Annotated in this window: 56 protein-coding genes (1 of these 56 cut by a window edge); 29 read left to right on the forward strand and 27 right to left on the reverse strand. The window is 72.7% G+C overall.

Going from position 1 to position 56,191, the window contains the following annotated elements; translation table 11 throughout:
• The first annotated feature begins 231 nt into the window (after positions 1-231).
• The gene (locus Q8R60_13195; GenBank protein MDP3713424.1) at positions 232-414 is read left to right on the forward strand and encodes a hypothetical protein; all 183 of its coding nucleotides are present in this window, start codon (positions 232-234) and stop codon (positions 412-414) included.
• A gap of 78 nt (positions 415-492) precedes the next feature.
• On the opposite strand, the gene sucD is transcribed toward Q8R60_13195, so the two are convergent.
• Together sucD and sucC are read right to left on the reverse strand one after the other, a co-directional pair.
• Positions 493-1,371, reverse strand: a complete 879-nt coding sequence (gene sucD, locus Q8R60_13200; protein MDP3713425.1) for a succinate--CoA ligase subunit alpha — start codon at positions 1,369-1,371, stop codon at positions 493-495.
• The gene (sucC, locus tag Q8R60_13205; GenBank protein MDP3713426.1) at positions 1,371-2,546 is read right to left on the reverse strand and encodes an ADP-forming succinate--CoA ligase subunit beta; all 1,176 of its coding nucleotides are present in this window, start codon (positions 2,544-2,546) and stop codon (positions 1,371-1,373) included. The genes sucD and sucC overlap by 1 nt, the downstream gene beginning before the upstream one ends.
• A 152-nt stretch (positions 2,547-2,698) precedes the next feature.
• Between sucC and Q8R60_13210 the strand changes: the two genes are divergently transcribed.
• A complete protein-coding gene (locus tag Q8R60_13210) occupies positions 2,699-4,678 on the forward strand; it encodes a CocE/NonD family hydrolase (protein MDP3713427.1) in 1,980 nt (659 codons plus the stop codon).
• 104 nt (positions 4,679-4,782) lie between these two features.
• On the opposite strand, the gene Q8R60_13215 is transcribed toward Q8R60_13210, so the two are convergent.
• Positions 4,783-5,196 carry a cobalamin B12-binding domain-containing protein gene (locus Q8R60_13215; GenBank protein MDP3713428.1) on the reverse strand — a complete coding sequence of 138 codons (414 nt, stop codon included), beginning with the start codon at positions 5,194-5,196 and terminating at the stop codon, positions 4,783-4,785.
• Positions 5,197-5,246: 50 nt separating this feature from the next.
• Here Q8R60_13215 and Q8R60_13220 point away from each other — a divergent pair, with 50 nt between their 5' ends.
• The 3 genes from Q8R60_13220 (at position 5,247) to Q8R60_13230 (ending at position 8,834) form a co-directional block, all read left to right on the forward strand.
• Positions 5,247-6,620 (forward strand): carboxyl transferase domain-containing protein, encoded by a 1,374-nt coding sequence (locus Q8R60_13220; protein MDP3713429.1) that lies wholly within the window; start codon positions 5,247-5,249, stop codon positions 6,618-6,620.
• Between the two features lie 95 nt (positions 6,621-6,715).
• Positions 6,716-7,693: an alpha/beta fold hydrolase gene (locus tag Q8R60_13225; GenBank protein MDP3713430.1), complete on the forward strand. Its 978-nt coding sequence runs from the start codon at positions 6,716-6,718 to the stop codon at positions 7,691-7,693.
• 382 nt (positions 7,694-8,075) lie between these two features.
• The gene (locus tag Q8R60_13230; GenBank protein ID MDP3713431.1) at positions 8,076-8,834 is read left to right on the forward strand and encodes a M23 family metallopeptidase; all 759 of its coding nucleotides are present in this window, start codon (positions 8,076-8,078) and stop codon (positions 8,832-8,834) included.
• A 3-nt stretch (positions 8,835-8,837) separates the two neighbouring features.
• Here Q8R60_13230 and pcrA read toward each other — a convergent pair whose 3' ends face one another.
• On the reverse strand, positions 8,838-11,102 hold the full coding sequence (gene pcrA / locus Q8R60_13235) for a DNA helicase PcrA (GenBank protein MDP3713432.1): 2,265 nt from the start codon (positions 11,100-11,102) through the stop codon (positions 8,838-8,840).
• 92 nt (positions 11,103-11,194) lie between these two features.
• On the opposite strand from pcrA, the gene Q8R60_13240 reads away from it, so the two are divergent.
• Genes Q8R60_13240 through Q8R60_13260 form a run of 5 tightly spaced genes read left to right on the forward strand, consistent with a single transcriptional unit; the run spans position 11,195 to position 13,733 of the window.
• The gene (locus tag Q8R60_13240; GenBank protein ID MDP3713433.1) at positions 11,195-11,449 is read left to right on the forward strand and encodes a ribbon-helix-helix protein, CopG family; all 255 of its coding nucleotides are present in this window, start codon (positions 11,195-11,197) and stop codon (positions 11,447-11,449) included.
• Complete coding sequence (locus Q8R60_13245) at positions 11,449-11,877, forward strand: type II toxin-antitoxin system VapC family toxin (protein ID MDP3713434.1); 429 nt, start codon at positions 11,449-11,451, stop codon at positions 11,875-11,877. The genes Q8R60_13240 and Q8R60_13245 overlap by 1 nt, the downstream gene beginning before the upstream one ends.
• 13 nt (positions 11,878-11,890) lie before the next feature.
• Positions 11,891-12,607, forward strand: coding sequence for a PIG-L deacetylase family protein (locus Q8R60_13250; GenBank protein ID MDP3713435.1), 717 nt, complete (start codon positions 11,891-11,893; stop codon positions 12,605-12,607).
• Positions 12,604-13,023 (forward strand): nuclear transport factor 2 family protein, encoded by a 420-nt coding sequence (locus Q8R60_13255; protein ID MDP3713436.1) that lies wholly within the window; start codon positions 12,604-12,606, stop codon positions 13,021-13,023. Before Q8R60_13250 ends, Q8R60_13255 begins: the two co-directional genes overlap by 4 nt.
• Positions 13,020-13,733 carry an SDR family oxidoreductase gene (locus Q8R60_13260; GenBank protein ID MDP3713437.1) on the forward strand — a complete coding sequence of 238 codons (714 nt, stop codon included), beginning with the start codon at positions 13,020-13,022 and terminating at the stop codon, positions 13,731-13,733. Before Q8R60_13255 ends, Q8R60_13260 begins: the two co-directional genes overlap by 4 nt.
• Here the strand turns inward: Q8R60_13260 and Q8R60_13265 are convergent.
• Together Q8R60_13265 and Q8R60_13270 are read right to left on the reverse strand one after the other, a co-directional pair.
• A complete protein-coding gene (locus Q8R60_13265; GenBank protein ID MDP3713438.1) occupies positions 13,730-14,170 on the reverse strand; it encodes a hypothetical protein in 441 nt (146 codons plus the stop codon). The genes Q8R60_13260 and Q8R60_13265 overlap by 4 nt on opposite strands.
• A gap of 34 nt (positions 14,171-14,204) precedes the next feature.
• The gene (locus tag Q8R60_13270) at positions 14,205-14,531 is read right to left on the reverse strand and encodes a hypothetical protein (protein MDP3713439.1); all 327 of its coding nucleotides are present in this window, start codon (positions 14,529-14,531) and stop codon (positions 14,205-14,207) included.
• 102 nt (positions 14,532-14,633) lie between these two features.
• Here Q8R60_13270 and Q8R60_13275 point away from each other — a divergent pair, with 102 nt between their 5' ends.
• The 5 genes from Q8R60_13275 to Q8R60_13295 all read left to right on the forward strand — a co-directional run bounded on the left by Q8R60_13275 (position 14,634) and on the right by Q8R60_13295 (position 19,507).
• A complete protein-coding gene (locus tag Q8R60_13275; GenBank protein ID MDP3713440.1) occupies positions 14,634-15,587 on the forward strand; it encodes a M28 family peptidase in 954 nt (317 codons plus the stop codon).
• On the forward strand, positions 15,584-16,234 hold the full coding sequence (locus Q8R60_13280) for an acVLRF1 family peptidyl-tRNA hydrolase (GenBank protein ID MDP3713441.1): 651 nt from the start codon (positions 15,584-15,586) through the stop codon (positions 16,232-16,234). Before Q8R60_13275 ends, Q8R60_13280 begins: the two co-directional genes overlap by 4 nt.
• Before the next feature lie 9 nt (positions 16,235-16,243).
• A complete protein-coding gene (locus Q8R60_13285; GenBank protein MDP3713442.1) occupies positions 16,244-16,549 on the forward strand; it encodes a hypothetical protein in 306 nt (101 codons plus the stop codon).
• A 37-nt stretch (positions 16,550-16,586) separates the two neighbouring features.
• Positions 16,587-18,281 carry a CocE/NonD family hydrolase gene (locus Q8R60_13290; protein MDP3713443.1) on the forward strand — a complete coding sequence of 565 codons (1,695 nt, stop codon included), beginning with the start codon at positions 16,587-16,589 and terminating at the stop codon, positions 18,279-18,281.
• A 440-nt stretch (positions 18,282-18,721) separates the two neighbouring features.
• On the forward strand, positions 18,722-19,507 hold the full coding sequence (locus Q8R60_13295) for a hypothetical protein (protein ID MDP3713444.1): 786 nt from the start codon (positions 18,722-18,724) through the stop codon (positions 19,505-19,507).
• Here the strand turns inward: Q8R60_13295 and Q8R60_13300 are convergent.
• The 4 genes from Q8R60_13300 to Q8R60_13315 form a co-directional block, all read right to left on the reverse strand.
• Positions 19,504-20,313: a hypothetical protein gene (locus tag Q8R60_13300; GenBank protein ID MDP3713445.1), complete on the reverse strand. Its 810-nt coding sequence runs from the start codon at positions 20,311-20,313 to the stop codon at positions 19,504-19,506. The genes Q8R60_13295 and Q8R60_13300 overlap by 4 nt on opposite strands.
• A 636-nt stretch (positions 20,314-20,949) precedes the next feature.
• Positions 20,950-21,288 (reverse strand): DUF86 domain-containing protein, encoded by a 339-nt coding sequence (locus tag Q8R60_13305; GenBank protein MDP3713446.1) that lies wholly within the window; start codon positions 21,286-21,288, stop codon positions 20,950-20,952.
• Positions 21,285-21,800, reverse strand: a complete 516-nt coding sequence (locus Q8R60_13310; protein ID MDP3713447.1) for a helix-turn-helix domain-containing protein — start codon at positions 21,798-21,800, stop codon at positions 21,285-21,287. The genes Q8R60_13305 and Q8R60_13310 overlap by 4 nt, the downstream gene beginning before the upstream one ends.
• Before the next feature lie 90 nt (positions 21,801-21,890).
• Positions 21,891-22,700 carry an SDR family oxidoreductase gene (locus tag Q8R60_13315; GenBank protein ID MDP3713448.1) on the reverse strand — a complete coding sequence of 270 codons (810 nt, stop codon included), beginning with the start codon at positions 22,698-22,700 and terminating at the stop codon, positions 21,891-21,893.
• Positions 22,701-22,738: 38 nt separating this feature from the next.
• Between Q8R60_13315 and Q8R60_13320 the strand changes: the two genes are divergently transcribed.
• A complete protein-coding gene (locus tag Q8R60_13320) occupies positions 22,739-23,230 on the forward strand; it encodes a GNAT family N-acetyltransferase (GenBank protein ID MDP3713449.1) in 492 nt (163 codons plus the stop codon).
• Position 23,231: 1 nt separating this feature from the next.
• Here Q8R60_13320 and Q8R60_13325 read toward each other — a convergent pair whose 3' ends face one another.
• The 3 genes from Q8R60_13325 to Q8R60_13335 form a co-directional block, all read right to left on the reverse strand.
• Complete coding sequence (locus Q8R60_13325) at positions 23,232-23,504, reverse strand: hypothetical protein (protein MDP3713450.1); 273 nt, start codon at positions 23,502-23,504, stop codon at positions 23,232-23,234.
• An 86-nt stretch (positions 23,505-23,590) separates the two neighbouring features.
• Positions 23,591-25,456 carry a M14 family zinc carboxypeptidase gene (locus Q8R60_13330; GenBank protein ID MDP3713451.1) on the reverse strand — a complete coding sequence of 622 codons (1,866 nt, stop codon included), beginning with the start codon at positions 25,454-25,456 and terminating at the stop codon, positions 23,591-23,593.
• A gap of 39 nt (positions 25,457-25,495) precedes the next feature.
• Positions 25,496-27,784 carry a DUF6351 family protein gene (locus Q8R60_13335; protein ID MDP3713452.1) on the reverse strand — a complete coding sequence of 763 codons (2,289 nt, stop codon included), beginning with the start codon at positions 27,782-27,784 and terminating at the stop codon, positions 25,496-25,498.
• Between the two features lie 122 nt (positions 27,785-27,906).
• Between Q8R60_13335 and Q8R60_13340 the strand changes: the two genes are divergently transcribed.
• The 6 genes from Q8R60_13340 (at position 27,907) to Q8R60_13365 (ending at position 31,479) form a co-directional block, all read left to right on the forward strand.
• Positions 27,907-28,215, forward strand: a complete 309-nt coding sequence (locus Q8R60_13340) for a helix-turn-helix transcriptional regulator (protein MDP3713453.1) — start codon at positions 27,907-27,909, stop codon at positions 28,213-28,215.
• Complete coding sequence (locus Q8R60_13345; GenBank protein ID MDP3713454.1) at positions 28,212-28,793, forward strand: hypothetical protein; 582 nt, start codon at positions 28,212-28,214, stop codon at positions 28,791-28,793. Before Q8R60_13340 ends, Q8R60_13345 begins: the two co-directional genes overlap by 4 nt.
• A 234-nt stretch (positions 28,794-29,027) precedes the next feature.
• Entirely contained in the window at positions 29,028-29,459 is a 432-nt protein-coding gene (locus Q8R60_13350; protein MDP3713455.1) for a hypothetical protein, read from the forward strand.
• Positions 29,460-29,619: 160 nt separating this feature from the next.
• Positions 29,620-30,558: a hypothetical protein gene (locus Q8R60_13355; GenBank protein ID MDP3713456.1), complete on the forward strand. Its 939-nt coding sequence runs from the start codon at positions 29,620-29,622 to the stop codon at positions 30,556-30,558.
• 67 nt (positions 30,559-30,625) lie between these two features.
• Positions 30,626-30,949: a helix-turn-helix transcriptional regulator gene (locus Q8R60_13360; protein MDP3713457.1), complete on the forward strand. Its 324-nt coding sequence runs from the start codon at positions 30,626-30,628 to the stop codon at positions 30,947-30,949.
• Positions 30,946-31,479, forward strand: a complete 534-nt coding sequence (locus tag Q8R60_13365) for a hypothetical protein (GenBank protein MDP3713458.1) — start codon at positions 30,946-30,948, stop codon at positions 31,477-31,479. The genes Q8R60_13360 and Q8R60_13365 overlap by 4 nt, the downstream gene beginning before the upstream one ends.
• A 55-nt stretch (positions 31,480-31,534) precedes the next feature.
• On the opposite strand, the gene guaA is transcribed toward Q8R60_13365, so the two are convergent.
• Positions 31,535-33,097, reverse strand: coding sequence for a glutamine-hydrolyzing GMP synthase (gene guaA / locus Q8R60_13370; protein ID MDP3713459.1), 1,563 nt, complete (start codon positions 33,095-33,097; stop codon positions 31,535-31,537).
• 197 nt (positions 33,098-33,294) lie between these two features.
• Between guaA and Q8R60_13375 the strand changes: the two genes are divergently transcribed.
• Both Q8R60_13375 and Q8R60_13380 read left to right on the forward strand, forming a co-directional pair.
• The gene (locus Q8R60_13375) at positions 33,295-35,646 is read left to right on the forward strand and encodes a hypothetical protein (GenBank protein MDP3713460.1); all 2,352 of its coding nucleotides are present in this window, start codon (positions 33,295-33,297) and stop codon (positions 35,644-35,646) included.
• Between the two features lie 122 nt (positions 35,647-35,768).
• Positions 35,769-35,981 (forward strand): hypothetical protein, encoded by a 213-nt coding sequence (locus tag Q8R60_13380; GenBank protein ID MDP3713461.1) that lies wholly within the window; start codon positions 35,769-35,771, stop codon positions 35,979-35,981.
• Positions 35,982-36,316: 335 nt separating this feature from the next.
• Here the strand turns inward: Q8R60_13380 and Q8R60_13385 are convergent, their stop codons facing one another.
• Positions 36,317-38,251 (reverse strand): hypothetical protein, encoded by a 1,935-nt coding sequence (locus tag Q8R60_13385; protein ID MDP3713462.1) that lies wholly within the window; start codon positions 38,249-38,251, stop codon positions 36,317-36,319.
• 296 nt (positions 38,252-38,547) lie between these two features.
• Between Q8R60_13385 and Q8R60_13390 the strand changes: the two genes are divergently transcribed.
• Together Q8R60_13390 and Q8R60_13395 are read left to right on the forward strand one after the other, a co-directional pair.
• Complete coding sequence (locus tag Q8R60_13390) at positions 38,548-40,158, forward strand: S8/S53 family peptidase (GenBank protein ID MDP3713463.1); 1,611 nt, start codon at positions 38,548-38,550, stop codon at positions 40,156-40,158.
• Between the two features lie 42 nt (positions 40,159-40,200).
• Positions 40,201-41,751: a S8/S53 family peptidase gene (locus Q8R60_13395; GenBank protein MDP3713464.1), complete on the forward strand. Its 1,551-nt coding sequence runs from the start codon at positions 40,201-40,203 to the stop codon at positions 41,749-41,751.
• 3 nt (positions 41,752-41,754) lie between these two features.
• Here Q8R60_13395 and Q8R60_13400 read toward each other — a convergent pair whose 3' ends face one another.
• Both Q8R60_13400 and guaB read right to left on the reverse strand, forming a co-directional pair.
• Entirely contained in the window at positions 41,755-42,903 is a 1,149-nt protein-coding gene (locus tag Q8R60_13400; protein MDP3713465.1) for a GuaB3 family IMP dehydrogenase-related protein, read from the reverse strand.
• On the reverse strand, positions 42,903-44,429 hold the full coding sequence (gene guaB / locus Q8R60_13405) for an IMP dehydrogenase (protein ID MDP3713466.1): 1,527 nt from the start codon (positions 44,427-44,429) through the stop codon (positions 42,903-42,905). The genes Q8R60_13400 and guaB overlap by 1 nt, the downstream gene beginning before the upstream one ends.
• A gap of 74 nt (positions 44,430-44,503) precedes the next feature.
• On the opposite strand from guaB, the gene Q8R60_13410 reads away from it, so the two are divergent.
• Positions 44,504-44,887 carry a DUF5319 family protein gene (locus tag Q8R60_13410; GenBank protein ID MDP3713467.1) on the forward strand — a complete coding sequence of 128 codons (384 nt, stop codon included), beginning with the start codon at positions 44,504-44,506 and terminating at the stop codon, positions 44,885-44,887.
• A 37-nt stretch (positions 44,888-44,924) separates the two neighbouring features.
• Here Q8R60_13410 and Q8R60_13415 read toward each other — a convergent pair whose 3' ends face one another.
• The 4 genes from Q8R60_13415 to Q8R60_13430 form a co-directional block, all read right to left on the reverse strand.
• Entirely contained in the window at positions 44,925-45,554 is a 630-nt protein-coding gene (locus Q8R60_13415) for a response regulator transcription factor (protein ID MDP3713468.1), read from the reverse strand.
• The gene (locus Q8R60_13420; protein ID MDP3713469.1) at positions 45,551-46,594 is read right to left on the reverse strand and encodes a histidine kinase; all 1,044 of its coding nucleotides are present in this window, start codon (positions 46,592-46,594) and stop codon (positions 45,551-45,553) included. Before Q8R60_13420 ends, Q8R60_13415 begins: the two co-directional genes overlap by 4 nt.
• 207 nt (positions 46,595-46,801) lie before the next feature.
• Positions 46,802-47,725: a hypothetical protein gene (locus Q8R60_13425; protein MDP3713470.1), complete on the reverse strand. Its 924-nt coding sequence runs from the start codon at positions 47,723-47,725 to the stop codon at positions 46,802-46,804.
• 58 nt (positions 47,726-47,783) lie between these two features.
• Positions 47,784-48,758, reverse strand: coding sequence for a MerR family transcriptional regulator (locus Q8R60_13430; GenBank protein MDP3713471.1), 975 nt, complete (start codon positions 48,756-48,758; stop codon positions 47,784-47,786).
• 158 nt (positions 48,759-48,916) lie between these two features.
• On the opposite strand from Q8R60_13430, the gene Q8R60_13435 reads away from it, so the two are divergent.
• On the forward strand, positions 48,917-49,213 hold the full coding sequence (locus tag Q8R60_13435; protein ID MDP3713472.1) for a WhiB family transcriptional regulator: 297 nt from the start codon (positions 48,917-48,919) through the stop codon (positions 49,211-49,213).
• Between the two features lie 250 nt (positions 49,214-49,463).
• Positions 49,464-50,693, forward strand: coding sequence for a M15 family metallopeptidase (locus Q8R60_13440; protein MDP3713473.1), 1,230 nt, complete (start codon positions 49,464-49,466; stop codon positions 50,691-50,693).
• Here Q8R60_13440 and Q8R60_13445 read toward each other — a convergent pair.
• From Q8R60_13445 to tsaD, 6 genes are all read right to left on the reverse strand, one after another.
• Positions 50,690-51,898: a S8 family serine peptidase gene (locus Q8R60_13445; protein MDP3713474.1), complete on the reverse strand. Its 1,209-nt coding sequence runs from the start codon at positions 51,896-51,898 to the stop codon at positions 50,690-50,692. The genes Q8R60_13440 and Q8R60_13445 overlap by 4 nt on opposite strands.
• Before the next feature lie 236 nt (positions 51,899-52,134).
• Positions 52,135-53,754, reverse strand: coding sequence for a chaperonin GroEL (gene groL, locus Q8R60_13450; GenBank protein ID MDP3713475.1), 1,620 nt, complete (start codon positions 53,752-53,754; stop codon positions 52,135-52,137).
• Positions 53,755-53,857: 103 nt separating this feature from the next.
• A complete protein-coding gene (gene groES / locus Q8R60_13455; GenBank protein MDP3713476.1) occupies positions 53,858-54,166 on the reverse strand; it encodes a co-chaperone GroES in 309 nt (102 codons plus the stop codon).
• A gap of 108 nt (positions 54,167-54,274) precedes the next feature.
• Entirely contained in the window at positions 54,275-55,753 is a 1,479-nt protein-coding gene (locus Q8R60_13460; GenBank protein ID MDP3713477.1) for an EAL domain-containing protein, read from the reverse strand.
• A 112-nt stretch (positions 55,754-55,865) separates the two neighbouring features.
• The gene (locus Q8R60_13465) at positions 55,866-56,111 is read right to left on the reverse strand and encodes a hypothetical protein (GenBank protein MDP3713478.1); all 246 of its coding nucleotides are present in this window, start codon (positions 56,109-56,111) and stop codon (positions 55,866-55,868) included.
• Positions 56,108-56,191 carry the 3' portion of a tRNA (adenosine(37)-N6)-threonylcarbamoyltransferase complex transferase subunit TsaD gene (tsaD, locus tag Q8R60_13470; GenBank protein ID MDP3713479.1) on the reverse strand. It continues 948 nt past the right edge of the window, so the window shows 84 of its 1,032 coding nt (coding positions 949-1,032); its start codon lies beyond the right edge, outside the window; the stop codon is at positions 56,108-56,110. The genes Q8R60_13465 and tsaD overlap by 4 nt, the downstream gene beginning before the upstream one ends.

The following is a 56,191-nucleotide window of genomic DNA, read 5'->3' on the forward strand; positions in this document are numbered from 1 at the left end:
TCATCGGCGACTTCCGCGACGACGGGGACCGCCCCGGGATCGCCCGGTTCGGCTTCACGCCGCTCTACGTCAGCCACACCGACGTGTACGACGCGGTGGAGCACCTGGTCGCCGTACTGGCCGGTGCGGAGCACCTGGCGCCCGGGTACGCCGAGCGCAACGCCGTCACCTGAGTCGTTGCCAACAAGCTCGCCGGGGCGCATGCTGGCACTCCCCTCCGGAGGAGACGCCATGATGTTCTGGATCATCGTGCTGGCCGTGATCGCGCTGGTGCTGCTCTTCGCCTGGCGGCACGACCACAAGCGCCGCGGGAGCCTCCGGGGCGTCTCCGACACCTCCAAGCACGTCACGGAGGGCGAGGTCCAGTCGTACTCGCGTCCGCCGCTACCTCCCTATGCAGGCGGCGGCGGCTGAGAACGACCGGCCGAGGAAGACGAAGGCCCCCGGCGAACCGGGGGCCTTCATCTCGACAAGCTCGATGTCCGAGCAGTGTCAGAGGTTGCGCATGATCTCTCGCATCAGCTCAGCGGTCTCGGACGGCGTCTTGCCGACCTTGACGCCGGCGGCCTCGAGGGCCTCCTTCTTCGCCTGAGCGGTGCCCGAGGAGCCGGAGACGATGGCGCCGGCGTGGCCCATGGTCTTGCCCTCAGGGGCGGTGAAGCCTGCGACGTAGCCGACGACCGGCTTGGTCACGTGGGCCTTGATGTAGTCGGCCGCGCGCTCCTCGGCGTCGCCGCCGATCTCGCCGATCATCACGATCGCGACCGTCTCGGGGTCGTTCTGGAACGCCTCGAGGCAGTCGATGTGGGTGGTGCCGATGACCGGGTCGCCACCGATGCCGACGGCCGTGGTGAAGCCGTACTCCCGCAGCTCGAACATCATCTGGTAGGTCAGCGTCCCAGACTTCGAGACCAGGCCGATCTTGCCCGGGGTGGGCGCGATCGTGGCCGGGATGATGCCCGCGTTGGACGCTCCGGGGCTGATCAGGCCGGGGCAGTTCGGCCCGATGATGCGGGTCGCCTTGCCCTTGTCGACGTTGTACTGCCAGAAGTACGCCGAGTCCTGCACCGGGATGCCCTCGGTGATGACGACGGCCAGGCCGATGCCCGCGTCGATCGCCTCGATGACAGCGGCCTTGGCGAAGGCCGGCGGCACGAAGACGACGGTGACGTCGGCGCCAGTGGCTGCCATCGCCTCGGCGACGGTGGCGAAGACGGGGATGCCGTCGACGTCGCTGCCGGCCTTCTTCGGGTTGACGCCACCGACGACGTTGGTGCCCGAGGCGACCATCCGGCGGGTGTGCTTGGTGCCCTCCGAGCCGGTGATGCCCTGGACGATGACCTTGCTGTCCGCGGTCAAGAAGATGGCCATTACGCAGCGCTCCCGTTGGCGAGCTCGGCGGCCTTGTCGGCCGCCCCGTCCATGGTGTCGACGACCGTCACGAGGGGGTGGGCAGCCTCCGCGAGGATGCGGCGCCCTTCCTCCACGTTGTTGCCGTCCAGGCGTACGACGAGGGGCTTGCTCGCGCCGTCACCGAGCATGGCGAGGGCCTGCACGATGCCGTCGGCGACCGCGTCGCAGGAGGTGATCCCGCCGAAGACGTTGACGAAGACCGACCGGACGTCCTTGTCGGACAGGATGATCTCGAGGCCGTCGGCCATGACCTGCGCCGAGGCGCCGCCGCCGATGTCGAGGAAGTTGGCGGGCTTGACGCCACCGTGCGCCTCACCGGCGTAGGCGACGACGTCGAGGGTGCTCATGACGAGCCCCGCGCCGTTGCCGATGATGCCGACCTGGCCGTCGAGCTTGACGTAGTTGAGGTCCTTGGCCTTGGCCCGGCCCTCGAGGTCGTCGTCGGCGACGACGTCGGCGTAGGTCGTGAAGACGTCGCTGTGGCGGAACTCCGCGTTGCCGTCGAGGGTGACCTTGCCGTCGAGCGCGAGGATCTGACCCTCGGGGGTGCGGACGAGCGGGTTGACCTCGACGAGCGTGGCCTCCTCCTCGACGAAGACGACCCAGAGCTTCTGCAGGACCTCGATGACCTGGTCGCGGACGTCGGCGGGGAAGCCGGCGGCGTCGGCGATCTCGGCTGCCTTCGCCGCGTCGACGCCGACGATCGCGTCGACCGGGACCTTCGCGAGGGCCTCGGGGCGCTCGACCGCGAGCTCCTCGATCTCCATGCCGCCCTCGATCGACGCCATCGCGAGGTAGGTGCGGTTGGCGCGGTCGAGCAGGAAGGAGACGTAGTACTCCTTGTCGATGTCCGACGCCTCGGTCACGAGGACCTTGAGGACGGGCAGGTCCTTGATGACCAGCTTGAGGATGTCGGTGGCGCGCGCCTCCGCCTCGTCGGCCGTGGGGCAGTACTTCACGCCACCGGCCTTCCCGCGGCCGCCGGCCTTCACCTGCGCCTTGACCATGACGGCCTTGCCGATGCGCTCGGCAGCCGCGCGGGCGTCAGCCGGGTTGTCGACGGTCTCGCCGGCGAACACCGGCACACCGTGCTTGGCGAAGAGCTCCTTCGCCTGGTACTCCATGAGGTCCACGAGGGGTCCTGTCCGTCGGGGTGCCCGTTCGGCAGCCGGGAGCGAGGGTAGCGACCCGGCGGGAGGTCCCCGCGCGCGGCCTTCGGAGATCCTGCCCGCAATGGCGCTGCAACAGGCACAGTGGTGACCCACCCCACACCAGGAGCACCCCCGTGCGTCTCGCCCTGCTGCTCTCCGCCGCCGTCCTCACGGCGGGCGTCGCGACGGCCTCCCCCGCCGGCGCGCTCGACGAGTTCACCGTCACCCCCGCGCTCGTGACGGTCACGGACGGCCCCGCTGACGACCACCAGGTCGACATCGACACCGATCTCTACGTCCCGGTCTCCGCGACCGCGGCGACCCCGCAGCCGGCGATGCTCATCACCCACGGCTTCGGGCTGTCGAAGTCCGCGCCCGAGGTCGTGGCGCAGGCCAGCTACTTCGCCCGCCACGGCTACGTCGTGCTGACCTGGACCAGCGCCGGTTTCGGCGGCTCGGGCGGCTGCATCACGCTGCACCAGGCCGACTACGACGGGAAGGCCGCGCGGCAGCTCGTCGACGTCCTCGCCGCCCGCCCTGAGGTACTGAAGGACGCGCGCGGTCCGGTGGTGGGCACGGTCGGCGGCTCCTACGGCGGCGGCGGCCAGCTCGTCCACGCCGGCATCGACGACCGGGTCCGGGCCGCCGCGCCGGGCCGCACCTGGAACCTCCTGCAGTACTCCCTCTACCCCAACAACTGGGTCAAGCCCGGCGACCCGACCGGCTTCTCCCACCAGCTCCACGAGCAGGGCGTTTTCAAGGCGCAGTGGACGACGCTGCTCTTCGCCGCGGGCAACACCCAGCCCGTCGGCGGGATCCCCCCGACGGGAGCGATGAACGGGAACTGCCCCGGCGACAAGCTCTCCTCGGCCGACCCCGTTCTGGTGGCAGGCACCCCCTGCGTCGGCTTCACCGTCGAGGTCTGCGAGGTCTTCGCGCGCATCGTCGCGACCGGCGACGCCTCCGCCGAGGACCGCGCACTGCTCGGCCGGGCGTCTGCCGCCACCTATGTCCCCGAGCTCGACATCCCGGTCCTGTTCGTCCAGGGCCAGCGCGACACGCTGTTCAACGTCAACGACGCGCTCGCGACCTACACCGCCCTGAAGGCCCGCGGCAAGACCGTCAAGATGGTCTGGAACTCCGGCGGGCACGGCGGCTACACCAGCCTGCCCGGCGAGTGCGAGGTCTACGGCGGCGGGACGGGCGGCGAGGGCTTCGCCGGCCTCGAGGGCTGCTACCTCACCAGCCGCACGCTGGCCTTCTTCGACAGCGCGCTGCGCGGCAAGGCCGACCCCTTCCCGAGCTTCAGCTGGCACCGCGACTGGACCCCCGAGGCCACCGGGGCGAGCAACGCCAGCCAGTACGCCGCTGCCGCTGCCTACCCCGCGATGCCCTCGACGACCTTCACGCTCTCGGGGACGGACGCCCTGGTGACCGCCGGCGCGACCACTGGCAGCGCGATGTTCCTCAACCCGCCCGGCGGCCAGCCCGCGGCCTTCACCGAGACGTCGAACTTCACCGGTGACGGCACCGACCCGCGCCAGCCCTCCGAGCAGCCGGGCCAGTCGGTGTCGTTCACGTCCGAGCCCTTCGCCACCGACACCGAGTCGGTCGGCGTCCCGTCGGCCACCCTGCGGCTGTCGCACGTCGCGCCCACCGACCTCGTCATGTTCGGCAAGGTCTACGACGTCGCCCCCGACGGCTCGAGCGAGCTCATCCACCGGCTCATCGCCCCGGCGCGCATCCCCACTGCGGCGCTCGAGTCGCCCGTCACGATCCAGCTGCTCGGCTTCGCGCACCGCTTCGACGCCGGCCACTCGGTGCGGCTCACCCTGGCGGCGACCGACATGACGTCGCGCAACAACCTGGTCGCCGACGCGATCACGGTGACGACCGGTCCGGGCTCGACCTTCTCGCTCCCGATGCGCGCCGCCGCAGCCGCACCCCCGGTCGTGACGCCCCCCGCCGGACCTCCTGCCGTGCCGCCCGCCGCCCCGCCCGCCGCACCGTCTCCGACCCTGCCCAGCACCGGCCTGCCCGCCACCCTGCCCGCAGCCGCAGCCCTGCTCGTGGTGGCAGGGGTCGCGGTCCGCCGCCGGTTAGCCAGCCACTAGCCAGGATCAACAGGGGATCTGCACGCGACCTGTCGGCGAGTCTCGTGCAGAACGCCTGTTGATCTTGGATGCGGACGCAGGAGCGGGGCGCGGGGTCGCGGGGGTCAGCTAGCGGTCGCGCTGCCGACGCTCTCGCGGACCCACTCGACGATGGCCTTCGGCGACGCGCCGGCGGTGAAGATCTTGGTGACGCCGGCGGCCTCGAGGACCGGGATGTCGTCCTCCGGGATGATGCCGCCGCCGAAGACGACCACGTCGTCGGCGCCGCGGGCGCGCAGCAGCTCGACGACGCGGGGCATCAAGGTCAGGTGGGCGCCCGAGAGGATCGACAGGCCGACGCAGTCCGCGTCCTCCTGGATCGTCGTCTCGACGATCTGCTCCGGCGTCTGGTGCAGCCCGGTGTAGATGACCTCCATGCCGGCGTCGCGCAGGGCGCGCGCGACGACCTTGGCACCGCGGTCGTGGCCGTCCAGACCGGGCTTCGCGACGACCACGCGGATGCGGGACGTGGTGGTCATCGGGGCCTCCTCGACAGCGGTGGTGCCAGCGGTGGGAGAGTACGCGCACTGTGACGACCGACTGGCGGGCACCGCTGCTCGAGGGTGCCGCGCGGGTGCCGGTCCCCTTCGTCGGGCGCGACCCGGGCGGGTGGCCCGGCTACTCCCCGCGGCCCGCCGTCACGGTCTGGCGGCTGGTCTCGGGCCCGGTCGCCGCGGCCTGGGACTTCTCGGTCTTCGGCGGCTCCTTCGGCGAGGACGACGCGACCGCGCTGGTCGCCGCCGCCGACCTCGCCCGCACCGAGCGGGTCCCGCTCGTCACCCTCGTCCGCTCCGGGGGTACCCGGCTGCAGGAGGGGATGGCCGCGCTCGTCGGCATCCCGCGGGCGCGGATCGCGCTGCTCGCCCTGGCCGCCGAGGGCCTGCCCCACCTGTCGGTCGCCGACGTCCCGACCACCGGCGGCGTCTGGATCTCGGTGGCCTCCGCAGCCGACCTGCGGGTCGCCGTCGAGGGCGCGACCGTCGGCTTCGCCGGGCCGCGCGTCGTCGAGGCCGTCACCGGCACGCTGCCGCTCGGGGACAGCCACACCGCCGCCTCCGCCCACCGCGCCGGCCTCGTCGACGCCGTCCTGCCCGGCGAGGACGTCCCCGGCTGGCTCGCCCGCGCGCTCGACGCCCTCTCCCCCGGGACACCCACACCCCTGACCGCTGCGGCCGCGCCGCACGAGGTCGAGCAGACCTCGGGGTGGGAGCAGGTACGCCGGGCCCGCGGGCGCTCCGTCGGCGGTCGCGCCCTGCTCGCGGGCCTGCTCACCGGCGCCGTCGACCTCTGCGCACCGCGCGGTGACAGCACCGTCGCTGCCGCCGTCGGGCGGGTCGCGGGCCTCGGTGTCGTCGGCGTCGCCCTGGCGTCGGAGGTCGGGGGCCGGCCGACCCCCGATGGCTACCGGCTGCTCACCCGCGCTGCCCGCTTCGCCGACCGGCTCGGGCTGCCGCTGCTCACCCTCGTCGACACGCCCGGGGCGGAGCCCGGCACCGAGGCCGAGGAGGGCGGGGTCGCGCCCGCCATGGGCGAGGCGCTCGACGCGGTCCTCACCTGCCGGTCCCCCACGCTGTCGGTGGTGCACGGCGAGGGCGGCTCGGGCGGTGCGCTCGCCGCCGCCGCCACCGACGTCGTGCTGCTCACCGACGAGGCCTACTTCGCCGCGATCGGGCCGGAAGGCGCGTCCGCCGCGCTCCGCCGGCCGCCCGAGGAGTGCGCCGACCTCATGGGCATCACCCCCGCCGACCTGCTGCGGCTCGGCGTCGCCGACGCTGTCCTCGCGCCCGCTGACGTGGCGGCCGAGGCCGGCCGGCGGCTCGGCCTGCTCGTCGCGGAGGCGCCCGGCGGGCGGGCCGTCGCGCGGCGTACGCGGTGGTCTGCCCCTGTTCGCGGATCGCTCTGACGCCAGACAGGTGTGCGTTGCGTCACGCGCGGGCAACGGTGTGTGTAGCGTCACGCCCGTAGGACGCCCGAGCACCCGCGACCCCGGAGGCTGACGTGCAGGACCCACGGCCCGCGCTGCGGCGCGCCGGGGCGACGACCCGACGCGGCGTCCGCACCGTCTGCAGCCCCGCGGGGCTGCGCGGCACCGGCACCGAGGTCGCATGGGTCGCCGCGCACGCCGCGATGTACCCGCTCGGCGTGCTGTCGGAGCGCAGTCGCATCACGGTGCGCGAGGAGCTCGAGCGCTTCAGCCTCGGCGACCTGCCGCCGGCCCAGCGCGGACTGCTCATGGGCGACATCGTCGCCGCGGGCACGCCGATCCTGCTCGTGCACGGCCTGGTCGACAACCGCTCGATCTTCACGCTGCTGCGCCGTGCGCTGCGCCGCCGCGGCTTCGGCCGGGTCCTGACGGTCAACTACAGCCCCTTCACCCACGACGTGCGCTCGGCCGCCGCGCGCCTCGCCCGGCTGGTCGAGAAGACCTGCGAGGAGACCGGCTACGAGCGGGTCCACGTCGTCGGGCACTCCCTTGGCGGTGTCGTCGCGCGCTACTACGTGCAGCGGATGGGCGGCGACGCGCGCGTCCACACCCTCTGCACGCTCGGCTCGCCGCACGCCGGCACCGTCGCGGCCCGGCTGCTGCCGACCGAGCTGGTCCGCCAGCTGCGGCCCGGGTCGTCGCTGATGACCGAGCTCGCCGAGCCCGCGCCGGGCATCCGGACTCGGTTCGTGTCCTTCTGGTCCGACCTCGACCAGCTCATCGTCCCCAAGCGCTCCGCCCGCCTCGACCACCCCGACCTGTCGGTCCGCAACGTCCTGCTGCGCGGCGTCGGCCACATGTCGCTGCCGATCGACGGCCGGGTCGTCCACGAGATCGCGACGCTGCTCAGCCACCTCGACCACGACGGCGCGACGATCCTGTCGGGGATCACCCCCATCGAGGCCACCGTGCCGGCCCCGGCGCCCGTTCCGGAGCCGCGCCGCACCCTGGCGGTCCTCGGCCGCCTGCGCCGGGGCACCGCCCCTGCCTGACCGACCCGCGCGCACCCTCTCCCTCCCGCCCCCATCTTCCCCGGATGTGGCGATCACGCCCGCGGGGCACGCCGCGCATGATCGCCACTTCCCCGCCCCGCAGTCGGCCGCCCCCGCGGGCCCTTTCAGAGGTGGCGATCACGCCCGCGGGGCACACCGCGCATGATCGCCACCACCCGCCGAGACCGCTCGGATGATCAAGGAACGGCCGCGTCCGTCCGCTGAGTAACTAGTCACGTCGGGCTACGTGGGCTTGGCCGTCCGGGCTACGTCGTATAACGTCGTGGTAACGACCCGCCCCTCTCCGGGCGGTCGACGTGCGTCCGGGCCCCGTGAGGGGCCTGTGCCGTGCCGCCCCGACCCCGACACCGGAGCCGAGACGTTGCCCTCCGCACACCCCCCGCTCGCCCCGCACGACGCCGACGTCCTCACCGACGCAGCGCCTGACGCGGCCACCTCCGCCCACAGCACCGCCCCCGCCGGCCCCCGCCGGACCGTTGCGGTGCCTGCCGTCCTGCTCGTCGCCGGCACCCTCGCCATGGTCGGCCTCGCCGCCCCGAGCAGCTCCGGCGACGACACCGTCCGCGTCACCGCCGCCGCGCAGACCAGCACCGTGATCGACCTCGGCGCGGCCACCGCAGGCAAGCGCCTCGACCTGCTCGACGGCCCGCTGCCGGTCGTCGCGCGCCCCGTCAAGAAGGCCGCGCCGCCGCGGGCCACCCGCACCCGCACCCGCCCGAAGGCCACACCGGTCGAGCGCGCCCGCTACTGCCGCCCCAACGGCGGCGGCATCTCCAGCAACTACGGCCAGCGCTGGGGCCGCATGCACAAGGGCGTCGACTTCAACGGCTCCTACGGCTCGCCGATCCGAGCGGCCGCGGCCGGCCGCGTCGTCAGCGCGGGCTACGACGGCGGCTACGGCAACCTCGTGACCGTCCGCCACAGCGACGGCACTGTCACCGCCTACGCCCACATGAGCAAGATCCTGATCCGCGGTGGCCGGGTCGACGCCTGCGACACCCTCGGCTACGTCGGCTCGACCGGCAACAGCACCGGCCCGCACCTGCACTTCGAGGTCCGCGTCGGCGGCGGCACCACGAGCCCGCTGCGCTGGCTGCGCGCGCACGGCGTCCGCGTCTAACCGCTAGAGCTTCTCCACCGGCGCGTAGCGCAGGAGCAGCCACTTCGCGCCCGTCCCGGCGCCGAAGTCGACCTCGGCCTGCATCGAGTCGCCGGCTCCGCGCAGCGCCGTGACGGTGCCGAGCCCGAAGGTGTCGTGGGTGACGCGGTCGCCGACGTCCAGCGCCGGGATCGGCCGCAGGCCCGGGCCGGCGGTGCGACCGCGCGGCGTGCCCATCACCCGTGAGGCCACCGCCGCCATCGCCGGGGCCTGCGCGATGGTCGACTCCGCGCGCTGCCACTCGACGAGCGCGGCCGGCACCTCGTCGAGGAACCGCGACGCGGGGTTGTAGCGGGTCTGTCCCCACATCGAGCGGGTGGCGGAGCGCGAGAGGTAGAGCCGCTCGCGCGCGCGGGTGATCCCGACGTACGCCAGCCGTCGCTCCTCCTGCAGCTCGCGCTCGTCGCCGAAGACGCGCTCGTGCGGGAAGACCCCGTCCTCGAGCCCGGTGAGGAAGACGACGGGGTACTCCAGGCCCTTGGCGGCGTGCAGCGTCATGAGCGTGACGACGCCGTCCCCCTCGCCGGGGACCGTGTCGGCGTCGGCGACGAGCGAGACCTGCTCGAGGAACTCCTGCACCCCGCCGTCGGGCACCCGCTCGGAGAACTCGCGGGCCACCCCGACGAGCTCGGAGAGGTTCTCCACCCGCGACTCGTCCTGCGGGTCGACCGACGCGGCGAGCTCGCCGAGGTAGCCGCTGCGGTCGAGCACCGCCTCGAGCACCTCCGCGGGAGGCATGCCGCCGACCACCAGGGTCCGCAGCTCCTCCATGAGGTCGGCGAAGGCGGTCACCGCGGAGGCGGAGCGGGTCGCGATGCCCGGGACCTCCTCGCAGCGGGTCAGCGCCTCGTGGAAGCCGATCCGCTCACGGGCCGCGAAGGCGTCGAGGCAGGCCTCGGCGCGGTCGCCGATCCCGCGGCGCGGGGTGTTGATGATGCGCCGCAGCGACACGACGTCGGCCGGGTTGGCCAGGACGCGGAGGTAGGCCAGGGCGTCCTTGACCTCCTTGCGCTCGTAGAAGCGGACGCCCCCCACCACGCGGTAGGGCAGGCCCACCCGGATGAAGACCTCCTCGAAGGACCGCGACTGCGCGTTGGTGCGGTAGAAGACCGCGACCTGCGAGGGCTTGACCTGGTGGTCGTCGGTGAGCCGGTCGACCTCGCCCGCGACGAAGGCGGCCTCGTCGTGCTCGTTGTCCGCGACGTAACCGACGATGCGCTCACCGTCACCGGAGTCGGTCCACAGCCGCTTGTCCTTGCGGTCGGGGTTCTTCGCGATGACCGCGTTGGCCGCCGAGAGGATGGTCTGCGTGGAGCGGTAGTTCTGCTCGAGCAGCACGACGCGGGCGTCGGCGTAGTCCTTCTCGAAGTCCATGATGTTGCGGATGTCGGCGCCCCGGAAGGCGTAGATCGACTGGTCGGCGTCACCGACGACGCACAGCTCGGCCGCCCCGAGGTCACCGACCGGCGAGGTCAGCTCACGGACCAGGGTGTACTGCGCGTGGTTGGTGTCCTGGTACTCGTCGACGAGGACGTGACGGAAGCGCCGTCGGTAGTGCTCGGCCACGTCGGGGAAGGCCTGCAGCAGCGACACCGTCGTCATGATGAGGTCGTCGAAGTCCATCGCGTTGGCCTGCCGCAGCCGCGCCTGGTAGCTCGCGTAGACCTCCGCCACCTGCTTCTGCACGACGTTGTCGGCCCGGTCGCGGGCGGTCTCCCAGTCGACCAGCTCGTTCTTGAGGTCACTGACCTGGTTGCTCAGCTGGCGCGCCGGGAAGCGCTTCGGGTCGAGGTCGAGGTCGCGGCAGACCAGCGTCATGAGGCGCTGCGAGTCGGACTGGTCGTAGATCGAGAACGACTGCGTGAAGCCGAGCTTCTTGGCCTCGGCGCGCAGGATCCGCACGCACGCGGAGTGGAACGTCGACACCCACATCGCGAAGGAGCGGCGGCCGACCAGGCCCGAGACCCGCTCCTTCATCTCGCCCGCGGCCTTGTTGGTGAAGGTGATGGCGAGCACCTCGCCGGGCTGCACCCCGCGGGCGGCCAGCAGGTAGGCGATGCGGGTCGTCAGCACCTTCGTCTTGCCCGAGCCGGCACCGGCGACGACGAGCAGCGGGCTGCCCTCGTGGACGACGGCCTCGCGCTGCTGCGGGTTGAGGCCCTCCAGCAGGCGGTCGACGGACGGGCCTGCCGGAGCCAGCACGGCAGGTGCGAAGTCGTCGTACGGCAGGGTGCTCACTGCCCCCATCCTAGGTCGCAGGTACGACGGGAGCACGGCCGTCCACAGGCGTTCCTGAGACCTGCACCTGCTACTGTATGCACATGTCTCGGCTGACGCACCGGCTGCAGGTGCTGCTCGACGACGACCGCCTGCGCCGGCTCGAGGAGGCCGCAGCCAAGCGGGGCACCTCGGTGGCCACGATCGTGCGCGAGGCCATCGACGACAAGCTGCCCGCCGGCGACGACGCCCGACGCGCTGCAGCGAGGTACCTCCTGGCGGCGCCGCCCATCGACATCGGCTCCGAGGAGGACCTCAAGGCGGAGATCGTCTCGTCACTGGACCGGTTCCAGCCCTGATGCGGCTGCTCCTCGACACCCCCGTCCTCCTCTACGCCCGGGGCGGGGAGCACCCGCTGCGCCAGCCGTGCCAGCAGCTCCTGCAGCAGGTCTCAGCGGGGTTGTTCCTGCCCGAGTGCAGCGTCGAGCTGGTGCAGGAGTTCGCCCACGTGCTGCTGCGCCGAGGCGTCCCGCCGAGGACGGTGGCGCGCGACGCGCGGGCCGTGCAGACGGCGTGCCGGGTGCACTCCTTCGACGAGGTGGTCCTCGACGCGGCGCTCGACCTGGTCGCGCGCGGTGGCGCCCTCGGGATGCGCGACGCCGTCCACGCGGCCACCGCGCTCGTGCACGGGCTCGACGCCGTCGTGACGACCGACCGGGCGTTTGCCGCCGTGCCCCGACTCAAGGTGCTCACCCCCGCCCAGGCCTGCGACGCGCTCGGCGCCTGAGAGGATGCCGCGCATGACCTCTCCTGACCCCACGGTCGAGCGCGCGCTCGTGATCACCGCCCACCCCGACGACGTCGACTTCGGCGCCGCCGGCACGATCGCGGCCTGGACCGCGCAGGGCATCGAGGTGACCTACTGCGTGATCACCGACGGCGACGCCGGCGGCTTCGACCCGGCGGTGCCGCGCAGCGAGATCGGCGGGATCCGCCAGGCCGAGCAGCGCGCGGCCGCGAAGGAGGTCGGCGTCGAGGACGTCGTCTTCCTCGGCTACCCCGACGGTCGGCTCTACGTCACCCACGAGCTGCGCCGCGACGTCAGCCGCGTCATCCGCCAGAAGCGCCCACAGCGGGTGCTCACGCAGTCCCCGGAGCGCAACTGGGAGCGGATCTACGCGAGCCACCCCGACCACCTGGTGGCCGGCGAGGTCGCGATGTGCGCGGTCTACCCCGACGCCCGCAACCCTTTCGCCCACACCGACCTCACCGAGGAGGCCTGGACCGTCGACGAGGTCTGGATCATGGCGAGCGGCGACCCGAGCGCGACGACCTTCATCGACGTCACCGACACCTTCGACCGCAAGGTCGAGGCGCTGCGCGCCCACGTCAGCCAGACCTCGCACATGGACGACCTCTCCGCCCGGATCCGGATGTGGGCGACGGTGACCGCCGAGAAGGCCGGCTTCGAGACCGGGCGGCTCGCCGAGGGCTTCCGCGTGGTCGACACCCGGTGACCGCCCACGAGGCGGTCCGCACCCTGCACGGGCTCTACACCGAGGCGATGGACGCCGCCGACTGGTCCGCGGTCGGCGAGCTCTTCGCTCGCGGCCGTCTCACCGGCCCCGACGGCGCGACCGTGGCCGAGGGCGCCGCGGGCGTGCACGGCCTCTACTCCTCGATGGTCCGCCTCCACGACGGGTCCCCGCGCACCCGCCACGTCACGGCCAACGCCGTCATCGAGGCCGACGGCGACACCGCGACGAGCCGGTCGGCCTTCGTCGTCCACCAGCAGCTCGAGGGCGGCCCGCTGCAGGCGCTCTGCGCCGGCCGCTACCTCGACCGCTTCGCCTGCACCGACGGCACGTGGTACTTCGTCGAGCGGCAGTTCTTCCTCGACCAGGTCGGCGACCTGTCCGGGCACCTGACATGAGCCGCTTCACGGGCAAGGTCGCCCTGGTCACCGGCGCGGCCAGCGGCATCGGGGCGGCAACCGCAGCGCTGTTCGCGCGCGAGGGCGCGACCGTGGTCGGCTGGGACCTCGCAGACGCAGAGGGCGTACGCCGCGTCGACGTCACCGACAGCGCTGCGGCCGCCGACGCGGTGCGCGAGACCGTGCGCGAGCACGGCCGGCTCGACGTCGTGACCAACGTCGCCGGCATGGTCCGGATGCTCAAGGTCGACGACCTCGACCTCGCGCTGTGGCAGCAGCACCTCGCGCTCAACCTCACCGCGCCGTTCGTCATCACCCAGGCCGCCCTGCCCGCCCTGCGCGAGAGCAAGGGCTGCGTCGTCAACGTCGCGAGCATCGCCGGCTTGCGCGGCCAGGCCTACACCGCGGCCTACTGCGCAAGCAAGGGCGGCCTCGTGCAGCTCACCAAGTCGATGGCGCTGGAGCTGGCCGCCGATGGCGTGCGCATCAACGCGGTCTGCCCCGGTGGCGTCGACACCCCGCTGCTGCGCGAGGTCGCGAAGACCTGGCCCGACGACCTGGACCAGGGGCTGCTCGCCCGGACCTTCTCGGTCATGCCCGGCCTCACCCAGGCCGACGAGGTTGCCCAAGCCGTGGCCTACCTCGCCTCCGACGCGGCCCGCAGCATCACCGGCACGGCGCTGGTCATCGACCGCGGCTCGGTCTGCTAGCGGACCCTCGCCCACGGGGTCACGACCTGGCCGTGCTCCTCCACCGCTGCGCACGGCGCGTCGACGACGACGCGGACGCCCTCGACGTCGAGCTCGGTCGGGCCGCGCACCCCCTTGGGCACCGCCAGCGACGCGGTGACCCGACCGGCGGCGTCGGTGACCTTGCGGTCGTAGGCGCCCCAGCCGTCACCGGTGAGCCCGACGAAGACCTCGACGTCGGAGGCGGCCAGCTCCGCGGGAGTGCCAGCGCCCCGGACGACGTCGACCACCAACGAGACGGCGCGGCCGCTGCGCAGCGACGGCGGAGGTCCGGCGAAGCGCACCGTCAGCGTCTCGAGCTGGACGACGTCGCAGCGAGCAGCAGACGCGGTCCCGGGGACGAGCGCGCCCGCGAGCAGGGCGAGGCACGTCGTACGACGCACGACTCTGCTGGGCATGCCTCGTTGTTCGACGTCGGTCGCCCGTGCCCTGCTACTCGTGGCGACCGGCACGGCCGCCGACCAGCTGCTCCGTGCCCTCGAGCAGCCAGAGCACGCCGGGGGCCGCCCAGGTGAGGACCACCGGCAGCAGCCCCACCGGCCACGGAAGCCCCGTCTTCGCGACCAGGGCGTAGGTGGCGAGCAGGCCGAGCGGTGCGGTCGCGAGCGTGACGGCGCCCCACCGGGTCGCGGAGAAGCCGCGCCGCTCCGCCATGCCGACAGCCACGACGAACGGCACGACGGTGAGGCCGGCGACGGCAAGGAGCAGCACAGCGACGATCGCGGTGAAGGCGGTCGCGGACGCGAGCAGGTCGAGCACGTCGCCACCCTAGGGCTCCCGAGCCGTGACGCACGGCACGGCAGGAGGTGGCGCCGACACGGCGAAGACCTCAGGCAAGCCCTCTCCCGTCAGGAGCACGTCGTGCGCAGGCAGGTCCTCGCTCTGGTCACCGCCGCCGCGGTGACCGTCCCGCTCGCGCTGTCCGCGACCGCCGCGCCGAAGAAGGCCCCGACCTTCCGCGACTACCCCAAGCCCCCGGTCACCGGCAAGCAGATCGCCGACCGGGCGATCTCCTTCAGCGAGGAGTTCGCGCTGCGGGTGACCGGGACCCCGACGCAGCTGCTCGCCACGGACGACCTCGTCGCGGAGCTGGAGTCGCTCGGCCTGACCGTGCAGGTGGAGACCTACAACGGCGTCCTGCAGGCGGTCACCGCGACCAAGAAGGGCACGTCCAAGCCCGACGAGCTCGTCGTCATGGGCGGCCACTTCGACGTGCTGCCCCAGTCGGTGCAGGGCGTCTACGACAACGGCTCGGGCACAGCGATGGTGCTGGCGCTCGCCCGCTCCTTCGCGAAGGTGAAGACCCAGCGCACGATGGTCTTCAGCCTCTACAACGGCGAGGAGGAGGGCGCGCTCGCCTCCGAAGAGCAGGCCAAGGCCTACGCCGCCGCCGGCCGCAAGGTGAAGGCCTACCTCGGCTTCGACATGGTCGGGATCGCCTGGCCGCTCGGCAAAGCCGCGACCGACGACAACTGCCTGTGCATGTGGCGCGGCGCCCGCGACCCGCAGTTCGACCAGCTGCTCGCCGAGGTCACCCACGGCTTCCTCAAGATGCCCAAGGGCAAGCGCACCGTGAGCATCGAGGGCCGCAACGTCCGCAACAGCGACGAGGCGTCGTGGGCCTCGGCCGGCTTCCGCACCCTGCGCTGGGCCGGGATGCGCACCGCCTCGGACTACCCGCAGTACCACCTGCCCGAGGACACCGCGGCGACCATCGACGAGGTCGCGGGCGGGCGCCAGTTCTTCGAAGCCGGCCTGCGCAACACCCTGCTGTCGGCCTACTACACCGCCGCCGCGATCGACTCCGGCCGCTGACGACCGCCGCGTCCCGGCCCGCCGCGGGCGGGGGCCGCTGGGTCACCACCACCCCTGAGCGGTTGGCCCGCTGGCTCGACGGCTTCGCCGAGCGGCACGGCGAGGTGACCGTCGACGTCGGGCCCTCGGTGGTCCGGCTCACCGCTGCCGACGGGGCGGTCGCCGAGGTCGAGGTCCCCTTCCCACCCCTGGTGGGTGATGCCCTCGCCGACCTGGTCGCCCACACCACAGAGGTACGACGTACCGGCGTGCTGCTGGTGCGCCTCGGGGGCTACGCCGTCGGCGTCTTCGAGGGCCCGCGCCTGGTCGCGTCGAAGGTCGGGTCGCGCCAGGTCCACGGCCGGTCCGCCGCCGGCGGCTGGTCGCAGCAGCGCTTCGCCCGCCGCCGCGAGGGGCAGTCGGCGGTCGCCCTGCAGGCCGCGGCCGACACCGCGGCTCGCGTCCTGCTGCCGCAGCAGCTCGACGGGCTGGTGCTCGGCGGCGACCGCGGCGCCGTCGAGGCGGTGCTCGAGGACCGGCGGCTCGCGCCGCTGCGGCCGCTCGTGACGGGCCGGCTGCTCGACGTCCCCGACCCGCGGCTGAAGGTGCTCGAATCCGCGCCGTTTCGCCAGGTCTGGATCCGCGTGGTCGACCCGCCTGCGGGGTAGGCCCCCGTCGTGACGATCGAGGACACGACCTCCGACCTGGTGCTGCCGACCTTCGCGGTGCTGGCGCGCTTCCTGCAGCCGGCCGCCACGGCCGACGAGGCGGTGGCTGCCGTGGCGGAGCTGCTGCGCTCCCACGACGAGCCGGTCCACGAGATCTCGGTGGAGCGACAGGAGACCGAGGGCGAGTGGATGGTCGTCGCCCGCTTCGTGCTCGTGTCGATCGACGCGGGCACGGCGGTCGCGGGGTTGTCCGAGACGCTGACCGCCACGGGCACGCCGCCCGACGAGGTGTGGGCCGCGCAACAGGTGTCGTGAGGCAGGAGCCGCGCCCGCCACGACGAAGTCCTCGGCCATGCGCTCGCTCCGTCGTACCCGCTCTGCCCTGCTCATCGCTGCCGTCGCCCTCACCGGGCTGCTGGCCGTCCCCGGCGAGGCCGCCGACGCGCCCGCCGGCGCGGACTACAGCGAGACCTACATCGCGACGCCCGACGGCGAGAGCCTGCACGCCGAGGTCATGCGCCCGAAGGGCGTGAAGGGCAAGACGCCGGTCATCCTCGTCGTCAGCCCCTACCTGCACCGCGCGCCCACGGACAAGACCAGCGCCAAGGGCCCGACGCCGCGATTCTTCGACTTCATCGAGGGCGCTCGCGTCTTCGCACGCGGCTACGCCGTCGTCCAGGTCAGCCTGCGCGGTAGCGGCGGCTCGAGCGGCTGCCTCGACATCCTCGGCCCCGGTGAGCAGACCGACGTCGTCACCGCGGTGCAGTGGGCCGCCACGCAGCCGTGGTCGACCGGCAAGGTCGGGATGTACGGCAAGAGCTACGACGCCAACACCGGCATGGTCGGCGCGGCGCTTCGCCCCAAGGGCCTCGCGGCCGTCGTCGCGCAGCAGGTCGTCCCGGACCGCTACCGCGGCTCCTACAACGACCGCGTGCGCTTCCTGCAGTCGCTCGCCTACCCGGCGGTGAGCTACGGCTCCGCGGCTGAGCTCGGCTGGTCGGTCCAGGAGGACCCGGAGTACATCGTCAACTCCAGCGCCCACAGCGCCGACTGCCAGGTGGGCCTCGTCGAGCACTACGGCGACGACGTCAACAGCGCCTTCTGGAAGGCCCGCGACTTCGTGGCCAAGGCCAAGGGCTCGAAGGTGCCGACCTTCATGACCGTGGGCTACGTCGACAGCAACACCAACGTCGGTGGCGGCGCAGTCGACTACTTCAACGCCCTCGCCGGCCCGAAGCGGCTGTGGATCGGGTGGTGGGACCACGTCCGCGGCAACGACATGGTCGCCGACGAGCTCGCAATGGGCCGCGACCGGTTCTTCGACGAGGTCATGCGCTTCTACGACCTGCACCTGCGCGGCATCGCCCCGAAGGTCAAGGACCCGGTCGTCGTCGCGCAGACCAGCACCGGCACCTGGACCAGCGAGAAGACCTGGCCGCCGTCGGATGCGAAGGTGCTGACCGGCTCGCTGAAGGCCGGCTCCTACGTCGACGACGGCACCAACGTCGGCTCGCAGGACTCCGCGGCGGGCCCCGGCGGCTCGGGCGCGCTCGGTGAGGAGCAGACAGGTGCCGGCGCGTGGACCTTCTCCGCTCCGCTGACGCGCACCGCCCGCCTCGCCGGCGTCCCCTCGGCCTCCCTGAAGCTCGCGCCGCTCGTGCCCCGTACCAACGTCGCCATCAACGTCTACGACGTCGCACCCGACGGTTCCGCCACGATGGTGACCCGAGGCGCCGCGCTCGTCGACGCCGCCGGCGAGAAGGCGATCCGGCTGTTCCCGACCGACTGGACCTTCGCCAAGGGCCACCGGGTCGGCGTGCTCGTGTCGGGCGCCAACGCCGAGGCCTACGTCCACGTCCCGACCCAGACCCCGGTCGACGTCGAGGGCGGCACGGTCCGGCTGCCCTGGCTGTCATCGGCCTCGCGGACCAGAGCCCAGGGCACCGACAACCCGCGGCTGCGCGAGTACCTCGACGCGGCGCCGTTCACCGTCGCCGCGTCCGTCATCGCCGCCGGCACCGACCCCGCCTTCCCGCTCCCCCGCTGACCCACGGGCCCTGCTCGGCAGGAGATCTGGCGGCGAAGGCGAAACCCGGACGCAACCCCCCTGCGTCCGGAAGGCCCCCCGTGCAGCGTCTGCGCGTCGCCCTGCTCGCCACCGCCCTCACCGCCGCGCTCACCAGCGCCGCTGCCTGACCGCAACGGCGACTTCACCGCGACTTACACCTGCAACATCCCCGGCTCGGTGCTCCCGACCGCCGAGGGGCAGCCGCTGCGCCAGGCCCGCGCGTCGATCTACGGCCACGGTCTGCTCGGCAGCCAGGGCGAGGTCAACAGCTCCCACGTCGCCCGCTTCGGCGACGACGCCGCGATCCTGTTCTGCGCCACCGACTGGTACGGCATGGCGTCGGGCGACGTCCCCAACGTCGCGACCTTCCTCAACGACATGAGCCTGTTCCCGACGCTGCCCGACCGCGTGCAGAGGGGATGCTCGCCCACCTCTTCCTCGCCCGGCTCCTCAAGGACCCGCGCGGCTTCGCGAGCGACCCTGCCTTCCAGGCGGGCAGCCAGTCGCTGCACCGCACGGGCGAGGTCTACTACGACGGCAACAGCCAGGGCGGCATCATCGGCGGCGCCCTGATGGCGGTCGCGCAGGACATCACCCGCGGCGTCCTCGGCGTGCCCGGCATGAACTACTCGACGCTGCTCGACCGCTCCGTCGACTTCGCCGACTACGAGGCCGTCTTCAACGCCTCCTACCCGAGCGAGCTCGAGCGGCAGCTGGTCTTCGGCCTCATCCAGATGCTCTGGGACCGCGGCGAGGCCAACGGCTACGCCGCCCACATCAGCGCCGACCCGCTGCCCGGCACGCCGCGGCACGAGGTCCTGCTGCAGGTCGGCTTCGGCGACCACCAGGTGGCCAACCTCGCCGCCGAGGTCATGGCCCGGACCATCGGTGCGGCCACCAACGAGGGCTTCCTCGCGCCCGGCCGGCACTGGGGCGTCGAGCCCACCTGGGGGCTGCCGCTCTTCTCCGGCAGCCACGCGGGCAGCGCGCTCGTCTACTTCGACAGCGGCAGCCCGACGCCGCCCAACACCAACACGCCGCCCTTCGACGGCGCCGACCCCCACGAGCACCCGCGCCGCGGCCTCGACGCCCGCGCGCAGAAGTCGGCGTTCCTGCGCCCCGGCGGTCTCGTCGTCGACACCTGCGAGGGCCTGCCCTGCCGGGCCGACCCGGCCGAGGTAAACGTCTCGCAGCCGCGCTACTAGATGCGGGCGTCGACCCGCAGGTCGCTGGTGCACCAGCCGCAGCGGGTCGCCGCGGCCGGGACGTCGAAGGCGCAGTGCGGGCAGGCGACGAGCTCGGTCGCTCTGAAAGGCGTGGCAGAGCCAGGTACGCCGGAGGGCGCGGCCCCCGCCGCGGCCGTGACGCCGGGCGCGCTCGCGCGCCCGGCGCCGTCGGTGAGGTCCACGACCGGGTCCGTCACGAACTCCCCCGCCGGGTCCGTCGACGACTCCTGTACGGACGCCGCCGCCATCGCAGCGGACGTGCCGGACAGCACGACCGACCCGGCACCGTTGACCGAGCCGGCGGCCATCCGGGTCGGCAGCGGCGCGAAGAGCGGGTCCGCGTCGAAGTGCACCCGGTCGCCGTCCGCCTGCGCGTCGTCGGTGAGCTCGGCGCCGGAGGTCGCGTCGTCGATGTCGACGGCGCTCACCTCCGCGACCCGCTGGACCTCGCCGTCCGCGGTCACCACCTCGGCGACCTGCGGCCCGGCCGAGGACGCGTCGAGCGCGTCCGTCGCGTCGTGCTCGCCGGTGACCGCCGCGGCAGCGGCTCGACGGCGCAGGCCCATGAGCGGCTTGATGACTCCGACGAGCGAGATGACGGCGACGGTGACGAGGGCGATGAGGGCCTTGAGGAGCCCGTCGAACTCCCACTCGCCCCGGAAGGCCGCCTGACCGGCGTCGGTGGCCTGCGCGACGACGGCGGTGAAGGCGGCGCCGATGGAGAGGCCGACACCGACCTCCGCGACGCTGCTCCCCACGATGAAGCTCTTCAGGTCCTGCAGCACGGCATGTCCTCCCAAACGACGGTCACCCGGCGGTCACGGGACGACGTAGCGCCGATCATGGCCTCCGGGACGCCGGCTCCGCCATAGTCCGGACCCGGTCATTTCGGAGGGTTCTGCCCTGGTCGGTCCGTCCGGTCAGCGGCCCTTGAGTACGGCTAACAAGCCGGATGCAATGGATCCAACCGCGCCGCATCCCTGGCCTTCCTCTCGGGCCACACCGGCAAAATCTTGGGAGCGAGCTTGGCCCGAGGTGCGTCTCGTCACCGGAGCTACGTGCCGCTACCCGTCGCCCTCTTCGGCGGAACTCACCAGTCCACGCCCTCTTCACCTGCGTAGGCGCTGAGGTCCTCAGACCACTCCCGCTCGGCAACGGGCACGTGATCAGCTGGGATCTCGGAGCCGTCTCCCTGAGGGATGTCGGCCTCCGTCGCGCCCGCGTCTATGTAGCGGACGGAGGGCTTCTTCCGCGGAGACTCCGAGTGCCACGCGGTGACGACCACGGCCAGGGCAAGAATCACGAGGGGAAGTACCTCAGCAACGTACTTCCGCAGCGCCCGACGCCACGCCGGCGACCGTGAAGACGTGCCGCTCTGAACGGTGGCAGGCCAGCCCTCCTCGCGGCTCGTCGACAGGGTGTTACCCGCCTGGCGGAAGCCGATCCAGAAGTCGCCGCACCGCAACTTCGAGCGGCTCGAGATCGTGTTCGACGGCTCCGGTGACGTGGCCGTGGTTCGTGTCGAAGTACCGGTGGGCGAGGCGGTCACGCATGCGGGCGATGTCGCTCCAGGGGTGGGCCGGCTCGGTGTCGAGGAGCTCTGCAGAAATCGCCTTGATGGCCTCTCCGATCTCGATGAGCCGGACTCGGACAGCATCGAAGACAAGGCCGTCGGAGAGCCCACCGCGTGCCACGTGGCTCCGGATGGCGTCGATGGCATCAAGGATGTCCCGCAGCCTCTCGCCGTCGCGGCGGCTCACAGCGCGACCGCATCGGCAAGGGCCTCGTCCCGCACCCGTGGCTTCAGGCTGCTGACCGGCGCGAGGTCGACGTTGACCTTGAGGATGCGCTCAAGGGTGCCCTCGAGAGCCAGGACCGCGAACAGGCTGGTCTGCTCGGGAAGGTCGACGAGCAGGTCCACGTCGCTGTCGGGACCGTCCTCTCCGCGGGCCACGCTGCCGAACACCCGCAGGTTGCTGGCTCCCGCGTCCCGGACCGCCTCGAGCAGGGCCTTGCGGTGCCGCCGCAAGCGCCGACCGAGTGGCGTGTCGGGCAGGCCGCGGACCGCGGGGTCGCGCCGTTCCAAGCCAAGGGTGAGCTCGTGACCTGTTGCCGCGACGAGCCGCGCCAGCGTCGGGACCGCCGGCTGCCGCTTGTCGGCTTCGTACTCGCTCACCACGCTCTGGGTCACACCAGCCCGCGCGGCGAGCTCGGACTGCGACAGGCCAGCACGCCGACGCGCCTCTCGCAAGAGCTCACCCGTCGACCCCACGGTGCAGAGCCTATCGCGTTTTGCCGATAAGCAGCTAGGTGCCGTGATCAGCCGGTAGTTGGACCCAAATATCCGGCTTGTGAGCCGTACTCAGCGGCGCTTGAGCGAGGGGTGCTGGCGCACGAGCAGCGGCATCAGCAACCCGTGCGGGACGACCTTGGACAGCACCGAGCTGGCGCGGTTGCCGAGCCCGGGGATCACGACCGCCTTGCCCGCCGCCATCCCGTCGACCCCGGCGCGGGCGACGTCGGTGGCGCTGACGTAGAGGACCTTGGGTAGCGCGCCCTCGAACTGCTCCTGCGTCCAACCGGTCGCGGCGGCGAACTCCGTGTCGACCGGTCCGGGGCACAGCGCCGTCGCGGTCACCCCGGTGCCGCGGAGCTCTGCGCCGACCGCCCGGGTGTAGCTGAGGACGAAGGCCTTGCCGGCGGCGTAGCCCGCCTGACCGGGCAGCGGCTGCATGGCGGCGGTCGAGGCGACGTTGAGCACCGCGCCGCGGCCGCGCTCGACCATGCCCGGCAGCAGCAGGCTGCAGAGGTGGACGACCGCCTCGACGTCGACCTTGAGCATCCCGAGCTCGCGCTCCGGGTCGCTCTCGTGCACCGGCCCCGACGTCGACAGCCCGGCGTTGTTGACGAGCACCACAGGCTCGAGGCCGCGGGCTGCCACCTCGGCGACCACGTGCCGCCGAGCCTCAACATCGGAGAGGTCGGCCCGCACGACCTCGACGCGGACCCCCGTGAAGGTCGCAGCGAGCTCGCGCAGTCGCTCCTCCCGACGGGCCACGAGGGTGACTCCGTGGCCGCGCGCGACGAGCTCCTTCGCGATCTCCACACCGATGCCGGCGGAGGCCCCCGTGACGATCGCGGTCCGGTCAGGGGCGGGTGCAGGGAGCGGCATGGCCCGCACCCTACGACCCGCCGGTGTTGACTGGCACGGTGCTGATCCGCGCCGCCCGCCGCGACGATGTCGAGGAGGTCGTCCGCCTCGTCCATACCGCGTACCGAGGCAAGGGCGACAGCGCCGGCTGGACGACGGAGGCGGACCTGCTCGACGGTCAGCGCACCGACGCCGAGGAAGTCACCGCCGCCCTCCCGCACCTGCACGTCGCAGAGCGCGACGGCGTACTCCTGGGGTGCTGCGTCCTCGACCAGGACTGTCACTTCGGGATGTTCGCGGTGCTCCCCGGCCAGCAGGCAGGTGGCATCGGGAGCGCGATTCTGGCCCACGCCGAGCAGCTGGCCCGTGACTGGGGGCACGACCGCGTCGAGATGCACGTCCTGAGGCAGCGCCACGAGTTGCTGGCGTTCTACGCCCGCCGCGGCTACTCGCCGACCGGTGACACCAGCCCGTTCCCCTACGGCGACGAGCGCTTCGGGCTGCCGCGCCGCGAGGACCTCGAGTTCGTGGTTTTGCGCAAGCCGCTCTGACTCAGCCGCGCAGGTAGAACGCCGCTCCCGTGTCACCGGAGCGCGCGTCGAGGACCTGCGCGGCGACGCGCTCAGCAGCGACCGGGCCGAGGAACACCGTGACGTCGTGGTCGACCACGACGAGGTCCTCCGGCCCGGGCGCATCGGCGAGCTCCATGGCCAGCGCGGGGTGGTCGTCGCGCTGCGCGATGCGCAGGCCCGCGCCGTCCGGGAGCTGGGCACCGTCGATCAACTCGGCGATCATGGTCGCGGCCTGGTCGGTGAGACGAAGCATGCGGGAGCCTCCTGACAGGGTCGGAGGTGGGGGGTCCCCCCCACCATGGACCCCCGCCGCGCTCGGCGGTCAAGGCCCCAAGAGGATTACTTCGCGAGCATGTTCTGCAGCAGCGTGTAGCCGGTGTAGGTCACGGCGTAGCTCTGCAGCCCGTAGGGGTGGTAGTGCTCCTCGGTCGGCTGCGGCAGCAGCGCGCCCAGGAAGCGGACCTTGCCCTTGCCGAGCTTCTTCTCGCCGTAGATCGTGCGCCCTTCGCCGTTGGTGCCGGCCGTGACGCCACCACCGGCCTCCCAGACCGACTGCGCGACGGTCCAGTTGGGCGCGGTGTTCTGGCTGAAGGCGAAGCCGATCGGGACGGTGTCGAAGGTCTGGCTGGCCACTCCGCGCAGGCCCTTGTTGAGCGCCATCGTGCGGTCGGTGAAGTCGACGAAGCCGACGTAGCGCGCGTTGACCTCGACGTCGTCGGCCGCTACGAGGCCGAGGTCGGCGAGCACCGGCGCTGCGGCGTCGGTGACCACGAGCGTCCCGCCGCCGCTGACGAAGGACTTCAGCGCCTTGACCCACGCGGAGCGCGAGCCCTTCTCCGGCATCGCGCTGTCGGCGAGCACGACGGTCTGGAAGCCCGAGAGCTTGGTCTTGCCGGCCAGCACGTCGGGCACCCGCACCTTCGCGAGGTCACGCGAGGCGTACTTGTTGAGGTCGCTGAAGAAGCGCATCCGGCTGACGGAGTAGGGCTTCTGCGGCAGGTCCTCGCCATCCCCGCGCTCGTAGCCCTCGCCGTCCTTGGAGGTGACGACCGCAGGGTCGAAGACGTACGCCGCCTTCGTGCCGACCGGGTAGGTGAACTTCTTGACGTCGACGGCCTGCCGGAACATCTCGAAGTTGATGGCCCGGATGCTGTCGGTCCAGACCTGGTTGCGCACCGGGTCGTAGGTGAGGAAGTTGCCCGCCACGGTCTTGCCCAGCGTCAGCTCGGTCGCGAAGCCATACCCGTCGGTCGCGCCGACGGTGTTGTAGTAGTCGATGAGCGAGCCCGACGCGGAGTAGCCGAGCATGTCGTAGAGAGTGCCCCAGTGGTAGGGGCCGACGTCCAGACCGCTCGCGGTCCCGACCTGGGCCGTCTGCTGCAGCACGGGGTACTGCGACATCGACTCGGTGATGCCGTCTGCGAAGCGCGCCAGCGTCTCGGACTTCTGGTAGTCGAACTGTCCGACGATCTGCAGCCCCGCCGCGGCGTAGGTGTCGTTGAGCTGGCCGTGGTTGTCGGTGCCGAGGTACCAGCCCTTCTCCGACAGCAGCCGCTTGGTGATGCCCTGCGACTCGGTCTCCTGCAGGGTGCCGTTGCCCTTGTCGATCCAGCCCTGCACCGGGAAGTTGCGGTTGAGGTCACGACCGCTCGCGTTACCGCGGGTCCAGGACAGGCCGGCACCGGGCGAGCCGGCGATGTCGCCGTCGACCCACCCGTCGGGGTTGGGGAAGACGAAGTGGATGACGTAGCGGTCGAGGACCTGGCCGACCCACTTCTCATCGCCGAGGAAGCGCTCGTCGAGCATGTCCTCCATCGCACGGGCCGCGCCCTCACGGGCACCGATCTCGTCGCCGTGGATCGAGGAGACGACGAGCAGCTTGCGCTTCGGGCCCTTCTTGGTCTCATCGGTCAGCAGCACGTCGTAGACCGGGTGGCCCTCCTTGGACGTGCCGACCGTGGTCACCTGCACCTGCGCCGGGTGGGCGGCCTCCAGCGCCTTGATGCCGCACTCGAAGTCGGCGAAGCGCAGCCAGCCGACGGACACCATCGGCTCGGAGAAGACCCGGCCGTCTGGGCTCGGGACGCCGAGCTCGCACCCCATCGGGACGCTCTTCGGCGCCGCGGGGGCTGAGGCGGTGGCGGTGCCCGCCGCCACGACAGCGGCGAGCAGCGGCAGGGCGAGCAAGGCAGGGCGACGGCGCATGACGAGTGTTTCGTCGTAGGACGGGTGACTCCTGCTTGGTCAGACCATCTCTGAGCGGGAGCGCCTGCGCAGCAGCAGGGCGATCGGCAGCAGGAGGAGCAGCGCTGCGGCGGGGGGTGCCCAGCCGGTCGCCGGCAGGGCACCGACGGGCGCCCGGGTCGGAGCCGCGGTCAGGCCGGTGAAGACCGACTCGGGGGCCGGCCCCATCGGCACGCCCCGCGGGCCGGCGGCGAAGGTGAGCATCGCGCGCGACGGCGTGCGCTCTGCCGGCTGCCTCGTCCAGTCGCAGACCCCCTGCGGGAAGGCCGCCCGCAGCCGCTCCCACTGCCCCGCGACGAAGGGAAACGACCCGTAGCCGGTCGCCGGCGGGGTCGCGGGCAGTGGGGTGACCTCGCAGCGGACGTTGTCGTGGGTGGTCGGCCCGCCGGCCGCGATGCGCGGGGACCCGTAGTGGGGGAAGGCGGCCTCGCACACCGTCAGGTCCTCGACCGGGGGGGCGTTGCCGACGTCGAGGTAGCAGCGGTCGGTCACGTCGGTGGGCTTGCCGCGGGCCACCTTGTCGGCCAGCGACCCCGCAGCCGTGTCCGCCTCGACAGCGGCGAGCCAGCGGTCCATCGCGAGGAAGGCCTCCTCGGCGATCGCGGGCGGCAGGACGATCGACGTCGGGAAGGTCCAGATGACGTGGTTGTCGGCGTCGCCGGTGGCCAGCACGATCCGCTCGCGCATCTCGTAGGAGTGGAAGTCGGTGTGGATCTCGTTGTTGCTGGTGCCACGCAGGTCGAGCACGGCGACCTCGTCCATCCGCCGGAAGTCGTTGACCAGACCGGTGGAGTAGGCGATGTCGACGGCACCGGGGTCGGCGTCGGACCGGCCCTCGACGAACTCCCAGTCGATCGACTTCGTGCCGATCTTCTCGTTGAGGTCGACGAACTGCTCCGGCGTGATGACGCCCTCCTGCAGGGCCACCAGGCCGTACTGCACGCCGCGGTTGTTGTAGATGTTGCGGGCGAAGCCGCGGCCGATCTTCTTCTCGACGTCGGTCCAGACGCTGCGGTCCCGCAGGCCCCACAGGTTGACCTCGAAGTCGCTGGAGGTGCACCGCACGCCCTCCGGGTTGGTCGCCGGGTCGTAGACCTGCTCGGCGGGCACGGCACAGTCGTGCTGCGGGTCGCCGTTGGCGCCGAAGAGCGCCTCCCACGCGAGGCACGAGCTCGAGGTCTGGTACCCGGTCACGGCGGCGCGCTGCGGCACGACCGGCCACAGCTGCGGCGAGACGGTGGCGAAGTAGTTGTTGAACAGCACGCAGTCACCGACCTCCATGCGCACCGTCCAGGTGTCGGGGTAGCTGCAGTTCGGCTGGATCCCCTGCAGCAGACCGGGGTACGCCGAGGCGATGCGGTGCTGCTGGATCGAGGCACCGGAGCACCCGTCACCCATCGTGTAGCGGATCGGCCCGCCGTACTGCTCGACGATCCGCTCGCGAAGCAGGTACATCGTCTCTGCCGAGAGGACCTGGTTGCTGTTGTTGCCGTTGACGTTGAGCGAGTTGGTCGCGACGCCGAAGCCGCGGGAGAGGGCCTTCGGGTCCAGCGTCGACAGGGGGGCGGCCTGCCGGCGGTCGCCGTCGCTGCTCGCGCCGAACTTCCACAGCAGCTTGCGGTTCCAGCCCCGCTGCGGCTCGCGCGCCGTCCACGGCTTCGCCGGGTCGTAGAGCACCGAGAAGCTGTAGATGCCGCGGTCGCTGGTGCCCTTCTCGGTGCGCACGATGTAGGGGACGGACACGCCCTCGTCGGTCGTCGTCGTGTCGACGTCGGACGGCGGCGACTCGGGGTCGTAGGGGGCGAGGCTGTCGCTGCCGGTCGGCTTGTAGGAGAAGGCGTAGACCGTCGGGGCGTTGCACGCGGCGTCGGTCGGCGCGCCGAGGCCGTTGCTCTCGGTCTCGCACAGCCACGGCTGCAGGTGCGGGCCAGAGAAGACCGGGCCCTCCTTGGAGAAGACCGTCAGCTCGAGGCGTGCCGTGCCCGTGCCGGGGAGCGTGACCTCCAGCGTGCTTCGTCCGACGGCCAGACCGGTAACGAGCCCGAGGGTGCGCCCGCCCGGTCCTTCGCCGAAGGCGTTGGTGACGTCACGGCCGCCCACCTCGGCGACCAGGTCGTCGCGGTCGGCCCCCCGCGGGAGGACGACCTCCACCAGCGCGTCGCCGTCGGTGACCTGGTCCGCCCGGCTCGACAGCACGAGCAGCTCGACGGGGTCTCCTGCTGCGGCCTGGCCCGATGCCACCGGTGAGAGCACAGCCACGAGAGCGATCAGGGCGAGAGCTCGGCGCACGGTGGCCTCCTCGGGTCGGGACTGCGGCGTCCCGGCCCGTCAGTGTTTCGCTGGCGCGTCGCCGAGTCCTTCTCCGCGCTGCGGACTCGACTGACTGTATGAGAAGTCATACAGTCAGTGACATGGGGAGCCCGTCCGTCGCCGTCGGCCAGCTGCTGCGCGTCAGCCGACTCAGCGTCAGCGAGCTCGCTCGACGCTCCGGGGTGTCGCGCGCCTCGGTGAGCGAGTACGTCCACGGGCACCGCCAGCCCCGACTCGGCCAGCTCGAGCGACTCGCGGCGGCAGCGGGGCGCCAGGCCGACGTCACGTTCCCGCGGGCATGGGATGCCCGCAAGCGCGAGCTGGAGGACGTCCTCGAGCTGGCGGACGCGCTCCCGCTGCGACGACAGCCCGCCCGCACCCGCACCTGGGCCGAGATCACCGGGAGATGAGCGACCTCGGCTTGGTCGCCAAGGTGCTCCTCCTCCACGACGCCCTCGACGCCGGAGCGGTGCCGCACGCGTTCGGCGGCGCACTCGCCCTCGCCCTCCACGTCGAGCAGCCGCGCGGCACGGCCGACATCGACGTCAACATCAGCGTGCCGACCGAGCAGGCCGCGGACGTGCTCCGGCTCTTGCCTGCCGAGGTGGAGCACGGCGCGTCCTCGGTCGCGCGGATCCACGCCGACGGGCAGGTGCGGCTCTGGTGGGGGCGCACGCCCCTCGACCTGTTCTTCCCACAGCACCTGCTGCACCAGGTCGTGGCTGGACGCGTGCTCACCATGCCGCTCGGCAGCGGCGCGATCCCGGTGCTCAGCGCCATCGACCTGACGATCTTCAAGGCGCTCTTCGACCGCACGAAGGACTGGGCCGACATCGAGGAGATGCTCGCCTTCGGCTCCCCTGACGTCACCGAGGCTCTTGCCTGGCTGACCGAGATCGTGGGCGCAGACGACCCGCGGGTCGCCCGGCTCGCCACCCTGCGCCCGTCACCGACGGTCGGCGACTGGGACTCCCACACCCGACGCTGAAGGCCTCGGGCACCGCGGCGAGTTGTCCCTGTGTTGCGAATCGACTTCCATCTGTGGTCACCCGGGTGCTGAGCGCCTTCACCCGGCTGAGCCCGGGGCGACATGTCCGCCCTTCCGATGCTGTGGGGGCGACGGACTCCCGTCGACCCCGAAGCGATCGGATCCCGCATGAGCCCGAAGCCAGACGCACCACCTCACGCCGCTCCGCCCCGACACCGGACACGCCGACAGGCCGTGACCGCCCTGACCGCCGCGCTGTGCCTGGCGGTCCCGGCCACGGCAGCGCTGGCCAGCCCGGCCGTCGCCTCAACGGGCCCCTCCTCAGCGGCGGGCTCCTACCTCGTCCGCGCCGAGGCCGGTCAGCTCGGGGCCGTCTCGGACGCGCTCCGCAAGAGCGGCGCAGACCTCGGTCAGCGGCTCGCGCTCATCAACACCGTGGTCGCCACGCTGCCCGAGGGCGGCGCCGACGCGCTCCTGCGGGACAGCCGGGTCACCTCGGTGACACCCAACGCCGCCGTCTCGCTCCTCGGGAACAACCGCGACACCGTGGCCGCCGACACCGTGGCCGCCGGCACCTACGACGCCGTCGCCGACGCCGACTCGCTGCTCAGCAGCCAGGACCGGCGAGTTCACCGTCCTTGGGCCGACCGAGTTGTGACCAGCTGACACCGCGACACTGCGGGCCGGCCTCACTCCCCCTCGATAGTGCCCGGGGCTTGCTCGTCACATCGAGCACGACCGCAGACCCGGCGCTGAGGCCCTTGGTCCTGGCGATCGAGGACCGTCGGCCCTGGAAGCAGGGCCGCAGCATCGCGACGCTCGTCGCATGCCGCTACCCCTCGCCCACGAGACCTGGTTCGTCGACCACCCTGACTCGTTCCCGCTGGACTGGTCGGCGCTCGTACGGCCAGCCGTCCTGGTGGGCGTCGCCCTGGCGGTCGGGGTCGCCGTGGTCTGGCGCATCGTCGCCCGTCGACTCCCCCAGCCCGAGCTCGCCCCGCTCGCGCGTCTGGGTCGGTGGGCGGACTGGGCCCCGCGGCTGCTCGCCCTCCACCTCGGGGCGAGCCTGCTGCTGCTGACGCTGCGCGGATCGGTCCTCGACCCGGGTGTGCACGTCCCGGACACCGCCCTGGGCACGGCACTGCTCGTGCCCCAGGCGGTCGCCGGGGTGCTGCTCCTCATCGGCCGGAGGGTGCAGCTCGCGGCAGCTGCCGTCGTCGCTGCCGGTCCGGTCCTGCTCGCACTCGAGGGCGTCCAGGCCCTGCTCATCTCTGCTGTCCTCGTCGGCATCGCCTGCTTCCTGCTCGCCGTGCCGCCCGGCAGCGGCCACTACGGCCGCACCCGACTGGACCACGACCGGCTGCGGGTCGGCGTCCTGGCCCTTCGGATCGGCGGAGCCGTGACGCTGGTGACGCTCGCGGTCGTCGAGAAGCTCGCCAACCCGGAGATGGCCGGCGCGATGCTCGCGCAGGAGCCGGTGCTGGACCTGCTCTCCCCGCTCGGCGTGAGCACGGACGCCTTCGCGCTGGTCGCAGGGTGCGTCGAGGTGCTCTTCGCGCTGTTGCTGCTCTCGGGAGCCCTGCCGCAGGTGGTGGCCCTCGTCGCGGCCGTGCCGTTCACGGCCACCCTCGCCGTCTTCGGCACGACGGAACTCATCGGGCACCTGCCCGTCTACGGCGTGCTTCTCACCCTGCTCCTGCTCGGGAGTCGGACCGACACCTCCGTCGAGGTGTCCCGCCTGCGTGGGCCGCTCGTGGACGCCTGACGTCGTCGACGGCCAGCGCGCACCCTGCTGTCACGCAGGACCGTGCGATAGCCGATAAGATAACGACATGCCGTCACCCGAGGCCGCCGCCGCGACGCTGCTCCGGCGCGCTCGCCGGCGGCGCGACTGGACGCAGGCGGAGCTGGCGCGCCGGGCGGGCATGCCGGCGAGCCAGTTGTGCGCCTACGAGACCTCGACCAAGCAGCCCAGCGCCGCGACACTCGCCCGGCTCCTCGCCATCGCAGGAGTCACCCTCGGGGCGGTCGAGCCACGCGTCGAGCGACTGCGTCAGGCCGCAGAGCTGGTGGACGTCCTCGGTCTCCTCGAGGTCGTTCCCCTCCGCGCGCCAGGCGCACTGACTGCCCCGCCGTTCTCGGAGCTCGTCAGGTGACGACCTTCGTCGACAAGATCGAGCTCGTTCACGAGGCACTGACGCAGGTGCCCCACGCGTTCGGGGGTGCGCTCGCGCTGGCCTATCACGTGGAGTCGCCCCGGGCCACAGCCGACATCGACCTCAACATCTCGCTCCCGGTCACTGCGGCCGCAATGGTGCTCGCGTCGTTGCCTTCCGGGGTGACCTGGACCGAGGCCGACGTCACCGCCATCGAGCGCGACGGACAGGTCCGCGTCCTGTGGGACGCCACGCCGCTCGACCTGTTCTTCCCGCAGGACGCCCTGCACGACGTCGTCGCCTCGCGGGTGCTCGAGGTGCCCTTCCGAGGTCGCACGATCCCCGTCATCTCCGCGACGGACCTCACCATCTTCAAGGCGCTCTTCAACCGCCCCAAGGACTGGGTCGACATCGCCGAGATGCTGGCCTACGGCAACGTCGACGCCGACGACGCGCTCCAGTGGCTGCAGCGCCTGCTCGGGCCGAAGGACGCGAGGGCGGAGCGCCTCGCAGAGCTCGTCGCTCCCTAGGACGCTCCGCGCCCTGGATGTCGGCCCCGGACGTCCGCCCTGAGTGCGCGGCCGCTTACTCCCACTCGATGGTGCCCGGCGGCTTGCTCGTCACGTCGAGCACGACGCGGTTGACCTCGCGGACCTCGTTGGTGATGCGCGTGGAGATGCGCGCCAGCACGTCGTAGGGGACGCGGGCCCAGTCGGCGGTCATCGCGTCCTCGGAGGAGACCGGCCGCAGGACGACCGGGTGGCCGTAGGTGCGGCCGTCGCCCTGGACACCGACGGAGCGGACGTCGGCGAGCAGCACGACGGGGCACTGCCAGATGTCGCGGTCGAGGCCCGCCTTCGAGAGCTCCTCGCGGGCGATGGCGTCGGCCTCGCGCAGCAGGTCGAGGCGGTCGCGGGTGACCTCGCCGATGATGCGGATCCCGAGGCCGGGGCCCGGGAAGGGCTGGCGCCAGACGATCTCCTCGGGCAGACCGAGCTCGATGCCGACCGCGCGGACCTCGTCCTTGAACAGCGCCCGCAGCGGCTCGACGAGCGCGAACTGCAGGTCGTCGGGCAGACCGCCGACGTTGTGGTGGCTCTTGATGTTGGAGGTGCCGGCGCCGCCACCGGACTCGACGACATCGGGGTAGAGCGTGCCCTGCACGAGGAAGTCGACCGGCTCGTCGGCGGAGATCTCGCGGGCGGCCTGCTCGAAGGCGCGGATGAACTCGCGCCCGATCGCCTTGCGCTTCTCCTCCGGGTCGGTGACGCCGGCGAGCGCCGCCATGAAGCGGTCGACCTCGTCGGCGACGTGGAGCTTCACGCCTGTGGAGGCGACGAAGTCCTTCTCGACCTGCTCGGCCTCTCCCTTGCGCAGCAGGCCGTGGTCGACGAAGACGCAGGTCAGCTGGTCACCGACCGCGCGGTGCACGAGGGCCGCGGCGACGGCCGAGTCGACCCCGCCGGACAGTCCGCAGATCACTCGTCCGCTGCCCACCTGCGACCGGATGAGCGCGACCTGCTCCTCGACGACGTTGACCATCGTCCAGGTCGGCCGGCACCCGGCGGCCTCGAGCAGGAAGCGCTTGAGCACCGCCTGTCCGTGCTCGCTGTGGAGCACCTCCGGGTGGAACTGCACGCCGTAGAGCCCGCGCGCGGTGTCCTCGAAGGCCGCGACCGGGGTCGCGTCGGTGACGGCCGTGACGACGAAGCCGGGCGGCGCCTCGGCGACGGAGTCACCGTGCGACATCCATACGGACTGGCTCTCGGGCAGGCCGTCGAAGAGCACCGACGGGCCGGCCAGCGACAGGGCCGTCCGGCCGTACTCCGCCGTACCTGTCTGTGCGACGTGACCACCGAGCGCGCGTGCCATCGCCTGGTGGCCGTAGCAGATGCCGAAGGTCGGGACCCCGGTGTCGAAGAAGCCGGCCGGCACCTGCGGGGCGCCCTCGGCGTAGACCGACGACGGCCCGCCGGACAGGATCACGGCCTTCGGGGCGCGAGCGCGGATCTCCTCGGCGGTGATCGTGTGCGGCACGATCTCGGAGTAGACGTGGCACTCGCGGACGCGGCGCGCGATGAGCTGCGCGTACTGGGCGCCGAAGTCGACGACGAGGACGGTGTCGAAGTCCTGCTCGGGGTGCGTCACCTCCCCGAGCCTACCGAGCGGGCCCGCCTGCCCCGGAAAGCAGGACCAGGCAGGTACGACGACGACGGTGCGTTTCACCGGTGTATGACCCGATGTGACGGAGACTGGACCTATTGGTCACCTTCCTGTTAGATCGCCGTCACCTCAGGTCTCTGGCTACCCAGCCGACCCCAGCACCCCGGAGCGCACTCGTGCGGTTGCGTCGCGTCGTCCTGTCCACCTGCGCCCTCGCCCTCGTGGCCGCCCCGACCGCGGTGGCCCTCGTCGGCAGCGGGAGCCCGCCCCCGACGGCGTTCTCGCCGGCGCTCGTCCTCAACGACGGCACCGGCCAGACCACCGGCGGAGCAGAGCCGTCGATCGAGGTGGACAGCTTCGGCAACGTCTACGTCTCCGCACCGGTCGGGGTCCCGACCGGCGGCTGCCCCTTCTGGGAGGTCGACGCCGACGCCGCGACCTACGACTACCGCGGCACGATCGACGTCGACCACTTCTCGGTCGGCGGCGGTGACTGCGACATCTCGCTGACCGACAACCGGGCCGTCGGCGCGACGCACGACACCGCCTCCATCACGAGCCTGTCGCTGGCCAACCTCACGTCCAACCGGACGAGCGACGGCGGCGAGACCTTCGAGACGGTCGCTAACCCCGCGAGCCAGCAGGTCTTCGGCGTCGACCGGCAGTGGCAGGCCAGCGACCGCTCGCTCGGCCGCCACTACCTCACCGTGCACGACCTCGCCACGGTCAACATCCAGACGTCGGTGTCCATCGACGGCGGTTACCAGTACCTCCAGAACACCCCGGTCATCGACCCCACCGTGACCCCGCAGGCCCTCTCGACGGGCCTGTCGATCCGGGGAATCTCGGGCAGCAACAGCTTCGGCACGACGGTGGTCAACGAGCAGAGCCACAAGCTCTACGTGCCGTTCGTCGCGCCGCTCGGCTCGACCTTCGAGCTCAACACCGTCTACCTCGCCGAGGGCGACCCTTGCGCGACCCTGCCCTGCACGCCGGGTGGCCCCGCCGGGCCGATCACCTGGACGACCCACAAGGTCTTCGAGACCGACCTCACCAACAACCTGGGCCTCGGCTTCCCCGCCATCGCGATCGACGCCGGCGGCACCGTCCACCTCGCGTGGAGCGGTGACGGCTCGCAGGCCGCGAGCGCCGGCTCCGGCCAGGACGCCAACCGCATCTTCGTGACCCACTCCCGTCCCGGTGACGTGTCCGCCGGCTCGTGGTCTGCGCCGCTGGCCGTCGACTCCGGCACCGGCAACGCCAACGTCTTCCCGTGGCTCGTCGCCGGCTCGGCCGGCAAGGCCGGTGTCGCGTGGTACTCCTCGACGCTCGGCACCTGTGTCGGCGCCAACGGCCCCACCGCCGACGTCAACGACGACTGCAAGAACGTCTGGGACGTCTCCTACGCCGCCACCCAGGACGCCGACGCTGCTGCGCCGGTGTGGGAGGTCAGCACGGTCTCGGCCGCGCCCATCCACCGCGGGGCGATCTGCACCGGTGGTCTGTCCTGCCCCGCCGGGACCCGCACGCTGCTCGACTTCTTCGACGTGGCGGTGGACGCCGCGGGCCGACCCAACTTCGCCTACAACAGCGACACCCGGGTCCGCGGCACCGCCGACATCCACTACACGCGCCAGTGCTCGGGGACGACCTTGACCGGTCTCGAGCTGGCCGGCCCCTGCGGCTCCGTCGTCGTCGACCCGACCGGCACGGCCACACCGACGCCGACCGGCACGGTCTGCCCGGGTCGTGGTGCGGGCTTCGTCGACAAGGCCGGTGACGCCACCGAGGTCCTCGCGACCGGCGAGACCCCGCTGCCCAACGACCCGGCCGTCGACCTGCTCGACGGCTCGGTGTCCTGGAACGACACGACGAAGACCGCGGCCTTCCGGATGCGGGTCGCAGACCTCACCGCGGACCCGCTCGCCGGCGACGCCTACTTCCGCTGGCAGGTCAGCTTCCCGGACGACCCGACCGCCTACAGCCTGTCCGCGACCCGCTACGTCAACGGAACTCCCCCGGAGTTCGACCTGTTTTCCCAGGCCACCGGAGTGACGTCCCAGGTCCTCACCGGGTCCTTCGACCCCGCGACCGGCATCGTCGAGATCCTGCTGCCGAGCAGCAAGTACGTCGCTGCGCGCACCGGCAACACCGCCCTCACTGGCACGCGTGTCGTGACGATCACCACGGTGCTCGCACAGCGGCTGCTCGTCGCCGCCACCGTCACCGCTGACACCGCCACGACGGTGTGCAGCGCGCCGCTGGCCCAGCCGGCCGTGGTGACCACGTCCTCGCCCACCCCGACGGCGACGGCGACGGCGACCGCGACCGCCACGGCGACGGCCACCGCCACGGCCACCGCCACGGCCACGGCCACACCCACCGAGACGGTGACCCCGTCACCGACCTGCACCCCCAAGGACGAGGGCGGCAAGGGCAACGACAAGTGCAAGGACAAGGACAACGCCAACGGGCCCGACAGCCCGCCCGGTGACAACCGCGGCCCGGGTGGCGACGGGCGCCACACCGACTGACGTCGCACCGCTGTCGTCCGACGGACGCCCGCGCAGCCCGCGCTCCATGACCCCGGAGCTCGCGGCCGTGCGGGCGTCCGTCGTCGCGGGCTGGCGGCTCGACGCGACCCACCGGCCAGGGGGTGCCCAAGCCCGACCTCGGTGACGTCGCCGTGCACGCCACGGGCCTACCTGCCGCGCAGTGGAACGGCGGTCACGTCACCGGTCCGCATCCTCGGGTCGACCACGTCGAGCAGTTCTTCACCACCCGGTCCCTGCCGTGGGGCGTGCTCGTGCCCGCCGAGCTCCAGCTGCGCCCTTGGGGCTGGTCCACCTGCGCGAGCAGGAGCTCATGACCGGGGCCCTGCCGTCACGCCGCCCACGTGGCCGGGCGGCGTGACGGTGCGCCTCGACGCCCCCGCGACCGACATCGCGGCCGTGCAGGCTGCGGCGTTCGACGGGGGCGTCCCCGTCGCACCGCCCAGGTCGTCCGGGCAGGTGCGTCCGCGGGCGTCTACGGCGTCGCCGTCGTCGACGGCGCGCGCCGCCGCGGTCTCGGGGCAGCCCTGGCACCGCCCAGGACGGCACGGCGGGGGACGGCAGGCAGACGCACGCGAACTCCTCGTAGCTGGTGTGCGTCAGGGTTCTACGCCCACCCTGCGAGCCCTGCCGCCGGCCGGGGTGACCCCGGCTACGAGCGGGCGTTGAGGCTCGTAGCGGCGTACTTGCCCGCGAGCCCGGCGTAGGTGACCTTGACGGCCTGGCCGGGCTTGAGGCCGCTGACCTTGGCGACGCCCTTCGCGTCGGTCTTCGCGGTCTTCTTCACCGAGCCCTGCGCGAAGGTGACGGTCTGCCCGGCGACGGCCTTCTTGTCGTCGTCGAGCAGGGTCGCGGTGACCGCACCCTTGGCGCCCTTCGCGGACAGCACCGTCTTCTCGACGGCGACCGTGAAGGGCACCGAGAGCGCGGACTTGTCGAACGCCCCGGCACCGGCGAAGGCAGCGGTCATCGTGGTTGCACCGGCAGTGGCCCGCACGGTCATGGCGACGCGCGCGACGCCGTCGGTACCGGTCGTGACGGTGGCCGTGGTGCCCGGCAGCGCCAGCGTGACCTTCTGCCCGGCGACCGGCTTCCCGGCGCTGTCGGCCAGCTTCACGGCCAGCTTCGCCACGTCACCGAACTGCGCCTTGGTGGCGCCGAGGTTCGTCAGCGTCGTCGGCGACGTGAAGCACGCGTTGTCCCCGACCGTCCACGTCTCGGCGGGCGTCGCTGCCGCGGCGTTGTCCTTCGCCGTCGTGTCCACCGTGAAGCTGGCGGCGAGGTACTGCGCCGACGCCCGCCCGAGGACCGCAGTCAGCGTCTTGCCGGCGTCGAACTCGCCCGCCGTCGCCTTCGTCAGCTCAGCAGTCGGGATGGCCATGATGACGGTGCTGTTGGTGGCGTCGTACGTCACCTTCAGCGTCGACGTGACGGCAGTGCCGTCCACCGAGAGGCGGGTCGGTGGGTTCAGCTTGACCGGAAGCGGGGCGGTCACGCTCGCGAGGCCCTCGTGCACCGCCGTGATCTGCGCGGGGTCGTAGGCGGTGCCGACGATCTGCACCAGCTTCTTGCCGGCGGTGAACAGGGTGGAGAAGGTGTGGCCCGGCGCCTCGGCCGGGCGCTTCCCGAGCTTGTCGACCTTGAGGAACGCCTTCGTGGTCTCAGGTGTCGACTGCAGCGTCAGGCCGAGGAGGTCCAGGTCAGGGTCGTTCGCCTCGGAAACGACGGAAGGGGCATCGCCCTTGGCGTCGGCGAAGGTGAAGCAGCCGGCGCGCGGCAGACCTGCCGCAGCTGCGGGCGGCGCACCCGACGGGGTCGGGCTGGCGGAGCCGGACGGGGATGCGGTGGCGGTCGGGGAGGCGGACCCGGAGGGCGAAGCGCTCGCGGTCGGCGTGGCCGAGGCGCTCGGGGTACCGGTCGCACTGCCGGACGGGGCAGGCGCAGGTGCACCGCCGGCCATCTCGCAGGCCGTGCCGATCGTCGTGGTGAGCTTGGTGGGCGCGTCGTCGTAGCGCGTGACCGGGAGCCCGTCGACCTGGTTGCTGGTGTAGGCGTTGAGCCCCGTCGCGGACTGGCCCGCCACCGGCTTGCCAACGGACTTGGCGAGCTCGGTGAGCTTGCCGGTGATCGTGACCGTCTTGGACTTCACGTCGTAGGTCGCGGTGGCCGCGCCGTTCGGCGTGTCGCTCGTGAAGTTGAGGATGGCCGCCGTCACGTCGAGCTCCACCCCGAGGGGCTTGATGCGATCGGCGTAGGCCAGCATCTCCTGCCCCGCGAGAGTGAACTCGAGGCCGAACTCGTCACCTGCGTCACTCGAGGAGTCGCCGAGCCCGTCGGTGGTGATGCGGATCACGAAGCTGTCGCCGACCGTGCCCACGGCAGCGGCGGTGATGTCCATCTGCGCGTCCTCGGTGAGGGGGATGCCCGCCTGCCCGGTGGTCGAGTCGCCCTTGGGGTCGGTCCACGCCGGGCAGGCGTCGGCGCTGGCCGTGCCGATCCAGGCGGTGAGACCGACGGTGGCGACGAGCGTTGCGGCACCCGTCATGGCGACGGTGCGGCGGGCGGCAAGACGGCCGGACAGTGTCACGGGTGCTCCTAGGTAGCGGGCTGGGTTTCCGCGGGGTGTTGACCTGCCTGATTCGACGCCGACGCGGCGACTCCTGCCCGGCCATCTAGCCGGGACAGCATCGAGGGCGCCGCACCTGAGTGCGACGCCCTCGATGGGACACAGTCGGTGGCCCCCCGACCTCCGACCGTCCGTGCGGGAGCGCCGCCCCCGCAGCGCCTCCGCAATATTTGTCCCATGCGCGGGCACCGGGGGACAGTGATCTGTCGGGATCCCGACAGGCAGGAAAAAGTACGCCGATGTCGTACTCCTCCTGCATGCGACTGCTCTCCCCTCGGATCGCCCTGCTGGTCGCGGCCGGCGTCCTCGCCGTGCCGGCCCTGTCGACGCTGCAGTCCGCGTCGGCGGCTCCTACGCGGCCGGGCGACGACGCGGTCGTCATCGCGGTCATCGACAGCGGCTTCTCGCCGTACCACCTGGACTACCGGGCCACCCAGATGCCGCAGGCCAAAACCGCCAGCAAGGCCGACGACCTGCCGCTGACCAAAGCGCCGCACACCTGGCTCAAGGGGTTCCCGAAGCCCGGTGAGTTCGAGAGCTACATGGCCACGCGCCTGACACTGCCGAAGAACCCCAAGGCCGACATGGCCGCCTTGCAGAAGAGCGATGCGGACGCCTGGGGGGACCTCGAGCGCAGCACGGCGGCGGCGCTCAACTACACGTGGATGCCGGGCACCAAGGTCATCGGTGCGATGTCCTTCGCGTCGAGCACCCCACTGGTCTACGGCACCGGCGGCCCGGAGCACGGGATGGGCACCTCGAGCGTCTCGGTCGGCAACATCTACGGCTCCTGCCCGGAGTGCCTGCTGGTCTTCTTGCAGGCCGGTGCGGGCCCCGACTACGAAGCGGCGCTGTCCTGGGCCATGGCCCAGCCGTGGATCGACGCGGTGAGCAACAGCTACGGCATCTCGACCGCGCCCGTCGTGCGCGACCGCGTCTACAACGGCTCCGACGTGCCGCTGATGAAGAAGGCGACCGAGCGCGGCCAGACCGTCTTCTTCAGCGCCGGCAACGGCGTCACCAACGACTTCATCACCCCCAACGGCACCCTGCTGTCGTCGCAGGAGGGCCCCGACTGGATCGTCACGGTCGGCGCCACCGACAAGGACGACGTCGACTACACCGGCTCGGGCAAGCCCGCCGACGTCGCGAGCATCGGCGGGCTCTACCCCTCGGCCATCAACGCCAAGGACACCAGCGGCTCAGGGCTGTTCGGAGGTACGTCGAACGCCACCCCTGTGGTCGCCGGCACCTACGGGCGGGCGCTCTGGCTCGCCCGCCAGGCGCTGTCCGGCCCCTCGCGCGTGCAGGGCGCCGGCGTCATCGCGAGCGGCGGCAAGGTCGCCTGCGGTCCGGCCCGCAAGGACTGCGAGCTGCGCGACGGGCGGCTGACCCGCGCGGAGCTGCAGAACCGGCTCTTCCTCGGCGCGACCCCGACCACCGGCGGCTTCGCGGGCCGCCGCACCATCCCGGGTTCCGTGCTCGGCCTTGTGCCCGTGCCCGCCCCGGTCGGCGGCATGGCGATCCCCTTCGTGACGACCCCGCCAATCGCCGACACCCGGATGGCCTCGGAGGGCTACGGCACCTACCGCGGCAAGATCGACGGCCCCGCGACGTGGAAGGCGGAGTTCGACAGCCGGCTGTGGGACGTCCTGCGCGGCACGAAGCCCTCACCCACCCGCCCGGCCGGTGAGACAGAGTGGTTCCGCGTCGACTCCGAGTGCCGCCAGCACATCTGGGGCTCCTGGACGCAGGGCGCCTACGTCGACGACGCCACGACCCCTCTGCCCTCGCCCGACCCGATGTGGCCGACCCGCACCCTCATCCAGACCGCCTGCCCCGCACTGGTCGCCCCACCGGAGTCCTGACGCCGGCAGGAAGTGCGCGTTGCGCGTCGTATTCCTCCTCTCATGCGCCTGCGCTCGCTCCTGACCGTCGCCACCGCTGCCGTCGTCGCCGTCCCCGGCCTGGCCGCGCTCGACACCGCCGATGCCGCGCCGACCCGCGGGGTCGAGGACATGGTTGTCGTCGCCGTGCTCGACAGCGGCATGTCGCCCTACCACCTCGACTACCGCGCGTCGGAGATGCCGCAGGCCAAGACGGCCTCGAAGGCTGACGACCTGCCGCTGTCGAAGGCGCCGCACACCTGGGTGGAGGGCTTCCCGTCGACGACGAGCTTCGCCTCCTACGGCGCCACGAGGCTCACCCTCGACACCGAGCCGACGGCGCGGATGGACGCGTTGCAGCAGGAGGACGCCGACGCGTGGGACGAGCTGCAGACCTCCGAGGTCGGCAAGCCGCTGCACTACACGTGGTTCCCCGGCACGAAGGTGATCGGCGCGGTGTCCTTCTCCGACACCAAGCCGCTCGTCTACGGGACTGGCGGTGGCGAGCACGGCCAGGGCACGAGCAGCGTCTCGGTCGGCAACCGCTTCGGCAGCTGCCCGGAGTGCCTGCTCGTCTTCCTGCAGACCCCGGACGCTGCCTCCTACGAGGCTGGCATCCAGTGGGCGCAGAAGCAGCCGTGGATCGACGCGATCAGCGTCTCGCTCGGCATCAACGCGAGCGGCGTCGTGCGCGACCGCATCTACGAGGGCAGTGACGTGCAGCTCGCCCGGCAGGCGGTCGAGCGCGGGCAGACCGCGTTCTTCTCCGGCGGCAACGGCCTCGAGAACGCCTTCGTCGCCCCGCAGTCCACCCTGCTCAACTCGCAGAACGGCCCCGACTGGGCGGTCACCGTCGGGGCGATCGACCCCTCCGGAAACAACTTCTCGGGCAACGGCAAGCCGACCGAGATCGCGAGCCTGGGCCTCGGCTACCCCTCGTCGTACACCAGCACCACCATCAGCAACGGCGGTGACTTCAGCGGCACCTCCAACGCGACACCGGTCATCGCCGGGACCTACGCCCGCGCTCTCTGGAAGGCCCGCACCGCCCTCGCCGGCGCGTCGCGGGTGCAGTCGAAGGGCGTCATCGCCAAGGGACCCAAGCTCGCCTGCGGCGCGGCCCGGCGCGGCTGCGAGCTCGGCGACGGGGTCCTGACCCAGCCAGAGCTGCTCGAGCGTCTCTACAAGGGCGCGACCCCCACTGACAAGGGCACGACTCCCTTGGCCGTGGCCGGCCTCGGCTCGATCGGGGCGCCGCACGTCGCCGACGAGCGCTTCGCCTCCGAGGGCCACGGCGTCTACTGGGCCCGCGAGCGCGGCGAGGACAAGTGGCAGCAGGAGTTCGACGACCGGCTGTGGGGCGTGCTCCGTGGCGTGAAGGCCGCGCCCGAGCGGCCCGCTGGCGAGGTCGAGTGGTTCCGCGTCGAGTCCTACTGCCGCCAGGAGTACTGGGGCCGCTGGAAGCTCGGCGCCTTCCGTGACGCCAACTCGACGCCGCTGCCCGCCGCCGACCCGGACTACCCGACCCGCAGCGCCCTGCTCGAGACCTGCCCCTCACGGAGCAACGACGGCTGACCGCTAGCGGGCGCGGCCCTTGGTCGTGAAGGCCGGCGCCACCATGACCTCGACCTTCTGGAACTCCTTGAGCGAGGAGTAGCCGGTCATGGCCATCGCCTTGCGCAGCGCGCCGAAGAGGTTGGTCGTGCCGTCGTCGGTGCGGGCCGGCCCGAGCAGGATCTCCTCCAGCGTGCCGACTTGGCCGACCTCCACGCGGGTACCGCGCGGCAGCTGCGGGTGAGTCGAGGCGTGGCCCCAGTGGAAGCCGCGGCCCGGCGCCTCGGTGGCCTTGGCGAGCGGCGCGGCCATCATCACCGCGTCGGCGCCGCACGCGACGGCCTTCGCGACGTCGCCACCGGTGGACATGCCGCCGGCTGCGATGACGTGGACGTAGCGGCCACCGGACTCGTCGAGGTAGTCGCGCCGCGCACCGGCCGCGTCGGCGATCGCCGTCGCCATGGGTACGCCGAGGCCGAGCACGCCGCGCGTCGTGTTGGCCTGGCCCGGGCCGACCCCGACGATGACGCCGGCCGCGCCAGTGCGCATGAGGTGCAGCGCGGACTGGTAGGTCGCGCAGCCGCCGACGATGACCGGCACGTCGAGCTCGGCGATGAAGCGCTTGAGGTTGAGCGGCTCCGAGCGGCTGCTGACGTGCTCGGCCGAGACCACGGTGCCCTGGATGACGAAGATGTCCACGCCGCTGTCGAGCACGGTCTGCGCGTGCTGGACGGTGCGCTGCGGGGTCAGGCTGCCCGCGACCACGACGCCGGAGTCACGGATCTCCTTGACGCGCGCGGTGATGAGGTCGGGCTCGATGGGCTTGCTGTAGAGCTCGCGCATCCGGTCGGCGACCGCGACGCCCTCCGGCAGCTCGGCCAGCTCGGCCAGCAACGGCTCCGGGTCGTCGTACCTGGTCCAGAGGCCCTCGAGGTCGAGCACCGCGAGCCCGCCGAGGCGGCCGATCGCCACCGCCGTCGCGGGCGACACCACGCCGTCCATCGGCGCGGCGACGAGCGGCAGCTCGAAGCGGTAGGCGTCGATCTCCCAGGCCAGGCTGACGTCCTCGGGGTCGCGGGTGCGCCGCGAGGGGACGATGGCGATGTCGTCGAAGCCGTAGGCCCGACGGCCGGACTTGCCGATCCCGATCTCGACCGTGTCACTGGTGGCCATCAGTGGCCGCTGTAGTTCGGGGCCTCGACGGTCATCTGCACGTCGTGGGGGTGGCTCTCCTTGAGCCCGGCGGCGGTGATCCGCACGAAGCGGCCTCTCTCCTTGAGCTCGGCGACGGTGCGCGCGCCGACGTAGAACATGGACTGGTGCAGGCCACCGACGAGCTGGTGGGCGACCGCGGACAGCGGGCCGCGGTAGGGGACCTGGCCCTCGATGCCCTCCGGGACGATCTTGTCGTCGGAGGCCACGTCGGCCTGGAAGTAGCGGTCCTTGGAGAACGACTTCTTGCCGCGCGAGGCCATCGCGCCGATCGAGCCCATGCCGCGGTAGGTCTTGAACTGCTTGCCGTTGACGAAGATGAGGTCGCCCGGGCTCTCGTCGCAGCCGGCGAGCAGCGAGCCGACCATGACGGTGTCGGCACCGGCGACCAGCGCCTTCGCGATGTCACCGGAGTACTGCAGCCCGCCGTCCCCGACGACCGGCACACCCGCGGGGCGACATGCCTTCGCAGTCTCGTGGATGGCGGTGATCTGCGGGACGCCCACGCCTGCGACGACCCGGGTAGTACAGATGGATCCAGGCCCCACCCCCGTCTTGACGCCGTCGGCGCCGGCGTCGACCAGCGCCTGGGCACCGGCGCGGGTCGCGACGTTGCCACCGAGGACCTGCACGTGGCGGGTCGCCGGGTCCGACTTCAGCCGCCGGATCATGTCGAGCATCAGGCGGGCGTGGCCGTTGGCGACGTCGGGGACGAGCACGTCGACGCCGGCCTCGACCAGCGTCGTGGCCCGCTCCCACGCGTCGCCGAAGTAGCCGATCGCGGCACCGACGAGCAGCCGGCCGTCGGCGTCCTTGGAGGCGAACGGGTACTGCTCGGACTTCACGAAGTCCTTGACGGTGATGAGCCCGGCCAGCCGCCCCTGGGCGTCGACGAGCGGCAGCCGCTCGCGCTTGTGCTGGCGCAGGATGACGGTCGCGTCCTCGCGGCTGATGCCGACGGGTGCGGTCACGAGCGGCATCGGGGTCATGACGTCGGCGACGTGGGTGGTGCCCCACTCTGCGACGGGCACGAAGCGCAGGTCGCGGTTGGTGATGATGCCGATCAGCGTGTGGTCGTCGTCGACGACGGGGAGTCCGGACACGCGGTACTGCCCGCAGCGGGCGTCGAGCTCCTCGAGGGTGGCCTTCGGGCCGATCGTCACCGGGTTGCTGATCATCCCGGTCTGGGTGCGCTTGACCAGGTCGACCTGGTAGGCCTGGTCGGAGATCGAGAGGTTGCGGTGCAGGATCCCGATGCCGCCCTGGCGAGCCATCGCGATCGCCATCCGCGACTCGGTGACGGTGTCCATCGCGCTCGACACCAGCGGCACCCGCAGCGAGATGCCCCGGGTCAGGCGGGTCGTCGTGTCGACCTCGCTGGGCACGACGTCGGTCTCGCCCGGGAGCAGCAGCACGTCGTCGTAGGTGAGGCCGAGCGGGGCCAGGAGCTCCCCTCCATCAGCAGAAGTGGCGTCGTTCTCGCTCATGGGGCCTTCCGCGTCGTCAGCGCTGTGGAAAGGAGAGACTCTACCTGCCGCCCGCTCCCCTATCGTGGAGGTCGATGACGCCTCCCGTAGAGCCGGTGGACCCCTTCTCGGGGGACCCGGACGACCCCGCCCGCGAGCTCGCGGCGCTCGACGACGACGACCTCGACGAGGCCCCGCCGCTGACGCCGCTCGAGCGCGAGGACGTCCTCGAGGACCTCGAGGACCTCGAGGTCTTCGAGGTGCTGCTCTCACCGCGCGGGGTCCGCGGGCTGGTCGTGGACTGCGACGAGTGCCGCGAGCCGCACTACTTCGGCTGGGACCTGCTGCGCGGCAACCTGCGCCACCTGCTCGACCAGGGCACGACCCGCGTCCACGAGCCCGCCTTCAGCCCGGACCCTGCCGACTACGTCTCCTGGGACTACGCCCGCGGCTTCGCCGACGCCACGCTGGACGGCTGACCCACCGGCCTTCCCGTCGTACGACGAGAAGGGCCTGCTAGCTGACGAGACCGCGGCGGAAGCCGAGCGCGACCGCCTGAGCCCGGTCGTTGACGCCGAGCTTGCGGAACAGCCGGCGGGCGTGGGTCTTGATGGTGTCCTCGGACAGGTAGAGCTCGCGGCCGATCTGGTTGTTGCTCTTGCCCTGGCTCATGCCGGTGAGGACCTGCAGCTCGCGCTCGGTGAGCTGCGCGCCGGGCGGGGCCTGGCGGGTCACCTCGCGGGAGGCCAGGGCGCGGCGCAGGGACGGCTCGACGAGGTCGATGCCGGCGAGGGCGTGCGCGACGGCCGCGCACAGCTCCTCGTGGCTGACGTCCTTGAGGAGGTAGCCCCGGGCGCCGTGGCTGACGGCGGCGGCGACCTGGTCGCGGTCGTCGGCGGCGGTCAGCATGATCACCTTGGCCTCCGGGTGCTGCTGCACGAGGCGGCGGGTGGCCTCGAGGCCGCCGAGGCCGGGCATCCGGACGTCCATGAGGACGAGGTCGGGGTGCTCGTGGGGGTAGCGCGCGAGGACCTCCTCGCCGCTCGCCGCGGTCTCGACCTTGTCGACGCCGGGGACGGCCGCGACGAACTGCCGCAGCCCCTCCCGCACGATGCGGTGGTCGTCGCAGATGAGAACGGTGGTCACGTGGTCGCCTTCGGTCGGGTGGTGCGTGAGGGGGTGTCGCCGGCGGGAACGGCGCTGCGGACGGGCAGGAGCCGGGGGGCTGGGGAGAGCAGCCGCATGTGGCCGCTGCCTGGCTGCAGGACGGCACCGACGGCCTCGGCCCGGCGGCGCCAGCGAGAGGTGTCGAAGCTGCCGTCGGGGCTACCGTCGAGGTTTCCGTGGACCTCCACGGCGGGTCCGTCGGAGGTGACGACGCTGCGGACCCGCACCGGGCCGGCGCCCGTGGCCGCCACGGCCTGGACGAGCCGGAAGGCCGTCGTTGAGACCGCGTGCGGGAGCGCGCTCAGGACCGCCTCGTCGAGGTCGAGCTCGAGGGCGGGCGCACCTGCGTCGACAAGGCGGGCCGACAGCTCGGTGAGGGCCCCGGCGAGGTCGTCGGCGGCGCGCGGGCGCAGCTGCCACAGGGTGCGGCGGATCTCGACGAGGGCGTCCTGGACGGAGTCGCGCACGAGCGCGACCGAGCCGTGGGGGTCACCGGCCCGGACGGCGGCGTCGGCGGCGTAGCGGGCGACCACGAGCGACTGGACCGCGCCGTCGTGCAGCGCGTCGGCGAGGGCGTCGCGGTCGGCCTCGGCGTCACAGACGAGCTGGAGGCCGAGGGGGTCCGCGGTGGGGCGACGGCCGACTGACAGGGCGAGCCCGAGGACGCCGGCCGCGGCGCGCAGCACGGCGAGGTGCGAGGGCCTGGCTCCGTGCAGGACGAGCACCGCCTGCTCGCGTCCGCTGTGCACGACGGGGACCTCGTGCGGCGGGCCGGACGTCGTGAGCGGAGCGGCGGAGCGGCGGAGCGGGACGGCGTGGACGACCTCACCGGCGAGGGCGATCACCGCGCCGTCGGGGCCGGGGCCGCGCAGCACGGCGCTACGCAGCCCCAGCGCCTCGACGAGCAGCGCGAGGGCGTCCGGGAGCGCGGTCTGGCCGAGGTCGGCGAGCAGCCCGGCCACCTGGCCGAGGACCACGGCGCCGTCGTGGCCGGCTGTGCTCGCCGGTCGTCGCTCCACGCGCACCTCCTGCCCTCGCTGTCACCACGTCACCACGTCGTCGGCACGGTGCCGTCGATGTGGTGAAGCATCGGCAGCATCGGCGCCCGACGTGAGCGTGACGCGTGCGCGTGATCAGCGCCTGACCCCTTAGGGCCACTCCTCCCTCACCCACCCGGGTGGGTGAGGGGGCTCACCCGGGTGGGTGACAGCCCGATCAGGGCGTGCTCAGCCCCCGAGAAGGGCGTCGACGTCCGGGCGGGCGAGCCACTCGGCGCGCACCCCGGGCGGCAGCTCACCGGCGATGGTGAGCACCGCGGAGCGGGCCGCGGCGAGGCTCTTGTCGCTCTCCAGCGGGTCGTCCTCGGCGACGAGGGCGCCCAGCAGCGCGCGCGAGCGCCAGACCAGCGGCAGGCAGCCGAGCGACTCCGCCAGCGTCGCGGCGCGGCGCAGCGTCGTCACGCACTCCTCGTCACCGACGCTGACCTGCGCCAGACCGAGCAGCAGCAGGCCCTTGGCCACGTGGCGCGGCGCGCGGGCGCCCTCCGCGCGGTCGACGGCGGCCTGCGCCTCCGGGACGGCGTCCTCGACCCGGCCCTCGAGCAGCGCGAGCTCGGCGGTGGCCCAGCCGAGGCGGACCCGCTGGCGCCACCACTCGTCGGAGCGGGGCGGGACGAGCAGGGCGGCCTGCGCGAGGCGGGCCGACGCCTCCTCGGGGTCCTCGAGGCCGATGGCGTCGGACGCGAGGCCGAGCAGCGCGTCGAAGGCCGCCTCCCCGGTGCCGTCGGAGAGCGCGAGCGCCTCGGTGTCGGCGTCGCGGGCGACCGCGTGGCGGCCGAGCTGGCGGTGGACGCTCGCGATCGTGGCGCCGGCCAGCGAGGAGAACAGGCGGTGCTCGGCGGGCGAGGACTCGTCGCGACCGGACTCCACGAGCGGTGACAGCACGGTGAGCGCGACGCCGTAGCGCCCCGCCGCACCCAGCGCGACCCCGAGCAGCCACGCGGCGGCGGCGACCTCCGCGCTGCGGCCCTGCGACTGCGCGAGCACGACGGCCTGCTCGAGGGTGCCGACGGCCGCAGCCGGCTTGCCGTGGAAGGCGGCGTGCTCGCCGGTCGCGAGCAGGCTCGCGAGGTCCGTGCCTGGTGCGGTCACCGCGGTTGCTCCTCACGAGGGGTCTGGTCGCGGGGACGCTAGCGGTCGGTCCCGCGGCTCACGCCCCCAGGGCCTGCTCGACCAGCGCGACGGCGCTCTTGAGGTCGTCGGCCCGCGTCACCCGCGCCGGCAGCTCAGCACCGACCCAGCCGGGACCCCCGACGACCACAGCGGTCGCGGGCCGGGTCGTGGGGAGCCGCTCCAGCACGGCCGGGTCCGCGGTGCTCGCGAGCTGGCTCCACAGGAACAGCGCGGCGGGACCAGTACGTCGTACGGCGGCGGCGAGCGCGTCCGCAGGCATGGCGGCACCGAGGGTGCGCGAGACGTGCCCGCGCTCGGCGAGCGCGGCTCCGAGGACGTGCAGAGGCAGCGCGTGCTGGTCGTCGGGGGCGCAGGCGAGCAGCACCGGTCGGGCACCCTCCTGCCGGTCCGGCACGATCTCCCGCAGGGCGGTCGTCACGCAGTCCGACAGCAGGTGCTCGACCTCGACGCCCTGACCGGTCGCGGCCCAGCGGGCTCCAACCGCGGCGAGCACGGGACGCAGCACGTCGTCCCAGGTCGCAGTGACGCCCCGCCGGGCCAGCTCGGCGCGGACCGCCTCGGTGACGGCCGGGCCGTCGAGCGCCATCGCCGCCCGACCGAGCCCGCGCACTGCGGCCTCCGCGCCGGGCAGCGGGAGCACCCTGCCGCCGCCGGCGGGCGCCTGCAGCCGGCCGTCACGGGTCGGGAGCGGCGCGGTGTCGCGGCCGCTGACGAGCGGCTCGACCTCGAGGGCCGCCTGGGCCGCGGACGCGGGCGGGACCCCCTGCAAGGTCAGCCGCCGCATGGTCTGCAGCCGGGCGACGTCACGAGGGCTGTAGCGGCGGTGCGCACCGGCGGCGTGGCCGGTCGGGCCGAGGCCGTAGCGCCGGTCCCAGGTGCGCAGCGTCGCGGGAGCCACCCCCAGTCGGTGGGCGACCGCGGCGACGCTGAGGGGCGCCTCGGGGAGGTCGGGTGTCGGCACGTCGTCCGCACGCGCCCCGGTGGTCCCCATGGGCACCAGGGTGGGCGATCCCGGCGCGCGTCACAACTCGGGGCTGTGACCACGCTCGCACAACTCGTGACCCGAAAGAGTTGAACAACTTACGACGCGGTACTAGGTTCGTGTCAGCACCTGGGCCTGACCCCCCAACTCTCCCCCGAGGACTCGCCATGACCGATGTGAGCCGCCTGCCCGTCCCGATCACGGAGAACTGGGAGTGGCAGCTGCTCGGCTCCTGCCGCGGCGCCGACGGGGAGCTGTTCTTCCACCCCGAGGGCGAGCGCGGCCCGCGGCGCGCCAACCGCGAGGCCGCGGCCAAGGCCGTGTGCCGCACCTGCCCGGTCGTCCTGCAGTGCCGGGAGCACGCCCTGAGCGCGCGCGAGCCCTACGGCGTGTGGGGCGGGCTCTCCGAGCACGACCGTGAGGCGATCCTCTACGGCCCCGCGGCCCAGGCCGCGTCCGCCTGAGCCCCCACCTACCAGCCGCGACTGACCCCGCGGGGCCGGACCGGGCGCACCTGACCCCTCGGTGCCCGGTCCGGTGCCCGGCGGGCCCGTTCCGACTCAAGCGCCAGGCGAGATCTCCCGATCACCGAGGTGGGCGGACACCGCGCAGGGCACTTCGGGGCCCGGTTCCTGACGTATCGTCAGCAGACGCCCTGCTCTGCCGGTCCCCCGGCAGAGCAGCTTGTCGAACCGACCCAGCCGGAGGCCCGCGGTGCGCTCGTCCGGTCCGCGCTCACGGGCCCGTCGTCCGGTCGCGCTCCCGGCACTGACCTGCCTGCTCGCGCTGTCGGCCGCCGCCTGCTCCAGCGACGCCCCCGAGGCCCGCTCCGCAGCAGCCGCCCCCGAGCAGACCGCCAAGGCCGCCACGGGTGCCCCCGCAGCCGCCACTGCCGGGACCCGCGGCCGCCCGGGAGTCACCCTCAAGCCGCTCACCACCCGCTACCGCGCCGACGTGCTCGTCACCGGCCCCGCGACCTTCTCCACGGCCACCACCGCCCGTCTCACGAAGCTCGCCCGCGCCAGCATCACCTTCCGGTCCGGCAAGGTCCGCATGGACGGCCACCAGGTCGACGCCGTCGCGGTCGACCCGGCGCGCTACCGCGCCTTCACCGCACAGGGCACCGCCGAGGCGACCGCGGTGTGGCAGTCGATCGCCCGCGGTGAGGCCGTGACCTCCCACGAGCTCGCGACGGGCCTGAAGCTCGCGCTGGGCAAGGACCTGCGGGCCGCCCCGAGCGGTGCGGGCAAGAGCACGTCGTTGCGCCTCGGCGCCCTCGCGACCACAGGCGTCCCCGGCACCGACCTGCTCCTCGACGACGCGACCGGCAAGGCCCTCGGGCTCAAGGAGCGCACCGGCATGCTGCTGTCGGCCGGGCCAGGCGTCGACCCGGTGACGCTCGCGTCGAAGGTGCGCGCCATCACGGGCACGGGCGCCTCGGTCGACCTGCTCACCGCCCCCGCCGCCAACCCGGTCGCGTTCCTGTCCGGCAGCCGCGCCGCCAAGGCCTTCGGCGCCTTCTCCTACCGCTACTTCCCCGACGGCACGATCCAGCCCGACGCCGCCTGGGTCCGCAACAACATCGTGAGCGCCACCGTGCCGATCTTCGGCCGGGTGACCTGCCACCGACTCATGGTGGAGCAGCTGCGCGGCGCCCTGCAGGACATCGTCGAGGCCGGCCTCGCCGGCTCGCTCACCACCTACGACGGCTGCTACGTCCCGCGCTTCATCGAGCGCAACCCCGAGAACTCCATCTCGCTGCACACCTGGGGCATCGCGATCGACCTCGACGCCGCCACCAACTACCGCGGCATCACCGGCACGATGGACCCCAAGGTCGTGCAGATCTTCAAGTCCTGGGGCTTCCGCTGGGGCGGCGACTGGTCCTACACCGACCCGATGCACTTCGAGCTCGGCGCGCTGCTCAGCTCCCCGCGCCGCTAGCCGACCGCCCGCGCCGCGTCGAGCAGGCCGGCGCCGGTGCCGTCGTCGCGGCCCTTCTTGCCCAGGTCCTTCGCGGTCGTGACCAGCCGCTGCTCGAGCTGCGCCGGCGTGAGGCCTGGGGTCCGCGCGAGCACCAGCGCGGCGACCCCCGCGACCAGCGGCGCCGCGAACGACGTCCCCGACCCCGACGCCCAGCCGTAGTCACCGGCGCCCTCGCGGTCCAGCACGAGCACGTCCTGCCCCGGCGCCACCAGGTCCACATGCGGGCCGTACGACGAGAAGAACGCCCGTCCCCCCGACCGGTCCGTCGCCCCCACCGCGATGACCCCGTCGCAGGCCGCGGGGTAGTTGGTCGGGTTGTCGACGGTGGCGTCGTTGCCCGTCGCGGCGACCACGGCGACGCCCGCGTCCGCGGCGTAGTCGACGGCGTAGGCGTAGACGCCGGGGCAGCGGCCGGCGCCCGGGCCGCCGAGGCTGAGGTTGAGGACCAACGCTCCGGCGTCGGTCGCGTCGACCATGCCCACCGCCGCGGTGCACGCGCTGCCGACGCCGTCGTGGTCGAGCACCCGCTCCGCGAGGATCGTCGCGCCCCACGACGCCCCGGCCAGGCCGGTGCGGTCGTTGCTGCGGGCGGCGATCACACCGGCGACGGCGGTGCCGTGGCCCTGCTCGTCCGAGGGGTCGGCGTCACCGTCGACGAAGTCGCCACCCGCCCGCACCTTGCCGGTGAGGTCCGGGTGAGACGGGTCGACGCCGGAGTCGAGCACCGCGACGAGCACGCCGCCGGTCGTGCGGTCCCAGGCCTTCGGGACCCGGGTCGCGGTCAGGGCCCACTGCTGGCGGAACAGCGGGTCGTTGGGGCTCCGGCTCGCGCGGGTCCCGAGGTCGCGCTCGGCGAAGCGGACACCCGGCGCGGCCTGCAGGGTCGCGATCGCGGCCGGCACGTCGGCGGCCGTCGGGAGCACCAGCGGGCGCAGGCCGAGCTGCGGGCTGCCGGGGTAGGCCCGGGCGCCGGGCAGCGCGGGCAGCCGCGCGCCGGGCGCGAGGCCGACGAGCACGGTGCGGTCGAGCAGCTGGACGTCCGGGCAGGGCAGGTCGTGCACCGGCACCGGCGGCACCGCCAGCGCGCCCGGAGCCGCCAGGCCCGCCGCGAGCGCCGCCACGAGCACGCCGACCCACGCCGTCGTACGCCCTCGAGCCCTCATGCCCCTGGTCTTCGACGCTGCTGCTCCCACACCTGCCGAGAGCCCGCGGCCGACCCCTGGGTTCACCCCTCCTCCGCGAATGGGGATCCCCATGGGCACGTCGGGGGCTCTGGTCGCACAACGGGGATCCCCATTCGCCGGGGCGGGCGGGGCGGGGCGGGCGGGGCGGGTACCGGACGCGGCGGAGCCGGTGACCCCACGTGGGGGTCACCGGCTCCGGTGCGAGCGGGTGGTGCCTAGTGCGAGTGGCCGTGGCCGCCGTGGCCGGCGTCCGCGAGCTGCTCCTCGGGCTTGTCCACGACGATCGTCTCGGTCGTGAGCAGCATGCTCGCGATCGAGGCGGCGTTGCGAACCGCGGAGCGGGAGACCTTCACCGGGTCGACGACGCCCTGGGCGACGAGGTCGCCGTACTCCCCGGTGGCGGCGTTGAGGCCCTGGCCCTTGCCGGCCTCACGGGCGCGGTTGACCGCGACGCGACCCTCGAGGCCCGCGTTGCTGGCGATCCAGTACGCCGGCTCGTCGAGCGCCTTGCGGACGATCTGGACGCCGGTGAGCTCGTCGCCGGTCTTGCCGAGGCCGTCGACGAGGACCGCCGCGGCGTGCACGAGGGCCGCGCCACCGCCGGGGACGATGCCCTCCTCGACCGCCGCGCGGGTCGCCGAGATGGCGTCCTCGAGGCGGTGCTTGCGCTCCTTGAGCTCGGTCTCGGTGTGGGCGCCGACCTTGATGACGCCGATGCCGCCGGCGAGCTTGGCGAGCCGCTCCTGCAGCTTCTCCTTGTCCCAGTCGGAGTCGCTGGCCTCGATCTCGTTCTTGATCTGGCCGACCCGGCCGGCGACGTCGGCCGCGGAGCCCGCGCCGTCGACGATCGTCGTCGCGTCCTTGGTGACGGTGATGCGGCGGGCGGTGCCGAGGACCTCGAGGCCGACCTGGTCGAGCTTGAGGCCGACCTCGGCCGACACGACCTGCGCGCCGGTGAGGACGGCGATGTCCTGGAGCATCGCCTTGCGGCGGTCACCGAAGCCGGGGGCCTTCACCGCGGCGACCTTGACGGTCTTGCGGATCGAGTTGACGACCAGCGTCGACAGCGCCTCGCCGTCGACGTCCTCGGCGACGATGAGCAGCGGCTTCTGGGCCTGGACGACCTTCTCGAGCAGCGGGAGCAGCTCGGCGATGGCCGACACCTTGCCGTTGACGATGAGCACCGAGGCGTCCTCGAGGACGGTCTCCATGCGCTCGGCGTCGGTGACGAAGTAGGGCGAGATGTAGCCCTTGTCGAACTGCATGCCCTCGGTGAGCTCGAGCTCGAGGCCGGTGGTGTTGGACTCCTCGACGGTGATGACACCGTCCTTGCCGACCTTGTCGATGGCCTGCGCGACGAGCTCGCCGACCTCGGCGTCCTGCGCGGAGATGGCGGCGACGGCCGCGACCTCGGCGTGGGTCTGGACCTCGGTGGCCATGTCGAGCAGCGCGGTGTTGACCGCCTCGACGGCGGCGTCGATGCCGACCTTGAGCGCGATCGGGTTGGCGCCGGCCGCGACGGCCCGCAGGCCCTCGTGGACCATGGCCTGGCCGAGCACGGTCGCGGTCGTGGTGCCGTCACCGGCCACGTCGTTGGTCTTGGTCGCGACCTCCTTGGCGAGCTGCGCGCCGAGGTTCTCGTGCTTGTCGGCGAGCTCGATCTCGCGGGCGATGGTCACGCCGTCGTTGGTGATGGTGGGGCCGCCGTAGGCCTTGGCCAGGACGACGTTGCGGCCCTTCGGGCCGAGCGTGACCTTGACGGCGTTGGCGAGGGCGTCGACGCCGCGCTCGAGGGAGCGTCGCGCCTCCTCGGAGAACTGCAGGGACTTGGGCACTTCGGGGTGTCCTCTCATGGACGGGTACAGCCAGGTCTAGGGGTGGTGCTCATGACGACGCCCCGGCCCCGTGAGGGAACCGGGGCGCCGTGAAGACGTGCTGCTAGCCCTCGATGACGGCGAGGACGTCGCGGGCGGAGAGCACGAGGTACTCCTCGCCGGCGTACTTGACCTCGGTGCCGCCGTACTTGCTGTAAAGGACCTTGTCGCCGACCTTGACGTCGAGCGGGACGCGGTTGCCGTCCTCGAAGCGACCCGGGCCGACAGCCAGGACGGTGCCCTCCTGGGGCTTCTCCTTGGCGGTGTCCGGGATGACGATGCCGGAGGCCGTCGTGGTCTCGGCCTCGTTGGCCTGGACGACGATGCGGTCCTCGAGCGGCTTGATGGCGACCTTGGTAAGGGTGGTCACGATGCCGTGCCTCCTGTGACGTGGCGGGTGGTGGTGACCTCAGCTGCCTGCCGTCGCGGGGATCAGGTGCCTCAGTGCTGTTGGCACTCTAACCCCACGAGTGCCAACGACTCAAGCCGGGTGCCCCAGCGGAGCGGGTACGGCGTAGAGGTAGCCCTGCCCGAGGTCCACGCCGACCTCACGCAGCGCCTCGTGCTCCGACCGGCGCTCGACCCCCTCGGCGACGACGACCGCGCCGGTGCGGTGGGCGAAGGACGTGAGCGCGCCGGCGAGCTCGCGACGGGAGGGGTCGGTGTCGATGCCCGACACCAGGCTCATGTCGAGCTTGATGACGTCGGGGGCGAGCCGCACGACGTGGCGCAGCGAGGCGTAGCCGGCACCCGCGTCGTCGACGGCCAGCCGGAGCCCGGCCCGCCGGTGCGGCTCGAGCGCGGCGCCGAGCTCGGCGTAGTCGCGGACGGCCTCGTGCTCGCTCACCTCGACGACCACCTGCGACAGCGGCAGCCCGTCGAGCAGCCCCGGCAGCGCGCCCGAGGTGATGGTCGCGGCGGAGAGGTTGACCGAGACATCCACGCCGGGGCGGAGAGCCTGCAGTCCGCCGCGCGCCGCGGCCACCTCGAGCTCGACGCCGAGCCCCGCGGCCGTGGCCTCGCGGAACCACACGTCCGGCGGCCGGCCGTCGTCGAAGCGGCTCAGCGCCTCGAGGAAGCCCCGACCCTCGCCCCCGATGGGGACGGCCGCTTGGAAGACCATCCGCGGCCCACCCGCGGCGAGCACCGCTGCGACCGCTCGGGACGTCGACGTGGCCCGGCGCTCGCTCGCGATCTCCCGCTCGAGCAGCCGGACGACGGATCGGGCGACGATCCTCAGGAGGTCGACGGCCCGCTCGTCGAGGTCCGGCCGCACCTCGTGCGTGGCTGCGCAGACGGTGCCGTAGAGCGAGCCGTCCGACAGCTCGACCGGCACCCCGAGGTAGGTCCGCACCCCCGACTGCGCGAGGGCGGGGAGATCGGCCGCGTCCGGGTGCGCGCGGACGTCGGGGACGAGGGCCGGCAGGCGACCCGAGGCGATCCGGGCGCACAGCGTGGCAGTGAGCGGCTCCACCTGCCCCCGCGTCGCGCCCTCGGCGGTGACGAGTGACCGCAGGACCCGCTGGTCACCCACGAACCGGCTGAGGAAGGCGGCCGACACCCGAAGACGCTCGCGCACGAAGTCCAGCAGGTCGTCGATCTCGGCATCGATGTCGGTGCGGTCCGTGGCCCGACCGAGGCCGGCCGCCTCCACCAGCGCCGCGACGGAGACCGCGACCAGCCGCACGAGGTCCTCGTCGTGGACTGGTCCGCCCACTGCCGACAGCCGACCGAGCTCGTGCCCAGCAGCGCCCGGCAGGGCGACGCTGACGGCGTCGCCAGCAGGGGTCCAGGCCGACCCGGTCGGCGGCGCGTGCGGGCCGGTCGCCGCAGCGACCCGACCGTTGGCGGTGACTACCCAGGTGCGGACCCGGGTGCGGGCAGCCAGCAGGGCGAGCAGGGTGGCCACCGGCTCGCCCAGGGATCGGACGAGCGGAACGACCTGCCCGTCCGTGGACATCGCGACCTCCTCGTGACCCCAATGATCACGATGCCCTACTGCGGGCGGTGGACATACGGCCGAAAGGGTGACGATCCGATCGGGACCGCCGACCGGTCGGATGGACGGGTCGTCACGGCAGCGCGTCGAAGTCCCATGCGTGGGCTCGTTCGACGGCGTCGACCGGCCGCGGCTCGGTCCAGACCGGGGCGATGGGCCAGCGGGTGATGAGCACGACCCGGTCCTCGCTGCGGAAGACCTCCGCGGTGCTCGCCCCCGCCTCCAGCGCGTCGGGCACGACGACCCCCCGGACCCAGGCGACGGCCTCGTCGGTGCGCCCGGCGACGCACCGCGCCTCCCACATCCGCGCGACCGTCATCCGCCCAGGCCCGCCGTCACGAGCGTCACCGGCATCGAGGAGTCGGCCGGGAGGTCGAGCGGGCTCGGCGCACGACCCGC

The sequence above is a fragment of the Mycobacteriales bacterium genome (assembly GCA_030697205.1).
Lineage (GTDB): Bacteria > Actinomycetota > Actinomycetes > Mycobacteriales > SCTD01 > JAUYQP01.

Coding starts and splice junctions, on each gene's coding strand:
- Q8R60_13195 (MDP3713424.1), top strand. CDS start 232: ATGATGTTCTGGATCATCGTGCTGGCCGTGATCGCGCTGGTGCTGCTC.
- sucD (MDP3713425.1), bottom strand. CDS start 1,371: ATGGCCATCTTCTTGACCGCGGACAGCAAGGTCATCGTCCAGGGCATC.
- Q8R60_13215 (MDP3713428.1), bottom strand. CDS start 5,196: ATGACCACCACGTCCCGCATCCGCGTGGTCGTCGCGAAGCCCGGTCTG.
- Q8R60_13240 (MDP3713433.1), top strand. CDS start 11,195: ATGTCTCGGCTGACGCACCGGCTGCAGGTGCTGCTCGACGACGACCGC.
- Q8R60_13245 (MDP3713434.1), top strand. CDS start 11,449: ATGCGGCTGCTCCTCGACACCCCCGTCCTCCTCTACGCCCGGGGCGGG.
- Q8R60_13250 (MDP3713435.1), top strand. CDS start 11,891: ATGACCTCTCCTGACCCCACGGTCGAGCGCGCGCTCGTGATCACCGCC.
- Q8R60_13260 (MDP3713437.1), top strand. CDS start 13,020: ATGAGCCGCTTCACGGGCAAGGTCGCCCTGGTCACCGGCGCGGCCAGC.
- Q8R60_13265 (MDP3713438.1), bottom strand. CDS start 14,170: ATGCCCAGCAGAGTCGTGCGTCGTACGACGTGCCTCGCCCTGCTCGCG.
- Q8R60_13290 (MDP3713443.1), top strand. CDS start 16,587: ATGCGCTCGCTCCGTCGTACCCGCTCTGCCCTGCTCATCGCTGCCGTC.
- Q8R60_13295 (MDP3713444.1), top strand. CDS start 18,722: ATGCTCGCCCACCTCTTCCTCGCCCGGCTCCTCAAGGACCCGCGCGGC.
- Q8R60_13315 (MDP3713448.1), bottom strand. CDS start 22,700: ATGCCGCTCCCTGCACCCGCCCCTGACCGGACCGCGATCGTCACGGGG.
- Q8R60_13325 (MDP3713450.1), bottom strand. CDS start 23,504: ATGCTTCGTCTCACCGACCAGGCCGCGACCATGATCGCCGAGTTGATC.
- Q8R60_13330 (MDP3713451.1), bottom strand. CDS start 25,456: ATGCGCCGTCGCCCTGCCTTGCTCGCCCTGCCGCTGCTCGCCGCTGTC.
- Q8R60_13340 (MDP3713453.1), top strand. CDS start 27,907: ATGGGGAGCCCGTCCGTCGCCGTCGGCCAGCTGCTGCGCGTCAGCCGA.
- Q8R60_13345 (MDP3713454.1), top strand. CDS start 28,212: ATGAGCGACCTCGGCTTGGTCGCCAAGGTGCTCCTCCTCCACGACGCC.
- Q8R60_13355 (MDP3713456.1), top strand. CDS start 29,620: ATGCCGCTACCCCTCGCCCACGAGACCTGGTTCGTCGACCACCCTGAC.
- Q8R60_13360 (MDP3713457.1), top strand. CDS start 30,626: ATGCCGTCACCCGAGGCCGCCGCCGCGACGCTGCTCCGGCGCGCTCGC.
- Q8R60_13390 (MDP3713463.1), top strand. CDS start 38,548: ATGCGACTGCTCTCCCCTCGGATCGCCCTGCTGGTCGCGGCCGGCGTC.
- Q8R60_13395 (MDP3713464.1), top strand. CDS start 40,201: ATGCGCCTGCGCTCGCTCCTGACCGTCGCCACCGCTGCCGTCGTCGCC.
- Q8R60_13400 (MDP3713465.1), bottom strand. CDS start 42,903: ATGGCCACCAGTGACACGGTCGAGATCGGGATCGGCAAGTCCGGCCGT.
- guaB (MDP3713466.1), bottom strand. CDS start 44,429: ATGAGCGAGAACGACGCCACTTCTGCTGATGGAGGGGAGCTCCTGGCC.
- Q8R60_13410 (MDP3713467.1), top strand. CDS start 44,504: ATGACGCCTCCCGTAGAGCCGGTGGACCCCTTCTCGGGGGACCCGGAC.
- Q8R60_13430 (MDP3713471.1), bottom strand. CDS start 48,758: ATGGGGACCACCGGGGCGCGTGCGGACGACGTGCCGACACCCGACCTC.
- Q8R60_13435 (MDP3713472.1), top strand. CDS start 48,917: ATGACCGATGTGAGCCGCCTGCCCGTCCCGATCACGGAGAACTGGGAG.
- Q8R60_13445 (MDP3713474.1), bottom strand. CDS start 51,898: ATGAGGGCTCGAGGGCGTACGACGGCGTGGGTCGGCGTGCTCGTGGCG.
- Q8R60_13460 (MDP3713477.1), bottom strand. CDS start 55,753: ATGTCCACGGACGGGCAGGTCGTTCCGCTCGTCCGATCCCTGGGCGAG.
- Q8R60_13465 (MDP3713478.1), bottom strand. CDS start 56,111: ATGACGGTCGCGCGGATGTGGGAGGCGCGGTGCGTCGCCGGGCGCACC.